At 56.1% G+C, this 56,013-nt stretch carries 57 protein-coding genes, 1 tRNA gene and 1 riboswitch (2 of these 59 cut by a window edge); of the genes, 32 read left to right on the top strand and 26 right to left on the bottom strand.

Annotation, left to right across the window (positions count from 1 at the left end; translation table 11 throughout):
• From rpsB to lpxB, 13 genes are all read left to right on the top strand, one after another.
• On the top strand, positions 1–824 hold the 3' portion of the coding sequence (gene rpsB / locus ABVT35_RS09845) for a 30S ribosomal protein S2 (protein ID WP_368466157.1). The gene continues 46 nt to the left of window position 1, outside the view; only the last 824 of its 870 coding nucleotides appear in the window; its start codon lies beyond the left edge, outside the window; it ends in the stop codon at positions 822–824.
• Between the two features lie 110 nt (positions 825–934).
• Positions 935–1,858 carry a translation elongation factor Ts gene (gene tsf, locus ABVT35_RS09850; protein WP_368466158.1) on the top strand — a complete coding sequence of 308 codons (924 nt, stop codon included), beginning with the start codon at positions 935–937 and terminating at the stop codon, positions 1,856–1,858.
• A gap of 95 nt (positions 1,859–1,953) precedes the next feature.
• The gene (gene pyrH / locus ABVT35_RS09855) at positions 1,954–2,676 is read left to right on the top strand and encodes a UMP kinase (RefSeq protein WP_368466159.1); all 723 of its coding nucleotides are present in this window, start codon (positions 1,954–1,956) and stop codon (positions 2,674–2,676) included.
• A gap of 143 nt (positions 2,677–2,819) precedes the next feature.
• Entirely contained in the window at positions 2,820–3,380 is a 561-nt protein-coding gene (frr, locus tag ABVT35_RS09860; RefSeq protein WP_368466160.1) for a ribosome recycling factor, read from the top strand.
• Positions 3,381–3,438: 58 nt separating this feature from the next.
• Positions 3,439–4,164 carry an isoprenyl transferase gene (locus ABVT35_RS09865; RefSeq protein ID WP_368466161.1) on the top strand — a complete coding sequence of 242 codons (726 nt, stop codon included), beginning with the start codon at positions 3,439–3,441 and terminating at the stop codon, positions 4,162–4,164.
• Positions 4,164–5,003, top strand: a complete 840-nt coding sequence (locus ABVT35_RS09870) for a phosphatidate cytidylyltransferase (RefSeq protein ID WP_368466162.1) — start codon at positions 4,164–4,166, stop codon at positions 5,001–5,003. Before ABVT35_RS09865 ends, ABVT35_RS09870 begins: the two co-directional genes overlap by 1 nt.
• A gap of 19 nt (positions 5,004–5,022) precedes the next feature.
• Positions 5,023–6,156 (top strand): RIP metalloprotease RseP, encoded by a 1,134-nt coding sequence (rseP, locus tag ABVT35_RS09875; RefSeq protein ID WP_368466163.1) that lies wholly within the window; start codon positions 5,023–5,025, stop codon positions 6,154–6,156.
• 246 nt (positions 6,157–6,402) lie between these two features.
• A complete protein-coding gene (gene bamA / locus ABVT35_RS09880) occupies positions 6,403–8,727 on the top strand; it encodes an outer membrane protein assembly factor BamA (protein WP_368466164.1) in 2,325 nt (774 codons plus the stop codon).
• Positions 8,728–8,825: 98 nt separating this feature from the next.
• Positions 8,826–9,893 (top strand): UDP-3-O-(3-hydroxymyristoyl)glucosamine N-acyltransferase, encoded by a 1,068-nt coding sequence (gene lpxD / locus ABVT35_RS09885; protein ID WP_368466165.1) that lies wholly within the window; start codon positions 8,826–8,828, stop codon positions 9,891–9,893.
• Positions 9,886–10,356 carry a 3-hydroxyacyl-ACP dehydratase FabZ gene (fabZ, locus tag ABVT35_RS09890; protein ID WP_368466166.1) on the top strand — a complete coding sequence of 157 codons (471 nt, stop codon included), beginning with the start codon at positions 9,886–9,888 and terminating at the stop codon, positions 10,354–10,356. The genes lpxD and fabZ overlap by 8 nt, the downstream gene beginning before the upstream one ends.
• Complete coding sequence (lpxA, locus tag ABVT35_RS09895) at positions 10,356–11,168, top strand: acyl-ACP--UDP-N-acetylglucosamine O-acyltransferase (RefSeq protein WP_368466167.1); 813 nt, start codon at positions 10,356–10,358, stop codon at positions 11,166–11,168. The genes fabZ and lpxA overlap by 1 nt, the downstream gene beginning before the upstream one ends.
• A 5-nt stretch (positions 11,169–11,173) precedes the next feature.
• Positions 11,174–12,073: an LpxI family protein gene (locus ABVT35_RS09900; RefSeq protein WP_368466168.1), complete on the top strand. Its 900-nt coding sequence runs from the start codon at positions 11,174–11,176 to the stop codon at positions 12,071–12,073.
• Positions 12,070–13,272 (top strand): lipid-A-disaccharide synthase, encoded by a 1,203-nt coding sequence (gene lpxB / locus ABVT35_RS09905; RefSeq protein ID WP_368466169.1) that lies wholly within the window; start codon positions 12,070–12,072, stop codon positions 13,270–13,272. The genes ABVT35_RS09900 and lpxB overlap by 4 nt, the downstream gene beginning before the upstream one ends.
• Before the next feature lie 43 nt (positions 13,273–13,315).
• On the opposite strand, the gene gcvP is transcribed toward lpxB, so the two are convergent.
• A complete protein-coding gene (gene gcvP / locus ABVT35_RS09910) occupies positions 13,316–16,153 on the bottom strand; it encodes an aminomethyl-transferring glycine dehydrogenase (RefSeq protein ID WP_368466170.1) in 2,838 nt (945 codons plus the stop codon).
• An 11-nt stretch (positions 16,154–16,164) separates the two neighbouring features.
• The gene (gene gcvH / locus ABVT35_RS09915) at positions 16,165–16,533 is read right to left on the bottom strand and encodes a glycine cleavage system protein GcvH (RefSeq protein WP_368466172.1); all 369 of its coding nucleotides are present in this window, start codon (positions 16,531–16,533) and stop codon (positions 16,165–16,167) included.
• 488 nt (positions 16,534–17,021) lie between these two features.
• Positions 17,022–17,118: riboswitch (glycine riboswitch) on the bottom strand.
• Between the two features lie 134 nt (positions 17,119–17,252).
• Between gcvH and ABVT35_RS09920 the strand changes: the two genes are divergently transcribed.
• Complete coding sequence (locus ABVT35_RS09920; protein WP_368466173.1) at positions 17,253–18,152, top strand: alpha/beta hydrolase; 900 nt, start codon at positions 17,253–17,255, stop codon at positions 18,150–18,152.
• Positions 18,153–18,217: 65 nt separating this feature from the next.
• Here the strand turns inward: ABVT35_RS09920 and glnA are convergent, their stop codons facing one another.
• On the bottom strand, positions 18,218–19,627 hold the full coding sequence (gene glnA / locus ABVT35_RS09925; protein WP_368466175.1) for a type I glutamate--ammonia ligase: 1,410 nt from the start codon (positions 19,625–19,627) through the stop codon (positions 18,218–18,220).
• 56 nt (positions 19,628–19,683) lie between these two features.
• Positions 19,684–20,022, bottom strand: coding sequence for a P-II family nitrogen regulator (locus ABVT35_RS09930; RefSeq protein WP_368466176.1), 339 nt, complete (start codon positions 20,020–20,022; stop codon positions 19,684–19,686).
• Between the two features lie 381 nt (positions 20,023–20,403).
• Between ABVT35_RS09930 and ABVT35_RS09935 the strand changes: the two genes are divergently transcribed.
• Positions 20,404–21,921, top strand: coding sequence for an NAD(P)H-hydrate dehydratase (locus ABVT35_RS09935; RefSeq protein ID WP_368466307.1), 1,518 nt, complete (start codon positions 20,404–20,406; stop codon positions 21,919–21,921).
• A gap of 4 nt (positions 21,922–21,925) precedes the next feature.
• Entirely contained in the window at positions 21,926–22,282 is a 357-nt protein-coding gene (locus ABVT35_RS09940) for a cupin domain-containing protein (protein ID WP_368466178.1), read from the top strand.
• A 6-nt stretch (positions 22,283–22,288) separates the two neighbouring features.
• Here ABVT35_RS09940 and ABVT35_RS09945 read toward each other — a convergent pair whose 3' ends face one another.
• Genes ABVT35_RS09945 through uvrA form a run of 3 tightly spaced genes read right to left on the bottom strand, consistent with a single transcriptional unit; the run spans position 22,289 to position 26,369 of the window.
• Positions 22,289–22,594 (bottom strand): chorismate mutase, encoded by a 306-nt coding sequence (locus ABVT35_RS09945; RefSeq protein WP_368466179.1) that lies wholly within the window; start codon positions 22,592–22,594, stop codon positions 22,289–22,291.
• Between the two features lie 26 nt (positions 22,595–22,620).
• On the bottom strand, positions 22,621–23,427 hold the full coding sequence (locus ABVT35_RS09950; protein WP_368466180.1) for a DUF72 domain-containing protein: 807 nt from the start codon (positions 23,425–23,427) through the stop codon (positions 22,621–22,623).
• 23 nt (positions 23,428–23,450) lie between these two features.
• A complete protein-coding gene (gene uvrA, locus ABVT35_RS09955) occupies positions 23,451–26,369 on the bottom strand; it encodes an excinuclease ABC subunit UvrA (protein ID WP_368466181.1) in 2,919 nt (972 codons plus the stop codon).
• Positions 26,370–26,697: 328 nt separating this feature from the next.
• On the opposite strand from uvrA, the gene ABVT35_RS09960 reads away from it, so the two are divergent.
• The gene (locus ABVT35_RS09960) at positions 26,698–27,183 is read left to right on the top strand and encodes a single-stranded DNA-binding protein (protein ID WP_368466182.1); all 486 of its coding nucleotides are present in this window, start codon (positions 26,698–26,700) and stop codon (positions 27,181–27,183) included.
• Positions 27,184–27,287: 104 nt separating this feature from the next.
• Positions 27,288–27,683 (top strand): hypothetical protein, encoded by a 396-nt coding sequence (locus ABVT35_RS09965; protein WP_368466183.1) that lies wholly within the window; start codon positions 27,288–27,290, stop codon positions 27,681–27,683.
• 49 nt (positions 27,684–27,732) lie between these two features.
• Here ABVT35_RS09965 and ABVT35_RS09970 read toward each other — a convergent pair whose 3' ends face one another.
• On the bottom strand, positions 27,733–28,362 hold the full coding sequence (locus ABVT35_RS09970; protein WP_368466184.1) for a MarC family protein: 630 nt from the start codon (positions 28,360–28,362) through the stop codon (positions 27,733–27,735).
• A 290-nt stretch (positions 28,363–28,652) separates the two neighbouring features.
• On the opposite strand from ABVT35_RS09970, the gene gyrA reads away from it, so the two are divergent.
• The gene (gyrA, locus tag ABVT35_RS09975) at positions 28,653–31,415 is read left to right on the top strand and encodes a DNA gyrase subunit A (RefSeq protein ID WP_368466185.1); all 2,763 of its coding nucleotides are present in this window, start codon (positions 28,653–28,655) and stop codon (positions 31,413–31,415) included.
• 88 nt (positions 31,416–31,503) lie between these two features.
• Here the strand turns inward: gyrA and ABVT35_RS09980 are convergent, their stop codons facing one another.
• The gene (locus tag ABVT35_RS09980) at positions 31,504–31,638 is read right to left on the bottom strand and encodes a hypothetical protein (RefSeq protein WP_368466186.1); all 135 of its coding nucleotides are present in this window, start codon (positions 31,636–31,638) and stop codon (positions 31,504–31,506) included.
• 508 nt (positions 31,639–32,146) lie between these two features.
• Here ABVT35_RS09980 and coaD point away from each other — a divergent pair.
• From coaD to tgt, 5 genes are all read left to right on the top strand, one after another.
• A complete protein-coding gene (gene coaD / locus ABVT35_RS09985; protein ID WP_368466187.1) occupies positions 32,147–32,638 on the top strand; it encodes a pantetheine-phosphate adenylyltransferase in 492 nt (163 codons plus the stop codon).
• A 55-nt stretch (positions 32,639–32,693) separates the two neighbouring features.
• Positions 32,694–33,269 carry a peptidylprolyl isomerase gene (locus ABVT35_RS09990; RefSeq protein WP_368466189.1) on the top strand — a complete coding sequence of 192 codons (576 nt, stop codon included), beginning with the start codon at positions 32,694–32,696 and terminating at the stop codon, positions 33,267–33,269.
• Between the two features lie 20 nt (positions 33,270–33,289).
• Entirely contained in the window at positions 33,290–33,763 is a 474-nt protein-coding gene (locus tag ABVT35_RS09995; protein ID WP_368466190.1) for a peptidylprolyl isomerase, read from the top strand.
• Between the two features lie 77 nt (positions 33,764–33,840).
• Positions 33,841–34,938, top strand: coding sequence for a tRNA preQ1(34) S-adenosylmethionine ribosyltransferase-isomerase QueA (queA, locus tag ABVT35_RS10000; protein ID WP_368466191.1), 1,098 nt, complete (start codon positions 33,841–33,843; stop codon positions 34,936–34,938).
• Positions 34,935–36,065 (top strand): tRNA guanosine(34) transglycosylase Tgt, encoded by a 1,131-nt coding sequence (tgt, locus tag ABVT35_RS10005; RefSeq protein ID WP_368466192.1) that lies wholly within the window; start codon positions 34,935–34,937, stop codon positions 36,063–36,065. Before queA ends, tgt begins: the two co-directional genes overlap by 4 nt.
• Before the next feature lie 9 nt (positions 36,066–36,074).
• On the opposite strand, the gene fghA is transcribed toward tgt, so the two are convergent.
• From fghA to ABVT35_RS10030, 5 genes are all read right to left on the bottom strand, one after another.
• On the bottom strand, positions 36,075–36,908 hold the full coding sequence (gene fghA, locus ABVT35_RS10010; RefSeq protein WP_368466193.1) for an S-formylglutathione hydrolase: 834 nt from the start codon (positions 36,906–36,908) through the stop codon (positions 36,075–36,077).
• 32 nt (positions 36,909–36,940) lie between these two features.
• Positions 36,941–38,023: a glutathione S-transferase family protein gene (locus ABVT35_RS10015; protein WP_368466194.1), complete on the bottom strand. Its 1,083-nt coding sequence runs from the start codon at positions 38,021–38,023 to the stop codon at positions 36,941–36,943.
• On the bottom strand, positions 38,020–38,487 hold the full coding sequence (locus ABVT35_RS10020; RefSeq protein ID WP_368466195.1) for a YaiI/YqxD family protein: 468 nt from the start codon (positions 38,485–38,487) through the stop codon (positions 38,020–38,022). Before ABVT35_RS10020 ends, ABVT35_RS10015 begins: the two co-directional genes overlap by 4 nt.
• A gap of 7 nt (positions 38,488–38,494) precedes the next feature.
• On the bottom strand, positions 38,495–39,604 hold the full coding sequence (locus ABVT35_RS10025; protein ID WP_368466196.1) for an S-(hydroxymethyl)glutathione dehydrogenase/class III alcohol dehydrogenase: 1,110 nt from the start codon (positions 39,602–39,604) through the stop codon (positions 38,495–38,497).
• A gap of 114 nt (positions 39,605–39,718) precedes the next feature.
• Positions 39,719–40,108: a helix-turn-helix domain-containing protein gene (locus tag ABVT35_RS10030; RefSeq protein WP_368466197.1), complete on the bottom strand. Its 390-nt coding sequence runs from the start codon at positions 40,106–40,108 to the stop codon at positions 39,719–39,721.
• A 167-nt stretch (positions 40,109–40,275) separates the two neighbouring features.
• Here ABVT35_RS10030 and ABVT35_RS10035 point away from each other — a divergent pair, with 167 nt between their 5' ends.
• Together ABVT35_RS10035 and ABVT35_RS10040 are read left to right on the top strand one after the other, a co-directional pair.
• Positions 40,276–41,217 (top strand): DMT family transporter, encoded by a 942-nt coding sequence (locus ABVT35_RS10035; RefSeq protein ID WP_368466198.1) that lies wholly within the window; start codon positions 40,276–40,278, stop codon positions 41,215–41,217.
• Between the two features lie 4 nt (positions 41,218–41,221).
• Positions 41,222–41,656, top strand: coding sequence for an ion channel (locus ABVT35_RS10040; RefSeq protein ID WP_368466199.1), 435 nt, complete (start codon positions 41,222–41,224; stop codon positions 41,654–41,656).
• Here ABVT35_RS10040 and lipB read toward each other — a convergent pair.
• Together lipB and ABVT35_RS10050 are read right to left on the bottom strand one after the other, a co-directional pair.
• Entirely contained in the window at positions 41,653–42,363 is a 711-nt protein-coding gene (gene lipB, locus ABVT35_RS10045; protein ID WP_368466200.1) for a lipoyl(octanoyl) transferase LipB, read from the bottom strand. The two genes, ABVT35_RS10040 and lipB, sit on opposite strands and share 4 nt — an antisense overlap.
• Positions 42,364–42,488: 125 nt before the next feature.
• Positions 42,489–42,573 (bottom strand) — tRNA-Leu (locus ABVT35_RS10050).
• 252 nt (positions 42,574–42,825) lie between these two features.
• On the opposite strand from ABVT35_RS10050, the gene ABVT35_RS10055 reads away from it, so the two are divergent.
• Complete coding sequence (locus ABVT35_RS10055; RefSeq protein ID WP_368466201.1) at positions 42,826–43,932, top strand: 4-oxalomesaconate tautomerase; 1,107 nt, start codon at positions 42,826–42,828, stop codon at positions 43,930–43,932.
• Between the two features lie 350 nt (positions 43,933–44,282).
• Positions 44,283–44,993: an outer membrane protein gene (locus ABVT35_RS10060; RefSeq protein ID WP_368466202.1), complete on the top strand. Its 711-nt coding sequence runs from the start codon at positions 44,283–44,285 to the stop codon at positions 44,991–44,993.
• Positions 44,994–45,055: 62 nt separating this feature from the next.
• Here ABVT35_RS10060 and cyoD read toward each other — a convergent pair whose 3' ends face one another.
• The 5 genes from cyoD to ABVT35_RS10085 all read right to left on the bottom strand — a co-directional run bounded on the left by cyoD (position 45,056) and on the right by ABVT35_RS10085 (position 49,552).
• Positions 45,056–45,373, bottom strand: coding sequence for a cytochrome o ubiquinol oxidase subunit IV (gene cyoD / locus ABVT35_RS10065; RefSeq protein WP_368466204.1), 318 nt, complete (start codon positions 45,371–45,373; stop codon positions 45,056–45,058).
• Positions 45,374–45,991: a cytochrome o ubiquinol oxidase subunit III gene (cyoC, locus tag ABVT35_RS10070; RefSeq protein WP_368466205.1), complete on the bottom strand. Its 618-nt coding sequence runs from the start codon at positions 45,989–45,991 to the stop codon at positions 45,374–45,376. It abuts the gene before it with no gap.
• Between the two features lies 1 nt (position 45,992).
• Complete coding sequence (gene cyoB / locus ABVT35_RS10075) at positions 45,993–48,026, bottom strand: cytochrome o ubiquinol oxidase subunit I (RefSeq protein ID WP_368466206.1); 2,034 nt, start codon at positions 48,024–48,026, stop codon at positions 45,993–45,995.
• 20 nt (positions 48,027–48,046) lie between these two features.
• Positions 48,047–48,925 carry a ubiquinol oxidase subunit II gene (gene cyoA / locus ABVT35_RS10080; protein ID WP_368466207.1) on the bottom strand — a complete coding sequence of 293 codons (879 nt, stop codon included), beginning with the start codon at positions 48,923–48,925 and terminating at the stop codon, positions 48,047–48,049.
• 351 nt (positions 48,926–49,276) lie between these two features.
• A complete protein-coding gene (locus ABVT35_RS10085) occupies positions 49,277–49,552 on the bottom strand; it encodes a DUF6455 family protein (RefSeq protein WP_368466208.1) in 276 nt (91 codons plus the stop codon).
• A gap of 226 nt (positions 49,553–49,778) precedes the next feature.
• On the opposite strand from ABVT35_RS10085, the gene gatB reads away from it, so the two are divergent.
• The 4 genes from gatB (at position 49,779) to ABVT35_RS10105 (ending at position 52,839) form a co-directional block, all read left to right on the top strand.
• Positions 49,779–51,278 carry an Asp-tRNA(Asn)/Glu-tRNA(Gln) amidotransferase subunit GatB gene (gene gatB, locus ABVT35_RS10090; protein WP_368466209.1) on the top strand — a complete coding sequence of 500 codons (1,500 nt, stop codon included), beginning with the start codon at positions 49,779–49,781 and terminating at the stop codon, positions 51,276–51,278.
• 15 nt (positions 51,279–51,293) lie between these two features.
• A complete protein-coding gene (locus ABVT35_RS10095; RefSeq protein ID WP_368466211.1) occupies positions 51,294–51,782 on the top strand; it encodes a GNAT family N-acetyltransferase in 489 nt (162 codons plus the stop codon).
• A gap of 125 nt (positions 51,783–51,907) precedes the next feature.
• The gene (locus ABVT35_RS10100; RefSeq protein WP_368466213.1) at positions 51,908–52,306 is read left to right on the top strand and encodes an NADH:ubiquinone oxidoreductase subunit NDUFA12; all 399 of its coding nucleotides are present in this window, start codon (positions 51,908–51,910) and stop codon (positions 52,304–52,306) included.
• Positions 52,307–52,350: 44 nt separating this feature from the next.
• Entirely contained in the window at positions 52,351–52,839 is a 489-nt protein-coding gene (locus ABVT35_RS10105; protein ID WP_368466214.1) for a DUF2155 domain-containing protein, read from the top strand.
• A gap of 5 nt (positions 52,840–52,844) precedes the next feature.
• Here ABVT35_RS10105 and aat read toward each other — a convergent pair whose 3' ends face one another.
• From aat to ABVT35_RS10130, 5 genes are all read right to left on the bottom strand, one after another.
• On the bottom strand, positions 52,845–53,456 hold the full coding sequence (gene aat / locus ABVT35_RS10110; protein WP_368466215.1) for a leucyl/phenylalanyl-tRNA--protein transferase: 612 nt from the start codon (positions 53,454–53,456) through the stop codon (positions 52,845–52,847).
• 11 nt (positions 53,457–53,467) lie between these two features.
• Positions 53,468–54,808, bottom strand: a complete 1,341-nt coding sequence (gene accC, locus ABVT35_RS10115; protein ID WP_368466216.1) for an acetyl-CoA carboxylase biotin carboxylase subunit — start codon at positions 54,806–54,808, stop codon at positions 53,468–53,470.
• An 8-nt stretch (positions 54,809–54,816) separates the two neighbouring features.
• Positions 54,817–55,299, bottom strand: coding sequence for an acetyl-CoA carboxylase biotin carboxyl carrier protein (accB, locus tag ABVT35_RS10120; protein ID WP_368466218.1), 483 nt, complete (start codon positions 55,297–55,299; stop codon positions 54,817–54,819).
• A 27-nt stretch (positions 55,300–55,326) separates the two neighbouring features.
• Positions 55,327–55,767, bottom strand: coding sequence for a type II 3-dehydroquinate dehydratase (aroQ, locus tag ABVT35_RS10125; protein WP_368466219.1), 441 nt, complete (start codon positions 55,765–55,767; stop codon positions 55,327–55,329).
• Between the two features lie 201 nt (positions 55,768–55,968).
• Positions 55,969–56,013, bottom strand: the 3' end of a protein-coding gene (locus tag ABVT35_RS10130) for a DsbA family protein (protein ID WP_368466220.1). The gene runs 720 nt beyond the window's last position; the window shows 45 of its 765 coding nt (coding positions 721–765); its start codon lies off the right edge, out of view; its stop codon occupies positions 55,969–55,971.

Genomic DNA, 56,013 nt, shown 5'->3' on the forward strand with positions numbered 1-56,013 from the left:
TTCACTTCGGTCACCAGACGCACCGCTGGAACCCGAAAATGAAACAATACATTTTCGGTGACCGTAATAACGTTCACATTATCGATCTCGGCCAGACGGTTCCGATGCTCTCGCAGGCATTGCAGCTTGTCAGCGACACGGTTGCCGGAGGCGGCAGGGTTCTGTTCGTCGGTACCAAGCGTCAGGCCTCGGAACTCGTTGCCGATGCTGCAAAGCGTTCAGCACAGTATTATGTCAACGCACGCTGGCTTGGCGGCATGCTGACAAACTGGAAGACGATTTCGCATTCCATTCAGCGTCTGCGCAAGCTCGATGAGCTTCTTGCCGCGGAAGCGCAGGGCTTTACAAAGAAAGAGCGCCTGAACCTGGAGCGCGAACGCGACAAACTTGAGCGCGCCCTCGGCGGCATTCGCGATATGGGTGGAACACCCGACCTGATGTTTATCATCGATACCAACAAGGAATCGATTGCCATTCAGGAAGCTAAGCGCCTGGGCATTCCCGTTGTTGCCATTGTTGATTCCAACTGCGATCCCGATCCGATCGACTTCCCGGTTCCCGGCAACGATGATGCGGCACGCGCAATTTCGCTCTACTGCGATCTCGTAGCCAAAGCTGCTCTGGACGGAATTGCACGTCAGCAGGGCGCCGCAGGTGTCGACATCGGAGCATCCGAAGAAGCACCGGTCGAACCGGCGCTGGAAGAAGCGGCTGCCGAGGAAACCGGCGAACCCGCCGCTGAAAAAGCAGAAGCACCCGCTGAAGAAGCTGCAGCACCTGCCGAAGAAGCAGCGACACCTGCCGAAGAAACACCGGCTTCCTAGGGCGGATTACACATGGTGTGTCATGCGCATGCTATGTGTAGCTGATTTTGGAACCACCATTAACGAGGCACACCCGGTAGGGGTGTGCCGTACTTTTGCAAGAGGCGATTATGAGCATTTCTGCATCTCAGGTTAAAGAGCTGCGCGAAAAGTCCGGCGCAGGCATGATGGACTGCAAAAAGGCGCTGACAGAAAACAACGGCGACATGGAAGCAGCCATCGACTGGCTGCGTGCCAAAGGCATTGCCAAGGCTGACAAGAAGTCCGGCCGCACCGCCGCCGAAGGACTGGTTGGTGTTGCAGCCGATGGCAACAAAGCTGTTGTTGTCGAGATTAACTCCGAAACCGACTTTGTCGCGCGCAACGATGCTTTCCAGGATCTGGTGCGCGGAGTAGCCGCCGTAGCGCTGGAAACGGACGGCACGCTGGAAGCCGTGTCCGCCGCTACCTATCCGGCCACCGGCAAGTCGGTATCCGACAGCGTGACCGATGCGGTCGCGACAATTGGCGAAAACATGAACCTGCGGCGCAGTGCCATGCTTTCGGTCGATGAGGGCGTTGTTGCCAGCTACATCCACAACGCAGTGGCTGGTGGCCTCGGCAAACTCGGTGTGCTGGTTGCACTGAAATCGTCCGGCAACACTGAAGCGCTTGCGGCTATCGGCAAGCAGGTTGCCATGCATGTTGCGGCAACCAACCCGCTGGCCGTAACGTCAGCTGACGTGGATGCGGATGTTGCCGATCGCGAACGGGCGATTTTCAGTGAGCAGGCACGCGAATCGGGCAAGCCGGAAAACATCATCGAAAAGATGGTGGAAGGCCGTATGCGCAAGTTCTTCGAGGAAGTTGCGCTTATGTCGCAGAGCTTTGTCGTTAATCCGGATCTGACCGTTGAAGCGGCGATCAAGGAAGCTGAGGCTGCTGTTGGCGCACCCATTTCCGTCGTCGGATTCGTCCGCTTCCAGCTTGGCGAGGGCGTCGAGAAGGAAGAAAGCGACTTTGCTGCAGAAGTTGCTGCAGCCGCAGCCGGCTGACTAGTCACCACAATTAAGTGAAAATGCTGGGGCATCGCGTGACAACGCGGTGCCCTTCGTGTATCCGGCTTTCAATGCAGCTCACGGAAAGTCAAATGTCCCAAAAACCCATCTACAAACGTGTTCTCCTGAAAGCCTCCGGTGAAGCCCTGATGGGGGAACAGGGATTCGGCATTGATGTGGCCGTTGCCGATCGAATCGCTTCCGACATTGCTGAAGCGCGCGCCATGGGTGTGGAGGTCGGTGTCGTGGTTGGCGGTGGAAACATCTTCCGCGGCGTAGCCGTTGCTTCAAAAGGCGGTGACCGGGTCACCGGTGACCACATGGGTATGCTGGCCACCGTCATTAACGCACTGGCGCTTGCAACGTCGCTTCGCAAGCTTGGCATCGACACAGAAGTCCTGTCCGCCATTGCAATGCCGGAAATCTGCCAGAGCTTTTCTCAGCGCGCCGCACTTCATCACCTCGAAAAGGGTCGAGTGGTGATCTTTGCCGGGGGAACAGGCAATCCGTTCTTCACGACCGATTCTGCTGCGGCACTCAGGGCGGCCGAAATGGGCGCTGAGGCGATATTCAAGGGAACCCAGGTCGATGGCATTTATTCGGATGATCCGAAGAAAAATCCGGATGCCCGCCGATATGACACACTGACTCATGACGAAGTGCTCGATAAGGGGCTTGCAGTGATGGACGTTGCAGCAGTAGCCTTGGCCAGGGAAAATGCTATTCCGATTATTGTATTTTCCATTCACGAAAAGGGAGGATTCGCGGCGATCCTGAACGGCGGTGGACGTGCCACTGTTGTTAACGACAGCTGATAGCGGCAATTGCCCGCCCTAGGGATGCGCGGAATTCCAGGTTTGCGTCGATCTGTACTTGTTGTGTCAGGGCTGTTAGGCGTGGTGTAAGGTAAGTTCGGGTTGCTGTTGCTGACCCGTAATGGATTGGAGAGTTTCAGACGATGAGCGAAGGTGCAGATTTTGCCGATCTCAGGCGCCGTATGGATGGTGCGATATCGGCTTTCAAAAGTGATATTGCCGCACTGCGAACCGGCAGAGCATCGGCGAATGTCCTCGATCCCGTATCAGTGGACGCCTATGGGACAAAAATGCCGCTCAATCAGGTCGCCAATATCTCCGTTCCCGAAGCGCGTATGATTATGGTGTCGGTTTGGGACAAATCCATGGTCGGCGCCGTTGAGAAAGCGATCCGCGAATCAAACCTCGGCCTGAATCCGGTCACTGACGGTAGCAATTTGCGCATACCGCTGCCGGAACTCAACGAGGAGCGACGAAAGGAGCTCGTGAAGGTTGCACACAACTATGCTGAAAATGGCCGTGTGGCTATCCGGCATGTGCGTCGCGACGGAATGGACGCTCTTAAAAAGGCAGAAAAGGACGGCAACCTCAGTGAGGACGAGCACCACACCCAGGCAGACCAGGTTCAAAAGCTGACCGACGAGATGATTGCGGAATTGGACCGGCTTCTCAATGACAAAGAAGCAGAAATCATGCAGGTATAACGTGCCGAACGAATCCTTGGCGAAAATCCGTCTTGAAGCTTAGGGCAGGGCTCGATCTTTGAACACGCCTCAACATGTCGCCATTATTATGGATGGCAATGGACGATGGGCCGAAAGACGTGGCCAAACGCGGACTTCCGGCCATCGAAAGGGTGTTGAAGCTGTGCGCGGGGCCGTCAGGTCTGCGGGTGAGCTTGGCGTGAAGTACCTGACATTATTCGCATTTTCGTCGGAAAACTGGCGACGCCCTGAGGACGAAGTCAACGATCTAATGGGCTTGCTTAAGGTGTTTATCCGCAGAGATCTAGCCGAATTGCACCGCGAGAATGTGCGGGTTCGCATCATCGGTGACCGCCAGACCCTGAAACACGACATCTTGGCGCTGCTCACAGAGGCTGAAGACCTTACCCGTAACAACCGTGCGCTCGAACTCATAATCGCGTTCAACTATGGCGGCAGGGACGATATTGCGCGTGCGGCGCGCCTGTTGGCCTCAAAGGCGGCCCGCGGCGAGATCGACCCGGCAAGCATATGTGAAGAAACGATCAGCGCCGCACTGGATACAGCTGACATACCCGATCCGGATATGATTATTCGGACGAGCGGCGAACAGCGTATTTCCAATTTTCTGATCTGGCAGGCGGCCTATGCGGAGTTTGTTTTCCTGCCCTGTTTGTGGCCGGATTTCGACCGCGCTTCATTTGAAGATGCTCTGCGCGAATTTGGCAGCCGCGACCGGCGCTTTGGCAATGTGGCCGAGCGTGATCTGGCGCTGGGTTCCTGATGCAAAGTGAAGTATTTGTAAGAACGGCATCAGGCGTAACATTGGGTTTGGTCGTTCTCGCACTGACCTGGTACGGCGGCCTCGCTTTCAAACTCCTTTCCATCACCATCATGGCGCTTGTGTTTTTCGAGTGGTTTCGGATTGTACAGACGAAATCGCTTAGTATGGCGATTTGGGGGATCGGCTGCTGCACTATTGCTGTTGCCGGATTGTGTATTCTCGCCGGTTGGGGCAGCGTCGGCATAGCAGTGACCGCCGCAGGCGCTGTGCTGGCACTTCTCTTGCGGGCTCTTGAGGGCAGGGACTACTGGCCTGCGGTGGGCATCATTTATTCTGGTTTTTTTGGCGTCGCCTTTGCCGAGTTGCGCGATTCGGGTGCATATGGTTTTGCTGCACTGATATTCCTTTTTGCCGTGATCTGGTCGACCGATGTCTTTGCCTTTTTTGGAGGGCGGCGCTTTGGGGGGGCGAAGCTTGCACCTTCGATTTCACCCAAGAAGACCTGGTCAGGTTTTTTCAGTGGTCTGGTCGGTGGCATAGTGATTGGGACCATAGCGGCGGCAATGCTGACGAATTCGAGCCTTGTCTGGGTGGCTCTGCTGGCTGCGATCTTATCTGTTGCCGGTCAAATGGGTGATCTGTTCGAATCCGGCTTCAAACGGCGCTTCGGGGTCAAGGATTCCGGTGCTCTGATTCCGGGTCATGGCGGTGTAATGGACCGGGTAGACAGCGTCATTTTCGCCGCTTTCTCGGCCTATGTTATAGGTATAGCGCTTCCGGGACACCAAATCTCGCCTGAAGGTGGCAACGGAATAGCGTTGCAGCTGCTTGGGCCCTGAAGATTTAGGGACTTATAGAATGGAATTTTTCGTTTCGATTTACAGCTTTTTGATCGGCTATATCGTCCCATTTTTGATTGTGCTGACGCTGGTCGTATTCGTACACGAAATGGGGCACTACCTGGTTGGACGCTGGTGCGGCATCCGCATCATGACATTTTCAGTCGGTTTCGGGCCGGAACTTGCTGGTTTCAATGACAAACATGGGACCAGGTGGCGGCTGTCGGCAGTGCCCCTGGGCGGTTATGTCAAGTTTTTCGGAGACGAGAACGCTGCCAGCGCGACGGATTTCGACGGTGTCAATGCGATGAGCGAAGCGGACCGTTCCCGTTCCTTCGCCGGCGCTAACGTCTGGAAGCGGGTTGCCACAGTTGCGGCTGGGCCTGTCGCCAATTTCATTCTAGCGATTGCGATATTTGCAGTCATGTTCAGCCTGTTCGGCAAACCTGTGGCGGATCCCGTCATAGCACAGGTTCAGCCAGGCAGTGCAGCAGAAGAGGCCGGACTGCAGCCAGGTGATATCGTGAGGGCATTGGATGGCACTCCGGTGATCACATTTGAAGACATACGTCGCTATGTGTCACCGAGGCCGGAGGTGCCGATTACGCTCACGCTCGATCGCGAAGGCCAAATCATCGAGATACCGATTGTGCCGCGCCGATCTGAGATTGAGGATCAGTTCGGAAACAAGATGGAAGTTGGCCTGATCGGGGTAGTGACCGATGCTTCCACTGCCAATTTTCGCCGACTCGAACTCGGCCCTGTCCAGGCCGTAGGCGAGGGAGTGAGCGCAAGCTGGTATATCGTTGCGCGAACCGTCGGGTATATCGGCAATATCATTATCGGGCGCGAAAAGCCGGATCAGCTTGGTGGCCCCATCCGCGTTGCGCAGGTCTCCGGCCAGGTGGCGACACTTGGTATTGGGGCGCTTTTGCAGCTGGCAGCGGTCCTGTCGGTCTCTATTGGATTCTTGAATCTTCTGCCTATTCCGATGCTCGATGGCGGGCATCTTGTCTTCTATGCGATCGAGATTGTGCGAGGCAAACCTGTGGGTGAAAGGGCTCAGGAAATCGCCTTCAAAATCGGTCTGAGTCTGGTTTTGATGCTGATGCTATTTGCCACGTGGAACGATGTAACAATGTTATTCGGCTAGCTAATTGCATGCATTTGTAATTATTGGTTGAATTTGAGTGGCGCTCGCGAAGTTATTCACGCTGTTAACAATTTGTTAGGCATGTTTTGAGGCCTTGCGTTGCGAAATCGCCACTTGTTGACAGTTAGTAAACAGAAATTAGCTCAGTGGCTTGCTTGTGGCGCAAAACACTGTAAAACGGCGGGGAGGCAGGAATCGCCTTTCTGATCGCTTTGGGGACGTTGGGATAAAGGGTAAAACAAGCCAATGAAGGCCGGTTCAAATTTACTAGGCGCATTATCTGCGCTTGCGCTCTCGTTTTGTATAGTAGTGAGCGGAGCGGGGGTGGCTTTTGTAGCTTCATCGGTGACAGCTCAAGCCGCCGTTGTCAGCACCATCGTGGTTAGGGGAAACCAACGGGTCGATGCTGAGACCGTGCGCGGCAACATTACGATTAAGCCCGGGATAAACTTCAATAAATCCGATATCGACGAGTCGATCAAACGCCTCTACGCGACACAACTTTTTTCCGATGTACAGATAAATCAGCGTGGCAATTCGCTGGTTGTGGACGTTGATGAGAACCTGATCATCAACCAGATCGTCTTCAACGGAAACAAGAAGATCAAGGACAAGCAGCTCGAAGCCCTGGTCCAGTCAAAGCCGCTTGGGCCGTATGACGAGATCACAGTTGAGTACGACGTCGACGCGATTCGCGATGCCTATGACCGAATCGGCCGGAGTGATGCCACCGTTACGACTCAGGTCGTCAACCTGTCCGGTGGCCGCGTTAATATCGCTTTTGAAATCAGCGAAGGTGATCGCACCAAGATCGCCCAGATCAATTTTGTCGGAAACAAAGCCTATTCTGATGGCCGTCTGGCGGATGTTATCGCTACGAAGCGTTCCGGGATCCTGTCATTCCTGTCACGCAAGGACGTGTACGATCCGGACAAGCTGAGAGCGGACGAAGAGCTGCTTCGCCGGTTTTATTATAACCGCGGATATGCAGACTTCCGCATCATCTCGTCGACGGCAGATCTTGATCCGGCAAGCAACGACTATGTCATTACCATCACGATTGATGAAGGCGAGCGCTACACATTTGGCGACATCGAAGTTGAAAGCACTGTAGCTGGTATTGATGCCGAAGCCGCCAGACGACATCTCCAAAGCCGAACCGGTGCTGTTTACAGTGCTGAGAAGGTTGAAGAGTCGATCATTTCTATTTCCGAGGCTGCTGCTGCTGACGGTTACCCATTTGCTCAGATTACGCCGCGCGGCAATCGTGATTTTGCCAACCGCACCATATCGGTCACCTACCTGATTGATCAGGGGCAGCGCGCCTATATCGAGCGTATTGAGATTCGCGGAAACACCCGAACCTCGGACTACGTGATCCGGCGTGAATTTGACATCAGTGAAGGCGATGCCTTCAACCAGGTGCTTGTGCGTCGCGCCAAAAGGCGGCTTGAGGCGCTTGGCTACTTTAAATCCGTGAACATAACCACGTCCCCTGGATCTGAGCCGGACCGTGTTGTGGTGATTGTGGACGTGCGCGACCAGTCAACGGGTGAATTCTCGATAGGCGCCGGATATTCCACTGGTTCTACTGGTGCGACCGCCGAAATTGGCATCACCGAGAGAAACTTCCTCGGTCGTGGCCAGTATATCAAGATTGCCGTCGGTGGTGGGCAGAACACCCGCAGCTATACCTTCTCGTTCACCGAGCCCTATTTCCTGGGATACCGGTTGGCCGCCGGATTTGACGTCGCACGGACCGAAGATACTTCGCAGGACAATTACGATATCGAAACGACGTCGGTCACATTCAGGGTTGCAGCCCCGATTACGGACCGTGTGAGAACTGTTCTGGCCTATACCTACTCTCAGGAGAAGTATACACCTGAAGCTGGCGCGACATTCTCGACGCCTATCCAGGATGCGATCAACAACAGTCCTTGGATCAAATCTTCGATCTCAAACTCGCTCATCTATGACACCATTGATGACAAGACCCTGCCTCGTGAAGGTATCTTTGCCCGGATGACTGGTGAATTTGCCGGTGTTGGCGGAGACGCGAAGTTCGTCAAGATAACGGGTAAAGGTACATATTTTCATCCGCTGTCGGATTATGGCGACATCATAGGATCGGTGACCGCGGGCGGTGGATATGTCGCGTCGACATCTGGGCAGCTGCGTGTGTTTGACCAGCTGTTCATCGGTGGCGAAACAATCCGTGGTTTCGATTCGCAGGGCATTGGCCCGCGCGATACCAATGGCGACGCGCTCGGTGGCACGACATTCTTCAACGCTTCGGCAGAAGTTGGCTTCCCGTTGCCAATCCTGCCGCGTGACTTCGGCTTGCGTGGTGCCGTATTCGCCGATGCGGCAACCCTTTACGGAAGCGATCTGAATCTGGCCGGAACCACAGTCAACGGCCTGGACATGCAGTGGCGTGCGTCTGTGGGCGGTAGTGTCATCTGGGCATCGCCATTTGGGCCACTGCGGGTCGATTTCGGTTTCCCTGTCGTCAAGGAGCCCTTCGACAAGACGCAAACGTTCCGCTTCGGTACATCCGGACGGTTCTGATAGTAAACAATTCGGTCGGTGCCAGGCGCGCGATGCGCTGATCGCACTACCTAGTGGCAGGGCCTGTCTCGGTATGACGGGCCCTGAGTTCTTGTAAGATGGAAGATTGTCGCTTTTTTCCCCGGCACGGCGGTATCAAACTCTCCGAGTTGGCAGAGGCTATTGGTGCGGAGCTCATTGACGCATCGGCATCCGACAGCACTGTAACAGGTGTTGCGCCGCTATCGCGCGCCACAGCCGCTGACCTTACATATATTGCGTCCAAAAAACATGCCGACTGGCTTGCCGAGCTTAAGGCTATGGCAGTCATATGTCCGCCGAACCTGGCGCAGCTGGTGCCCGCCAAATGCGCCACCCTGGTGGCTTCCAAACCACAAATTGCTTTTGCCCGGGCAGCGCAGCTTCTATATCCCGACGCTCAGAAGCCCCAGGGCTACTGTGTCACCGAAAGGCTTTCTGCGCAGGCCAGCATTCATCCGGATGCCCACCTCGAAGATGATGATGTGGTCGTTGAAGCTGGGGCAGTCATCGGAGCGGGGGCGCAGATCGGGTCTGGAACGGCGATTGGTCCGGGCTCTGTAATTGGTCCGGGTTGCCGTATTGGCAGGAACTGTGTCTTGTCAGCAGGTGTTACGGTTCAACACGCTTTGATTGGCAACAACGTGGTGCTCCATCCAGGGGTTCGGATTGGCCAGGACGGATTTGGATATGCGCCCACCGAGACGGGGCTCTTGAAAATCGTTCAGATTGGCCGCGTAATCGTGCAGGACAATGTGGAAATTGGAGCCAACACGACGATCGACCGTGGTGCGCTTGATGATACTGTCATCGGTGAAGGAACCAAAATCGACAATCTGGTCCAGGTTGGTCACAACGTCCGAATTGGCCGATTCTGCGTCATTGTAAGCCAGGTTGGCATTTCCGGCAGCGTGACGATCGGCGATGGTGTCATGCTTGGCGGCAATGTCGGCGTTAATGGCCATCTGACAATCGGAAATGGTGCGCAGATAGCAGGCATGAGCGCAGTCGCCGGCGACGTTCCACCCGGTGCAAGATGGGGTGGAATACCCGCACGCCCCATGAGGGCGTTTTTGAAAGATGTGGCAGAATTGAACGCAAGAGCTTTCGGCAGAAAAGGGAAGAAAAAGGGTACGGCAAATGAGTGACGATAACAGCAATGTGCTTGAAAGCGCTGATCTATACGAGATCATGGAATTGTTGCCGCATCGCTATCCGTTTTTGCTGGTCGACAGGATCATCGACATAGACGCGGACAATTCGGCGACCGGCATCAAAAACGTGACGGCAAACGAACCGCAATTCACCGGACACTTTCCTTCAAATCCGGTAATGCCTGGTGTGCTGCTGATAGAAGGCATGGCGCAGACTGCTGGTGCGATTTGCGCCCGCACGCAAGAAGCCAAGTCAAATCTGGTGTACTTCATGACGATCGACAATGCACGGTTCAGAAAGCCGGTTCTTCCGGGCGATCGTGTTGAATATCATGTCAATAAAATAAAGCAGCGTGGAACTATCTGGAAGTTCCATTGCGATGCAATAGTGGATGGAACAAAGGTGGCTGAAGCTGACGTCGGCGCGATGCTTGTGGCTGAAGAAGGTAATGCATAATGATCGCGGCTTCCGCCAGAATTCATCCTACATCCGTCATCGAGGACGGAGCGAATATCGGTGAAAATGTTGAGATCGGCCCGTTTTGCTTCGTCGGTTCAGCCGCCACGCTGGACAAGGGGGTTCGCCTTTTCAGCCACGTCGTCGTCACCGGCAAAACTACGGTAGGAGCAGGAACGTCGGTTTTCCACGGAGCGGCCCTTGGTGCCGAGCCGCAGAATGTGAAATACCGTGGAGAGGAAACCGAGCTTCATATTGGTACAGATTGTGTGATCCGCGAAGGCGTGACGATGCACACCGGCATGCCCGATGCGGGCGGTCGGACGACAGTTGGCGACAATTCGCTGTTCCTTGCATATTCTCATGTCGCGCATGATTGCCATGTTGGCAGCCACGTGATCCTTTCCAACAATGTCATGCTTGGCGGCCACGTTACGGTTGGCGACAGGGTCATAATGGGCGGCGGTGCCGCAGTCCATCAGTTCTGCCGTATCGGACACCATGCTTTCATAGGAGGCCTCGCCGCCTGCAGCCTTGATGTCATTCCGTTCGGAATGCTGAACGGAAACCCCGGGATATTGGGCGGACTGAACATTATCGGCATGTCTAGGTCCGGGATGGACAAGGCTGAGATTCACACTGTCCGCCGTGCCTTCAAACAGATATTCCACGGTGAAGGAACAGTGCGGGGAAATCTTGCGGTCATCAGGGACGAATATGAGAATATTCCGGTGTTGGCAGATCTTTTTGAATTCATCGATGGGGAAAGCCATCGGGGGCTCGCTTCTGCCGCAAAGGAAAAAAGGGTGTAGTCCCGATGAAGCCGGGCGGCCAACAGCCTGAAGGAAATGCGCGATTGGCCATTATTGCCGGACGGGGCAGGTTGCCGCTGGACATTGCACGCGCAGCCAGAGGCAATGGCGATAATCCCTTCATCATTGCTCTCGAGGGCGAGGCCTCCGATATACCTGCTGAATTCGATCAGGCCCGCGCCGGGCTCGGTGATGCTGCGCGAATATTTTCTCTCCTGAACAAAAACAATATCGACCGGGTCGTCATGTCGGGCGGTGTCAACCGGCGTCCGGAAATCGGAGAATTGCGGCCGCCTTTGCGGCTGTTGCGGTTTATTCCGCGCATAATCAGAGCCCTTTCGCAGGCGGGCGACGACAAGTTACTGCGCTCAGTAATTTCGATTATTGAGGCGTCGGGCTGCCGTGTTGTGGGCGCGCAGGAAGTGGTTCCGGGCCTGCTGGCGCAATTGGGCTCTCTTACAAACAATAAACCTGGTGCCAAGGACTGGGACAATATCGCAGCAGGCTGCGCCGGTGCGAACGCGCTGGGTGCACTCGATGTCGGGCAGGGCGCCGTGGCAGTGGGCGGACGCATTGTTGCGCTGGAGGGCGCGGAAGGGACGGACGCAATGTTGACGCGGGTGGCCGAATTGCGCGAAAAAGGCCGAATTTCAGCCAATCGAATGGGGGTTCTTGTCAAACTGTGCAAGCCGCAGCAGGACGAACGGGCGGACCTGCCGACCGTTGGCCCTGATACTGTCCGAAACGCCCACGCGGCCGGCCTGTCTGGAATTGCGGTTGATGCCGGCCGCGCATTCATTCTTGAACGTGATCTGGTCGTTGAAGAGGCCGACCGGCTTGGTTTGTTTGTGGTGGGTGTCGACCGGGACAATCCGGTAGCCGGAAATCCGGACTCGCCGAAATGACGGAATTTACGCCAAAACTCAAATTGGCAATTATCGCGGGGGAACCGTCCGGCGATCTTCTCGGTGCGGATCTGATCGAAGCGCTGACTAAAAGGCGGAGCCCCGGCGCGATTGAATTGACCGGTGTCGGCGGGGAGGCCATGGCTGCGCAGGGGCTGCGGTCGCTTTTCGATTATCACGATCTGTCGATCGTCGGCGTCAGCGCGATCGTTGCCCGACTTCCCAAATTGCTGACGCATATTCACCGGACCACCAAGGCAATCATCCAAGCCGACCCGGACCTGCTCGTTATCATCGACAGCCCGGCCTTCAGTCACCGCGTCGCAAATAAAGTACGCAAGGCCCGTCCTAACCTTCCAGTTGTCAATTATGTGTGTCCCACCGTCTGGGCATGGAAACCGGAACGGGCGTCAAAAATGACGGCCTATGTCGACCACATTCTTTCAATTTTTCCCTTCGAGGCGGATATCGTGTCGCAACTCGGCGGTCCGCCATTGACCTATGTCGGACATCGGCTGGCATCGGACGCCTCCATGCGGGCGGCCATATCCAGGCAACTGGAACGCCGCAAGGTGAAGCGCGTCAAAAACGAACCGGTTGCAGATAAACCGCTTTGTCTGGTTCTTCCGGGATCGCGAAATGGCGAGATCAAACGATTGCTGCCGGATTTTGCCCAAACCGTTCACCTGCTTGCTGAGAGGATGCCGCAGACGCGATTTCAGATTCCGACGCTGCCGCGCCTCGAAGCTTCAATTCGCGCTTCTGTTTCCGATTGGGCTGTGCCTGTAGAAGTAACGACCAGCTCCGAGGATAAATGGAAAGCGTTTTCAGAGGCCGATGTCGCGCTGGCGGCATCCGGGACGGTGCTGCTGGAACTCGCACTTGCCGGGATACCGTGCATTTCGGCCTATAAGCTCGACCCGTTGGCCAAGCTGATTATGTCACGCGTATCCGCGTGGACCGTGGCGTTGCCAAATTTCATTGCCGATTATCCGATCATCAACGAGTACATTAATGAAAGCGTCAGGCCTGCACTGATTGCGCGTCGCCTTGGGCGCCTGTTGCATCAATCATCCGAGCGCGAAGAAATGCTGATCGGTTTTGACGCTGTGCGCGATGCTATGCAAATCGATCGGCAACCGGCAGAAATCGCGGCTGATGTTGTGAACGGGATTCTTGAAAATTCCCATCGGAACTGACCCCGGGCGCTCCGGGGCCAGACGAGTTGACAAGTTCCCGATATCAGCTGGCCAGCTGATCGATCGGTGGGCAGCTGCAGACCAGATTTCGGTCTCCATAGACATTGTCGATCCGCGCAACCGGTGGCCAATATTTGGATGTCAGCTGTGACGTACCGGAAGGGGCAACCGCTGTCATGGCGTCATAACCGCGTTTCCATTTTCCGGCGATCGCCACTTCCGCTGTGTGCGGCGCGTTAATCAGTGGATTGTCGTCCCGGCTCCATTCACCATTTTCAATGCGCATAATCTCCTCGTGAATGGAAATCATGGCGCTGCAGAATCTATCGAGTTCAGCCATCGGTTCCGACTCAGTCGGCTCCACCATTAGCGTACCAGCCACCGGCCAGGACATTGTGGGCGCGTGAAATCCGTAGTCGATCAGGCGTTTGGCAATGTCCTCCACGCTCACCCCCGCGCTGTCCTTGTACGGGCGTGTGTCGACGATGCATTCATGGGCCACTCGACCGTTCCCGCCGCGATAGAGAATATGATAGTTTTTCTCCAACCGGGCTGCGAGATAGTTCGCCGACAGAATTGCGATTTGAGATGCGCTTTTGAGACCGTCGGCGCCCATCATGCGGATATACATCCACGAGATGGGCAGGATGGATGCGCTGCCAAATGCCGCAGCCGCAACGGCCCCGCTCTGATCCTGCAGCGGATCGCCGGGCAGGAACGGGATGAGGTGCTCTGATACGCCGATCGGTCCAATGCCAGGCCCGCCGCCGCCATGTGGGATGCAGAAGGTCTTGTGCAGATTCATGTGGCATACGTCAGCGCCGATATCGAATGGCCGGGCAAGCCCGACCATTGCATTGAGGTTTGCTCCGTCGAAATAGACCTGCCCGCCATTCTGGTGCACGATATCGCAGATGTCTTTGATCTGCTGCTCGAACACACCATGGGTCGATGGATAGGTGATCATCAGCGCTGCCAGATTCTCGCTGTTTTGTTCAGCCTTGGCCTTCAGATCGTCAAGATCGACATCGCCGGCCTCTGTACATTTGACAACGACAATACGAAGTCCCGACATGGATGCACTGGCCGGGTTGGTCCCATGTGCCGAAGACGGGATGAGACAAACGTCCCGGTGCCCATCACCGCGTGAAGCGTGGTACCGGCGTATTGCGGTCAAACCGGAAAACTCGCCCTGGCTGCCCGCGTTCGGTTGCAGACTGACGGCTGCAAATCCGGTTATCTCACACAACCATTTTTCAAGGTCGGCGATCATTCGTCGGTAGCCGGCCGTGTGTGAGGCCGGCGCGAAAGGGTGGATATTGGCAATCTTGCCCCAGCTGACCGGGAAAAGTTCGGCAGCGGCGTTGAGTTTCATTGTGCATGAACCGAGCGGGATCATTGCACGGTCGAGCGCAAGATCCTTGTCGGCAAGCGCGCGCAGGTAGCGCATCATATCCGTTTCGGATTTGATGGAGCCGAATACCTCTTGGGTAAGGAACGGCTTGTCACGCAGCTGTGCCGGCAGATGGATTTTGCCTTTGGTTTTCTTGCAGGTGATATCGAACACACCGCACAGTGCCTCAAAGTCCCTCTCGGATACCGTCTCATCGAAAGCGACACATACGGTGTTTTCGTCAACGGTTCGGATGAGGTAGCCCGCATCCCGTGCGCGCTGCTCAATCTGCCGCGCCTTGCCTTCGACACGAATGGCAAGTGTATCGAAGAACTGCTCCGAGACCAGTTCGAAACCGGCTGACTTCAGGCAGTTGGCGAAGCGGCCTGCGAACATTGCCGTTCTGCGGGCGATTGCCCGCAACCCGTCGGGCCCGTGCCAGATCGCGTAGGCGGCTGACATATTGGCAAGCAGCGCCTGGGCGGTGCAAATGTTTGAGGTCGCCTTGTCGCGCCTGATGTGCTGTTCACGGGTCTGTAGAGCCAGTCGATAGGCCGGGTTGCCATTCGCATCAACGGACTGGCCGACAAGCCGGCCCGGCATGATCCGCGTCAGGTTTTCAGCAACGCCGATATAGGCGGCATGTGGGCCGCCGAAACCCATCGGCACGCCAAAGCGCTGTGCCGATCCGACGACGATATCCGCACCCCATTCTCCCGGAGGCTGGAGGAGGGTGAGGGCCAGCGGATCGGTGACGACGATCACCAGAGCACCGGCGTCCTTTGCCTGTTTGACCATTTTCCCCGGATCTTCGAAACGGCCAAGCGTATCTGGCCAGGAAAACACCACTGCGGCGGCGTCGTCATCCGGCGCACCGTCCACCACCTTGATATCAAGCGGCGCCATTCTCGTTTCAAGAACAGTGCGGGACTGCGGGTGAATTTGATTGATTACCGAGATGGTGTGCCGTTTCATCCGATGATGGCGGTAGGCCATGCCGGCAGCTTCGGCAACCGCCGTTCCCTCATCGAGGAGCGATGCATTGGCGACGGGAAGGCCGGTCAACTCGCTGACCAGTGTCTGGAAATTGAAGAGCATTTCCAGACGCCCCTGACTGATTTCGGGCTGATAGGGTGTATAGGCCGTGTACCAGGCGGGATTTTCAAACAAGTTGCGCTGAATGACCGCCGGAACCCGGCAGCCATAATATCCCTGGCCGATGAAGGATCTTGCCTCGACGTTCAGATCGATCTTTGCACGCAACTCTGCCAGAGCGTCATACTCATCCATGGCTTCCGGAAGATCGAGTGTCCCGTCAAACCGTATTGCTTTGGGCAAAGTCTGGCTGATCAGTGTATCAAGTGACGGCACACCGACGGTAGCGAGCATTGAGCGCACATCCGCTGCCGCAGGGCCGTTGTGACGTGCGGCAAACGGCCGTATCAGCTCGTCGCTGTCTACGGTCGTCTTATGTGTATGGACTGTCATGACTTTCTCCGCTAGCCGACCATCGCCTTATATGCCGCTTCATCCATAAGGCCTTCGAGCTGAGTGGTGTCATCCAGTCGTAATTTGACCAGCCATCCATCAGCTTGAGCGGAGTCATTGATCAGTCCGGGTTCGCCTTCGAGTGCATCATTTGCGGCCGTAACCTCGCCATCAACCGGTGCATAGACGTCCGAAGCTGCTTTGACCGATTCGACAACTATTGCCGCATCGCCTTTGGACAATTTACTGCCGACTTCCGGCAATTCGACAAAGACGATGTCACCGAGTTGTTCTTGTGCATGATCGGTAATGCCGACGACCGCATCGTTGCCGTCCACGCTTATCCATTCGTGGTCTTCCGTGAAATAGACTGTAGCCATGATTAGCCTCCTCGATAGTGGTTGCGGGTGACAAGGTGAAATATTTGATCCGTGCGTGAGAGGTGTCCCCCGCGCGCGTCTGAATAAAAGCGGAAATCGGACGTGCCCGTGGTTTTGGCAAACCGGCCAGTGGCAGGTGGATGTGCACAAGCGGCAAGCCTCGCAACTCGGTATCGGCATGTTGTTTTTTTGGGATCGCAGCGGCGTGTTCGCGCCGTTGAGGAGATTTCCTCATTGGGCCAAGGAGGTCAGTGTGGGGCTTATCGCAGAAGGCAAGGGAGAAGAACCGCCGATTAGCGGCAACGTGCAATGCTTTTGGCGATAACTGTTTTGCCATCTGGCCCCCCGAACACAGTTGCGCAGGCCCGCGTGGATACACGGACTGAGCGCCCCTCTGTCTGGAGCCTGAGAGACTTGCGCAACCGGAACTCTGTCGGCGACGCTTACACCTTCGGCGCGGAACGGCCGTTCCGACTTTCCAGAGTGCCTATCGATCTACGGTCCTTTTGCCTGAGAGATTTTGGGCGTTTTCCCCTTCGGCGGCGATCGGTTTGACGTCCGATCACACTCTCCCGCAGATGACATCTGATATCCTTTCGGATACCAACAGGCGACGTCAGGTTAGTAGAAGAATCGCAATCTGTCATCTTATGTTCCAAAAATTTACCACTGCGGGTTAAACTGCTACCGAATCGACCGAAAAAGACCGGAAAGCTGGTATGTTTTCATCCCGATTGCTTCGATACGTTGTTGCCTTTTTTGCCGCATCTGGCTTTGCAACGGCTGCCCTTAGCGGCGAATCAATTCAACTGCGTCCGTACAAAGACCGACTGTTTGCTTACCCTCCCGTGATCGAAAGCAGGGACAATGGTGCGTTTTTGAAAATCGACTATCGCAAGGAGCGCGATATCGACAGGCGGGACAAGATTCCTGAGCGGCGGGTCAAGGGTAACTACGTTTCGATGAAGCCGAAACGCCAGCAGCGGGCCGTGACAATCACAGCGTCGGATATTCGCGTCGAAGCCTATGAGGTCGGGTCCGCCAAGAAGGCGAAGTTTGCCGTCATATTCATCCACGGTCGCGGTGGTGATCGACGTCTTGGCGCAAAGGACTGGACATTCGGTGGCAATTTCAACCGGCTAAAGAATCTTTCCGTGAGAAATGGCGGCGTCTATTATGCTCCCACCATACCGAGTTTTGACAAAAACGGCCTCGACCATCTCAAAACCCTGGTGACCTATATACGTCACTCGGCGCCGGGTGCGCCGGTCATCCTGGCTTGCGGATCCATGGGAAGCATCCTTTGCTGGCAGGGCAGCAATGATCCGGGGATATCTTCGCGTCTTGCCGGAATCATCATTCTTGGTGGAACCATCGACGAAAGTTTCATGCGCAGCGCCGCCTATCATGCTGGCGTTCCGGTGCTGCTTGCCCATGGAAGTGGTGACAGAGTCTATGACTGGCGCAATCAGCATGCTCTTTACCAGCGCGTGCGATACGGATCCGGTGATATTTACCCGATCCGGTTCGTGCTGTTTCAGAGCGGCAGCCACGGTACGCCGATCCGCATGGTCGACTGGCGTGACACACTCAACTGGATGCTTGCCCGGCGCAGCTAATCAAACAGTTCAGAAATAAAAAAAGCCGGGTATCAACCCGGCTTTTTCATTGTGCAGGTTCCGCATTAGACGGAGTAGTACATGTCGAACTCGACCGGATGCGGCGTGTGTTCGAAACGAATGACTTCTTCCATCTTCAGCTCGATATAGGCGTCGATCTGGTCTTCCATGAAGACGCCGCCGGCAGTCAGGAATTCACGGTCGGCATCTAGGTTCTCTACGGCTTCACGCAGTGAAGCCGATACGGTTGGGATTTCCTTCAGTTCCTGCGGCGGCAGGTCGTAAAGGTCCTTGTCCATGGCATCACCCGGGTGGATCTTGTTCTTGATGCCGTCAAGGCCGGCCATCAGCATCGCCGCGAAGGCAAGATAGGGGTTAGCCGCCGGGTCGGGGAAGCGGACTTCAACACGCTTCGATTTAGGCGAAGAGCCGTACGGAATGCGGCAGGACGCCGAACGGTTGCGTGCCGAATAGGCAAGCAGAACCGGTGCCTCATAGCCCGGGACCAGTCGCTTGTAGGAGTTGGTCGACGGGTTGGTAAGAGCGTTCAGCGCCTTGGCGTGCTTGATGACGCCGCCGATATAGTAGAGGCAGCTTTCCGAAAGACCTGCATATTCGTCACCGGCGAAGGTCGGCTTGCCGCCTTTCCAGATCGACTGGTGGACGTGCATACCCGTTCCGTTGTCACCAAAAACCGGCTTCGGCATGAATGTTGCGGTCTTGCCGTAGGCATTGGCCACCTGGTGAACCACATACTTGTAGATCTGCATCTTGTCGGCATTGCGGGTCATGGTGTCGAACATGATGCCTAGCTCGTGCTGGGCGGCACCAACCTCATGGTGGTGCTTTTCGACGGTGAGACCCATTTCCGTCATCACGGTGAGCATCTCGGAGCGCATGTCCTGCGCGCTATCGATCGGCGGAACCGGGAAGTAACCGCCTTTCGTGCGCGGACGGTGGCCGAGGTTGCCGACCTCATATTCGGAACCGCTATTGCTCGGTAGTTCAGTGCTGTCCAGCTCGAAGCCGGTATTGTAGGGATCGGTGGAAAAACGCACGTCGTCAAAGACGAAGAACTCGGCTTCCGGGCCAACATAGACAGTGTCGCCGATGCCGGAGGCCTGCAGGTAGGCTTCGGCCTTCTTGGCAGTGCCGCGCGGGTCGCGGTTATAAGGCTCGCCCGAAACCGGGTCCAGGATGTCGCACATGATTGCGAGCGTGGACTGGGCGAAGAACGGATCGTTGTGAACCGTTGCCGTATCCGGCATGAGCAGCATGTCGGATTCGTTGATCGCTTTCCAACCGGCAATCGAGGAGCCGTCGAACATGATGCCGTCGGCAAACATGTCTTCGTCGACAACGGTTGTGTCCATCGTGACATGCTGCAGCTTGCCGCGCGGATCAGTAAAACGCAGGTCAACGAACTTCACGTCGTTGTCTTTTATCTGCTTGAGAATATCAGAGGCACTGGTCATTTATTTATCCTAGTTTTCTGGGTGGTTATGCACGTGCACCGACGGATCGGTGCCGATCAGATTGCGTCCACGCCGGTTTCGCCGGTGCGGATGCGGATGACTTCTTCGACACTGGACACAAAAATCTTGCCGTCGCCGATACGTCCGGTCTGGGCTGCATTGCGAATGGCTTCGATGGCAGCTTCGACGGTATCGTCAGCCAGCACGATCTCGACTTTGACCTTGGGCAGAAAGTCAACGACATATTCCGCGCCGCGGTATAGTTCAGTATGCCCTTTCTGGCGTCCAAATCCTTTTGCTTCGGTTACGGTTATTCCCTGCAGGCCCACTTCCTGAAGAGCTTCCTTCACTTCGTCGAGCTTGAAAGGTTTTATAATTGCTTCGATCTTTTTCATCAGAGAATGTCTCGCTGCTAGATCCACGTAAGTGAATTTGTTCCGGAAAAGCGGAACATGTGTCCACCTGCACACGCAAATGCATATGCCGTGCCAATTGGGCCATTTTGCTGAAAAAAATGAATCTGACTTTGCGATGTAGACAGCACATGGCCGATTATTTCGCGTAAACCCGTGACACAAGGGCTTGCGCGTCAATGCGCCGCATGCTGCCAGCAGCAAGGTGCCTAAATTTTGACCGTTAGTGTTTGACTAAAAAAAGTGCAAATGCACAAAATATAAGCACGTATTTGTAGGTCCGGGTATTCCCGTATCGGCGATCGTTGTTATGGTCTGCCGGCACGATGAATCGCAACAGAGTTGACTGGATGGACGGCAGTGGTGGATGCGACCGCAAGACAATTGATATTAACGCCAACGGAAATGGTAGAGGTGGACAGTGCGGCAATCAGTTCCGGCATCGCCGGATATGGATTGATGATAACTGCCGGCTCCGCTGTTTCGGCCTGCGTTCTTGAGAATTATCCCCAAGCCAAAGGCGCGCTGGTTCTGTGCGGCCCGGGCAACAATGGTGGCGATGGATATGTCGCCGCGCGGTTTCTCCAGGAATCGGGCATGCCCGTCAGACTTTATTCGCTCATCGACCCGGCCGGGCTCAAGGGTGATGCTGCAAGGGCACGGGACGACTGGCACGGACCAATCCTGGATCTCACGACACTCGAATGCGCTGATGACCACGTTGTCATCGACGCACTGTTTGGGGCCGGTCTTGATCGGAACATCGAAGGCGTTGGAGCAGCCGCTATCGAAGCGGTGGTAAGTTCCGGACTGCCTGTCGTCACCGCCGATCTGCCGTCCGGCATATCGGGGCGCACGGGACAGACAGCAGGCGTTGCACTCCGGGCCGAGCACACGGTGACTTTTGCGGCATTAAAACCAGGGCACCTTTTGATGCCGGGAGCCGACCACTGTGGCGACGTGCATCTGATCGACATTGGAATTCCGTCGCGGGTAATCGACAATCATTGCGAGCGCCTGTGGCTCAACGGGCCATCGCTGTGGGCACCTGAACTTCCGGCACCGTCTCCGTCCGGCCACAAGTACAAGCGGGGTCATCTGGGCATATTCAGCGGTCCCTTCAGCCAGACGGGTGCCGCACGGCTGGCGGCGCAATCGGCGCTGCATGCGGGAGCCGGGCTCGTGACGGTGCTTTCGCCTTCTTCGGCTGTGGCCGCCAACGCCGGTCATCTGACAGCCATCATGCTGCGCAAGATCGATGACCTTACGGCGTTGGATGAACTGCTCGCCGACAAACGCTACACCGGATTTGTTCTTGGGCCCGGTTACGGTGTCGGTGACAAGGTCAGGCGGTTTGCCGAACGGATTGCGGTTTCCGGCCGTGCCCTGGTGCTGGATGCAGACGGCATATCGGCCTTTGGAGAGCAGCCTCAGGAACTCTTCGCACATTTTGCCGGCAGTAAGCCACGATTGGTGTTGACGCCGCATGACGGCGAATTTTCACGCCTTTTTCCGGATCTTCACGATGACACACAGCTTTCAAAGGTCGACCGTGCGCGGATGGCCGCTGAAAGATCGAATGCTGTTGTCCTCTACAAGGGCGCTGATACGGTGATTGCGTCACCGGACGGGCGGGCGGTCATCAATAATAACGCGCCGCCGTGGCTTGCAACGGCCGGTTCCGGAGACTGCCTTGCCGGCATTATCGGCGCGTTGCTGGTGCAGGGAATGCCACCTTTTGAAGCCGCCGCCGCTGCCGCATACATGCACGGCACCGCCGGACGACGTGCGGGGGAGGGGCTGACCGCAGACGATCTGCCCGAAAATATTCCAACTCCCGGCGAGCTGACGGGTTTGCACAGCGTGCATACGGGTAATTAGGATCATGTCTTCTGGATCAAAAGCGGTCGAAATCGGCAATCTGTTCAGTGCGTTGCCGGCAGAACAGACGAATGAGGAGATATTCGATCAACTCCTGCGCGTGCCTGGCGCCCGTATCGAACGCATCATCTCAACCGGGCAGTCCACGCCGGAAGGTGAATGGTACGATCAGGAAGACGACGAATGGGTCGTGTTGCTTGCCGGTGCTGCGCGACTACAGGTCGAAGGTGAAGCTGAGGAGAGGGAGCTTGATGTGGGAGACTGGATGCTGCTTCCGGCCCATTGTCGGCACCGGGTCACCTGGACGCAAATCGATCCGCCAACCGTCTGGTTGGCTATTCACATCGCGGTCGCATCGTAAAATCGTCTAGCCGGCCGGATCCAGCACGGTTTCCTCCCGGGCGATCGACCAGTTGATCAGTTGCCGCCAGAGGTGCTCCGCAAAATCCGCATCGAGGCCGTATTCCAGCGCATTGCTGCGGGCGTTCATCGCAACTTCTTCAACACGCCATTCGATGTTTGCCGGCAGGTCGGTCTGTTTCTTGATGGCAGCGGCTCTGTCGATAAAGCGCGAGCGCTCGGCAAACAGCGCCATGAGTTCCCGGTCGAGCCGGTCTATTTGCCCGCGCACGTCACCCATATCCGCGCATTGTTCGGGCGTTATTTTATGCATCAGTTCCACCTGAAAACCTGTAATCGCTAGTCAGCACACCGCTCTTGCAGGGCCTGAGCCGCTTGAGGCGCGCGGATTTTGCCTTCGTGAATGAAATACACATAGACCTCGCGCGGCTGAACCTCAACCCGCCTTTCCGGGTCGCCGTAGGACAGCCCTTCAGGTGCACCGCCTTCGGCCCACAGCCTGGCGCGTTTGGCCCATAGGTCGAGTTCCTCAGGCGGGTAGGCGGTCGGGATATCGTCATTTCCCTTTTGCAGGCGCGCATAGACGAAAGGCGCTGTGACATCGGCAATTTCAGGGTATTTCAGATGCTCTGCATAAACGATTGCAGCATTGTGGTTGGCTGCGAGAGCAACGAATTCCGGACAGGAAAAGCTCGGGTGCCTCACTTCAAGCGCGTGGCGAATGGCAATTCCGTCGCGTGACTGCGGAAGCATATCCAGGAACGCGCCGAAATCATCCGGGTCAAATTTCTTGGTTGGCGCGAATTGCCACAGGATGGGCCCGAGATGATCGCCAAGTTCCGTAATGCCGGAACCCAGGAACCGTTCCATCGATTCGGCACCATCGGTTAAAACGCGTCGATTGGTGACGAACCGGTTTCCCTTGACCGAGAAGACAAAACCGTCCGGGACATCGGCGGCCCATTTGGCGAATGTCGCCGGCTTTTGCGTGCCGTAATAGGTGCCGTTGATCTCGATCGTTGCCAACTGCCTGCTGGCATAGTTCAACTCGTCCTTCTGCCGCAGGCCATCCGGAAAGAAGGTTCCGCGCCAGGGCGCGAAAGTCCATCCACCAATGCCCGTTCTGATTACGCCGGAATTGGTCATTCAGACCTCCCTTTGTGTCCGGATTATTCAGCAGCCTCTACATTTTTCGAAGGCCTGCGTTCTAGGAGCTCCTTCAGGAAATGACCGGTGTAGGAGCGCTCTTCTTTAACCACTTGCTCGGGCGTGCCGGCGGCAACGATCTCGCCGCCGCCATCTCCGCCCTCCGGACCAAGGTCGATTATGTAGTCCGCGGTCTTGATGACTTCGAGATTGTGCTCGATCACCACGACGGAATTGCCCTGATTGACGATTTCGTGCAGCACATCGAGCAATTTCGCAACATCGTGAAAATGAAGACCGGTTGTCGGCTCGTCCAGAATGTAGAGCGTGCGTCCGGTTGAACGTTTGGAAAGCTCCTTGGCCAGTTTCACACGTTGAGCCTCACCGCCTGAAAGTGTTGTTGCCTGCTGGCCGACCTTGATGTAGCCGAGGCCAACCCGCCGCAAGGTTGTCAGTTTGTCGCGAACGGCCGGGACGGCGGAGAAGAATTCGCAGCCTTCCTCCACGGTCATTTCAAGCACATCTGCAATGGATTTGCCCTTGAAGGTGACTTCCAGTGTTTCGCGGTTGTAACGCTGGCCATGGCATACGTCGCAGGTCACGTAGACATCCGGCAGGAAGTGCATTTCGATTTTGATGACCCCGTCGCCCTGGCAGGCTTCACAGCGCCCGCCCTTGACGTTGAACGAGAACCGTCCGGGCTGATAGCCACGTGCCTTTGCTTCCGGAAGGCCCGAGAACCAGTCGCGGATAGGTGTGAATGCGCCGGTATAGGTCGCCGGGTTAGAGCGCGGCGTGCGGCCGATCGGCGACTGATCGATATCGATGACCTTGTCGATATTCTGCAGTCCGTCGATGCGCTCATGTGCCGCCGGATTATCCCGCGCGCCCATGACACGCCGTGCCGCCGCCTTATAGAGCGTTTCTATGAGGAAGGTGGACTTGCCGCCGCCGGAAACGCCGGTGACGGCGGTAAAAACGCCGAGCGGGATGCTTGCGGTAATATTCTTCAGATTGTTGGCGGTGGCGCCGACGATTGTTATCTGGCGCTTCTTGTCGACCTTGCGCCGTTCGTTCGGTGTTGCCACTTCCTGCACGCCAGAGAGGTATTGCCCCGTCAGCGACTGGCTGGACGCCATGATGTCCTGCGGCGTTCCCGCAGCGACAATTTCGCCGCCGTGGATTCCGGCAGCCGGTCCGATGTCGACAACATGATCGGCCGACAGGATGGCGTCCTCGTCGTGCTCCACCACGATCACCGTATTGCCGATATCGCGAAGATGCTTGAGTGTATCGAGCAGCCGTGCATTGTCCCGCTGGTGCAGGCCGATGGAGGGTTCGTCCAGAACATAAAGAACGCCCGTCAGGCCGGAACCGATCTGGGATGCCAGACGGATGCGCTGGCTTTCGCCGCCGGAAAGGGTTCCCGAGTTACGTGACAGCGTCAGGTAATCCAGCCCGACATCATTCAGGAATTTAAGCCGGTCCCTGATCTCCTTGAAAATTCTACCGGCAATTTCGTTCTGCTTGTCCGTCAGCCGCTCTGGAAGATCGGTAAACCAGGCGCCTGCCTCCCGGATGGACATCTCGGTCACGTTGCCGACATGCAGCCCGTCAATTTTAACTGCCATCGCCTCGGGTTTCAGCCGGTAGCCACCGCAGGTCGGACAATTGGCGGCGGCCATGTAACGTTCTATTTCCTCGCGCGCCCAGGATGAATCGGTTTCCTTCCAGCGGCGTTCGAGATTGGGGATAATGCCTTCGAAATTCTTCGAAGTTTTGTAGGAGCGCAGACCGTCATCATAGTGAAAATCGATCTTGTCATCCGTTCCGCGAAGGATTGCCTCCTTCGCCGCGTCCGGCAATTCGTTCCAACGGTCTCCAAGCTTGAAGTCGAAGTGGCGGCCGAGCGCTTCCAGCGTCTGCCCATAATAAGGTGAACTGGATTTGGCCCACGGCGCAATCGCCCCGTCTCTTAAGGTGCGGCCGGGTTCCGGGATAATGAGCGCCGGATCGATCTTCTTCTGGGTGCCGAGCCCGTCGCATGTGGGACAGGCGCCGAACGGATTGTTGAAGGAAAACAGCCGCGGCTCGATTTCCGGGATGGTGAAACCGGAAACAGGACAGGCGAATTTCTGTGAAAAGACCAGCCGCTCATGGGTTTCGTTCTTCGATTTGTTGGCGCTGCCGTCCGATGTCGCGTCATCGGGAAGCGGTTTGTCCGCAAGTTCCGCGACCGCAAGTCCGTCGGCCAGTGTCAGACAGGTCTCAAGACTGTCGGCCAGTCGCGTCGACAGGTCTTCCCGTACAACAACCCGGTCAACAACGACATCGATATCGTGCTTGTATTTCTTGTCGAGCGCCGGGACATCGGCAATTTCATAGTAGCTTCCGTCAACCTTGACCCGCTGGAAGCCCTTCTTCATCAGCTCGGCCAGCTCCTTGCGGTATTCGCCCTTGCGGCCGCGAACCAGCGGCGCAAGTATGTAAAGCCGTGTTCCTTCTTCGAGCGCCATGACCCGGTCGACCATCTGGCTGACCGTCTGGCTCTCGATAGGCAGTCCGGTGGCCGGTGAATAGGGGATGCCGACCCGCGCGAAAAGCAGCCTTAGATAGTCGTATATCTCGGTAACCGTGCCGACGGTCGAGCGTGGATTGCGTGACGTTGTCTTTTGCTCGATGGAAATGGCCGGTGAAAGTCCGTCGATCTGGTCGACATCCGGCTTCTGCATCATCTCCAGGAATTGCCGTGCATAGGCCGAAAGGCTTTCGACATAACGGCGCTGGCCTTCCGCATAGATCGTGTCGAAGGCAAGCGATGATTTTCCCGAGCCTGAAAGGCCGGTCATGACAATCAGTGTGTTGCGCGGCAGGTCAAGGTCAACGCCTTTGAGATTGTGCTCGCGTGCTCCGCGGATTGAAATGGTCTTCAGTTCGCTCATGGTCTCCGTCCGGAATCAAGCCGATATGTTGATCGCGCCAGGTGCGCTGTTCTGATTTCAATCCGTGGAATGAATGCGGGTGTAAATGTAGGACTTGCTCGCCCGATGTCGAGATATACACACCACATTGCCACCCGTTCATGACCCAAGCTGAATCATTTGACAAGGCACAATAGTAGAACTAGAACATAATGTGAACAAAAAAGCTCCTGTGGATAGTTGATTGTGAGCGGACACAGACCTGCCAGATGGTCTATGGTCGCCCGAAAATAAGGGGCATGCGCTTTGCGGCAATAAAATCCGTGCCCGCATATGTGAGGACCAGGTTATGGCAGGCAGTGTCAATAAAGTAATATTGGTGGGAAATTTGGGCGCGGATCCGGAAATCCGTCGCACACAGGATGGCCGACCGATTGCCAATCTCCGTTTGGCGACGTCGGAAAACTGGCGTGACCGCAATACCGGAGAACGCCGCGAAAAAACCGAGTGGCACCGCGTGGTCATCTTCAACGAAGGTCTCTGCAAGATCGCCGAGCAATATCTGCGCAAGGGCTCAAAAGTCTATATTGAAGGGCAGTTGCAGACCCGCAAATGGCAGGACCAGAGCGGTCAGGACCGCTATTCCACGGAAGTCGTTCTGCAGGGGTTCAATTCCGCGCTCACCATGCTCGATGGCCGTGGTGAGGGTGCTCCCGGCGGTGGCGGTGGAGGCGGCGGTGGTTTCAGCGACAGCCCGCGTGATCTCGGCGGTCCTCAGGAGCCGTCACAGGAAGGTGGTTTCTCACGGGACATGGACGACGAAATACCGTTCTGATCCCTCTTCCTTCCGCCAGCCGGTTTCGAATGCCTCGCATTCATGTGATTTCACCGGATGCCGCTAGCGTGCATTTATAGGCATCTGATGTCTGGGAGGAGTTCATGGCGGATTCAAAATTCGGAACAATGAGCCGCGGACTGGTTTATGCAGCCGCGGCTCTGTCGTCTCTATGGTTGGTATTGCCATCCGGGGCAGGTGAAGTCGAAGTTGTCGCCGTTGATGCGGTCCAGCAATCGAATGGGCAATGGCGTTTTTCCGTTACGTTGCGCCATGATGACGAGGGCTGGGACCACTATGCCAACCGCTGGGACGTGGTTGGACCCGACGGTACGGTTTATGGCGAACGGGTCCTTGCCCACCCCCATGAAAACGAGCAGCCCTTTACCCGCAGTCTCTCGGGCGTAACCATTCCTGGTGAGGTGACCAGTGTCGTGATACGCGGAAATGACAGTGTGCACGGTCTTGGGGGCAAGGAACTGACCGTAGATCTGGAATAGCTGGAGCCCGGTCCTTCTCCCGGTTTTAAAGGATCATCGCGCGTAAACGTCAGCCCGTAGCCAGTGCCTTGACCCCATCGGCGACGAATTGCACCGAAAGCGCTGCCAGAAGCACCCCCAGAAGCCGTGTCAGGATGGCGCGCCCGGTTTCGCCAAGCAGCCGGTCGAGACGGTTGGCAACGATTAAGGCCGCGAACAGCGCGATCATCACCACGAGCAAAACGCCAATCAGCCCAACCCGTTCCAGCGGTTTCGGATGTGTTGAGGACAGAAGAACGATCGCTGAGATGGAGCCTGGGCCGGCAATGAGCGGTATGGCTAGCGGGAAAGCGGCAATGTTGCGTATCTGGTCCTTTGTTACGGCCCGTTTGGCGCTTTCTTCCCGGCGCTCCTGCCGTTTCTCGAAGATCATCTCGAAGGCAATCCAAAACAGGAGCAGTCCTCCGGCCACCCGGAAGGCAGGAATCGTAATTCCAAACATCTTCAATATGCCGGAGCCGGCGATCGCAAATATCGTCAATATTATGAACGCGGTGATGCATCCCCTGAGCGCGACCTGGAACCGCTCCGCCTGACTCATGCCAACCGTCAGGGCGAGAAAAAGCGGTGCATTGCCCGGCGGGTCGAGCATGACCATGAGCGTTACAAATGCATTCATCAGCGGATCAATCGATGCCATGGCGGCCTCTGTTAGAGCGAGAATCAACAGTTGACGAACGACGGAATACGGCAAATTCGCCGGCTCAAAATCACCGTAATACGGGCGATTGGCCGCGATTGTGCCACACTCTTCGCGCTTTTGTGCGAGGCGGCGGAAAGATATATATTTAAACGCTTGTTTTCACTAAGAAAAAACGCATCAAATGTGACGTTTCTTAATTGGCTTTTGCCGCACTGATCGTCTATAAATGGCGCAACTGATTCTATACAAATTGACGGGCATTTTATTTGTCAGAACACGATAATTCGATGACGCCTCCGTCCGATCCTCCGGGCATTGAACCAATCTCCATCATGGAGGAAATGCAGCGGTCCTATCTCGACTACGCCATGAGCGTGATCGTTAGCCGCGCATTGCCCGATGTCCGTGACGGATTGAAGCCGGTTCACAGGCGAATTCTCTATGCCATGCATGAGGGCGGTTTCCACTGGAACCGCAAATATGTGAAGTCGTCCCGCATCATCGGTGACGTCATGGGTAAGTATCACCCCCATGGCGACCAGGCGATCTACGACGCCATGGTGCGCATGGCGCAGGATTTTTCCATGCGCGTGCCGCTCATTGACGGGCAGGGCAATTTCGGATCAATCGACGGCGACCCGCCGGCGGCCATGCGGTATACGGAATCGCGCCTTGCAAAGGTCGCGCACGAATTGCTCGAGGACATCGACAAGGATACCGTCGATTTTCAGGAAAACTACGACGCGTCAGCCAGGGAGCCGCGGGTCATTCCTGCCCGTTTTCCCAATCTGCTCGTCAATGGCGCGGGCGGCATCGCCGTCGGCATGGCCACGAACATTCCGCCCCACAATCTCGGTGAGGTGATCGACGGCTGCATCGCGCTGATCGACAATCCGTCGATTGAGCTTGCCGAACTGCAGCAGATCATTCCGGGACCGGATTTTCCCACCGGCGGCCTCATTTTGGGGCGCTCCGGCATCCGCTCGGCCTATGAAACCGGCCGTGGCTCCGTCGTCATGCGCGGCAGGGTCGACGTCGAGGAGATACGCGGCGACCGCGAAGCCCTGATCATCACCGAGGTTCCTTATCAGGTAAACAAGGCATCGATGATCGAGAAGATGGCCGAACTGGTGCGCGACAAGCGCATTGAAGGCATTTCGGACATCCGCGACGAGTCAGACCGCGATGGATACCGTGTCGTCATCGAATTGAAACGCGACGCCGTGGCTGATGTGGTGCTCAACCAGCTTTACCGTTTCACGCCGCTGCAGAACTCCTTCGGCTGCAACATGGTTGCGCTCAATGGCGGCAAGCCGGAGCAGATGACCCTGCTGGACATGCTGAGGGCGTTTGTCGCCTTCCGTGAAGATGTCATCAGCCGCCGTACCAAATTCCTGCTGAACAAGGCGCGTGACCGAGCGCATGTACTGGTCGGTCTGGCAATTGCGGTCGCAAATATCGACGAGGTGATCAATCTTATACGCAAGGCGCCCGATCCCGGGACAGCCCGTACGCAGTTGATGGAGCGCCGCTGGCCGGCAAAGGACGTTGCGCCGCTCATCGTGCTGATTGATGATCCGCGCCACAGGATCAATGAGGATGGAACCTATAATCTGTCCGAAGAACAGGCACGTGCTATCCTCGAACTGCGCCTTGCACGCCTGACAGCACTTGGCCGTGACGAGATCGCCGACGAGCTCAACGAGATCGGCGCCGAGATCAAGGAATATCTCGAAATTCTGGCCTCCCGTATTCGCATTCTGGAGATCGTCAAGACTGAGCTGACCGATGTTCGTGAGGAATTTGCCACACCGCGCCGCACCGAGATCACCGAAGGTGGCGCGGATATGGACGATGAGGACCTCATTGCGCGTGAAGATATGGTCGTCACGGTTTCGCATTCTGGTTACATCAAGCGCGTGCCGCTTGCGACTTACCGGGCTCAGCGGCGCGGCGGCAAGGGACGATCCGGCATGTCGACCCGTGACGAGGATTTTGTCACGCGTCTGTTTGTTGCAAATACCCACACGCCCGTCCTGTTCTTCTCCTCGCGTGGCATCGTATACAAGGAAAAGGTCTGGCGCCTTCCAATAGGCTCCCCGCAGGCACGCGGCAAAGCGCTCATCAACATGCTGCCGCTCAAACAGGGAGAACGCATCACCTCGATCATGCCGTTGCCGGAAGACGAGGAAAGCTGGAGCCAGCTTGATGTCATGTTCTCGACCACCCGCGGCACTGTCAGAAGGAACAAGTTGTCGGATTTCGTGCAGGTCAACCGCAATGGCAAGATCGCCATGAAGCTGGACGACGAGAAGGACGAAATCCTCAATGTCGAAACCTGCAGCGAGCATGACGACGTGCTTTTGACGACCGCGCTGGGGCAGTGCATTCGCTTCCCGGTGACCGATGTGCGAGTCTTTGCCGGCCGCAACTCGATCGGCGTGCGCGGCATATCGCTTGCAGATGGCGACAATGTCATCTCCATGGCGATCCTCACGCATGTTGAAGCAACACCGGCCGAGCGCGGCGCCTACATAAAATGGAGCCGCGCCGACGATGTGGAACTGGTTGGAGAAGACGCGTCGGCCGGTTCGGGAGAAGAACCGTTTACCGAAGAACGGGCGCTTGAGTTGCAGTCTCGCGAACAATTCGTGCTGACCGTCAGCGAAAAGGGTTATGGCAAGCGTTCGTCATCGTATGACTTCCGCATTTCAGGCAGGGGCGGCAAGGGCATCCGGGCGACCGATACCAGCAAGGTGGATGAAATTGGCCCGCTGGTAGCCACATTCCCGGTCGAGAATGAAGATCAGATCATGCTGGTTTCCGATGGCGGGCAGCTCATCCGTGTACCGGTAGACGGTATTCGCTTTGCAAGCCGGGCAACCAAGGGTGTGACGATTTTCTCGACGTCCAAGAAGGAAAAGGTTGTTTCGGTAGAGCGCATCAGTGAACCGGAAGACGACGAGGAAAACGGAAACGGCGAAGAAATCGTCGTGGAAGGCGGCGCTGTTTCGGAGGGTTCTGCCGAAGGAAATGGAAGCGAAGAATAAAAAAATCCGGATGGTAAGAGCCCATCCGGATTAGTGGGGGACTTGATTGGAGGTCATTGAGTCCCTGGGTATATTCAAAGCAGTACGGTTATCTTTTCGTCCGGCTGCGCGCCCTTTCAGTCGCTTCGACCTGTTCGCGATGCATAGCCATCATAGCCGCGCCCATGGTCGCCAGAAACATCGAGGCGATCAGAACCGCAAGAACCGTCAGCGCTGTAATCATTTTTGTCTCCTTGATGTCATATGCCGAATGATCATCTAGTGCACATATGCGCCCTTGACACTTGATATGGTGCCTCTGGCGGCAACCTTCAATGCTATCAATTGCGATGTGATCTTTTGGCCCGCCTTGCACACGGCCTTGTGATCACCGGCTAACGACTTGATTCCCCTCCGAGCCGCTCAGTTGCGGATGCGATTTCTGACTGGCTGACGCTCGCCCGACGATGATGCCAGAGCAATCGCAGCGGCAATGCTGATCGTAACGAAAAGCGTAGCAACGAATAATAAAAAGAGCATTGTCATTTCCTCTCGAATTGTCTCGATTAATTTAGGAAATGGTCTCTGAAGCACGCCTGAAACCGCCGTTCAGGCTGCATTCATGTGATTTGCACGGCCTCACGCCGCCCTTAGGGGAGTTGCTGGTTTGTTTTGCTTGCACCATCGGCTGGGGCATGACAAAAGCTGTTCGGTATAGGTCCGCTGAACGGGCCGAGAATTGCGAGATGCCCATGCCGATTGCATTTTATCCCGGATCCTTTGATCCGATAACCAATGGTCACTTGGACGTATTGATCCAGGCGTTGAACGTCTCGGATACGGTTGTTGTCGGCATCGGAATTGAGGCATCGAAAAAACCGCTATTCACGTTCGATGAGCGCGCTGATCTCATCAAGGAGTCGCTCGCAGACATCGTTCCCGGCCAGGAAGACCGGGTTTCCGTGGTTGCTTTTAGCAACCTGGCTATCGATGCGGCACGCAAAGCCGGTGCCACGATACTGATGCGGGGGCTGCGTGACGGCTCCGATCTTGACTATGAGATGCAGATGGCTGGTATGAACCGCGAGATGGCGCCGGAAATTCAGACTGTGTTTTTGCCGGCAAGCCCGCTTAACCGGCCCATTACTGCCACATTGGTACGGCAGATCGCGGCTATGGGTGGTGATGTGAGCGCATTTGTACCGGCGCCGGTGCTTGCTGCCCTGAAGGAAAGACAATCCTGAGCGAACCGCATTGACCGGGTTCACAATAGCCGTTTCGAGGACTTACGGAGTTATCATGAAATTTCTCAGACCATTGGCCGTCGCGGCCATGATTGCCGTCGGCCTGCTTTCTTTTGCACACGCCGAAATCGATCCGGAAAACAAGATGACCATCACGTTGAAAGACGGTGACGTGGTGATAGAGCTGCTGCCCGACGTCGCTCCCGAGCATGTCGCGCGCATCAAGGAGCTTGCCAACGCCGGAGAATACGACAATGTCGCTTTCCATCGCGTGATTGAAGGCTTCATGGCCCAGACGGGCGATGTCGAATATGGTGACCTCGAAGGAGGTTACAATGCACGCCTGGTCGGAACCGGCGGTTCGAGCGAGCCGGATCTGAAGCAGGAGTTTTCAGATATCGCGTTTGAAAAGGGTGTCGTCGGAATGGCGCGTTCCAGCAATCCCAATTCCGCGAATTCGCAGTTCTTCATTATGTTTGACCGCAGCGCCAACCTCGACGGCGGATATACCGTATTCGGCCGTGTGGTTGACGGCATGGAACATGTAGACAATATCAAGCGCGGAAACAGGGCTGCCAATGGCGCTGTCCAGAACCCGGATCGGATGATTAAGGTTCGGGTCGGCGGATAGACAATAAACAGGAGATCACAATGGCCGACTACAAGGACCCGGAAAACACCATCGTCATGGAAACCAGCAAAGGCAAGATCGTTATCGAACTGCTGCCTGACCTGGCGCCGAACCATGTCGCGCGCATCAAGGAACTTTCCCGTGAAAATTTCTACGACGGTATCGTTTTTCATCGGGTTATCGATGGGTTTATGGCCCAGACCGGCGATCCGACCGGAACCGGCATGGGCGGCTCGGACAAACCCGACCTTCAGGCCGAATTCTCCAATTTGAATCATGTGCGCGGAACCTGCTCGATGGCCCGCTCGCAAAATCCGAACTCGGCCAATTCGCAGTTCTTCATCTGCTTTGACGAAGCGCCATGGCTTAACCGCCAGTACAGCGCCTGGGGTCAGGTGATAGAGGGCATGGATGTCGTCGACCAGATCAAGCGCGGCGAACCCGTACAGGATCCAGACAGCATCACGACGATGCGTGTTGCTGCTGACATCTGACAAAATCGCTATTAAACAATGCAGCGCCCGTTTCATCAGAAGCGGGCGCTGATTTTTTGAAGAGCCCGAGCGACCGAATGCGTGTTGACCTGTTTGATTTCGAACTGCCCGAGAGCGCCATTGCATTGCGCCCCGCGGTACCGCGCCATAGTGCAAAGCTATTGGTTGTCGATCCGTTGAAAGGGGTGTCGGACAGCAGTGTCATCGAACTTGAAAAATTCCTGCGACCCGGCGATGCGCTGGTATTGAATGATACCAAGGTCATCCCGGCGCAACTTGAAGGCACAAGGCGGCGCGAAACAGCGGAAGGAGAGGCGGTCTCGCACATTTCCGCAACGCTTCATATGCGAACCGGGCCAGACCGCTGGAAGGCCTTTGTACGGCCGGCCAAACGCATGAAAGTCGGCGACCGGTTCAGTTTCGGCTCGCAAAACGATGTCTGTTTCGGCGCAAGCTTGGACGGTGCGATCGTAAGCAAGGGCGACGCCGGCGAGGTGGAACTGAAATTCGACTTTTCAGGCGCCGCGCTCGATCACGCGATCCTGTCGAACGGTCATGTGCCCTTGCCGCCATACATCGCCTCCAAACGCGACGATGACGATCGCGACCGTAAGGACTACCAGACCGTCTATGCGCGCGAGGAAGGGGCTGTCGCAGCTCCCACAGCCGGCCTGCACTTTACCGACGAACTTTTCGAGCGCCTGGAAAATGCGGGTATTGAACGTCATTTTGTGACACTGCACGTCGGTGCCGGCACGTTCCTGCCTGTCAAGGCGGACGACACGGACGATCACGTCATGCACGCCGAAATCGGTGAAGTGCCCGCAGAAACAGCTGCCGCACTAAATGCTGTCAAGGCGAGGGGGGGACGTATTGTTTCGATTGGAACGACATCGCTGCGGCTTCTTGAAAGCGCCAGCGACGATGATGGAACACTGCAGCCCTGGAGCGGTGCCACCGATATCTTCATTACACCGGGCTATCGCTTTCGCTTTGTCGATATGCTGATGACCAATTTTCATCTGCCGCGATCCACGCTTTTCATGCTGGTTTGCGCATTTTCCGGCTACGACGTGATGCAGAACGCCTATCGCCATGCGATAGAAAGCGGCTACCGGTTCTATTCCTACGGCGATTCAAGCCTGTTGATGAGAGCGGACGAGAAAAACACATGACAACGAATTTTCAGTTTTCCGTCCTTGCCGAAGACGGCAGCGCGCGCCGCGGCTCAATCACCATGCCACGCGGTGAAGTCCGCACGCCTGCCTTCATGCCGGTCGGAACCGGCGGCACAGTTAAAGCGATGTATATGGACCAGGTGCGGGCGCTTGGAGCAGATATTATTCTGGGCAACACCTATCACCTCATGCTTCGGCCGGGTGCCGAACGCATGGCGCGCCTTGGCGGTTTGCATGAATTTGCACGTTGGCCACATCCGATCCTGACGGACTCGGGCGGGTTTCAGGTCATGTCGCTGGCGGGCCTGCGCAAGATTACCGAACAGGGTGTGACCTTCCAGTCGCATGTCGATGGCAGCCGTCACGAGATGTCGCCGGAGCGTTCCATTGAAATCCAGGGGCTTCTCGGCTCCGACATCCAGATGCAGCTCGATGAATGCGTGAGGCTTCCGGCGGATGAAAGCGCCATCGAGAGTTCGATGGAGATGTCGCTACGCTGGGCGGAGCGCTGCAAGGAGGCCTTCGGCGACCAGCCCGGCAAGGCAATGTTCGGCATCGTTCAGGGCGGTGACATTCAGCATTTGCGTGAGCGTTCGGCACTGGCGTTGAAGGACATGGATCTGAAAGGGTACGCCATTGGCGGGTTAGCCGTAGGCGAGCCGCAGGACGTCATGTTGGACATGCTCGACATAACCTGTCCGCTGCTTCCGCAGCACCGGCCGCGCTATCTGATGGGGGTCGGAACGCCCGACGATATTCTCAAGTCCGTGGCGCGCGGTATCGACATGTTCGACTGCGTCATGCCGACGCGAGCCGGCCGGCATGGTCTAGCTTATACGCGCCGCGGCAAAGTAAACCTGCGCAATGCCCGTCACGCCGAGGATACGCGTCCCCTCGACGAACGATCGGATTGTCCCGCCGCGCGCGACTACTCGCGCGCCTATCTGCATCATCTCGTGCGATCGAATGAAGCGCTTGGCGGCATGCTGCTAACCTGGAACAATCTGGCCTATTACCAGTATCTCATGCAGGGCATCCGCGATGCCATTGAAGCCGGGCGTTACACCGAATTCATGACGCAGACCCAGGCCGAATGGGAACGCGGTGACCTCGATCCCGTATGAACCCATTTCCTATTTCAGCCGTTCCGCATGCCATCGCAGATGGTCATCCATGAAGCTTGAGATGAAGTAGTAGGAATGGTCATACCCTTCCTGAATGCGCAAAGTCAGATCAATGCCGGCATCCTTGCAGGCATTTTCGAGCAACCATGGGCGCAGTCCGTCTTCCAGGAACCCGTCGGCGCCACCCTGGTCGACGAGGAATTCTGGGAACTTTGCGCCGTCTTCGATGAGCGCGCAGGCGTCATGGGCGCGCCAGACCCTTTCCTCATCGCCGAGATAGGCGCCAAGAGCGTTTTTTGACCAGTCTGCCGTCATCGGATGAACAATCGGCGCAAAGGCTGAGCAACTTTTGAAGCGGCCCGGGTCTTTCAGCGCCACCGTCAGTGCTCCATGACCGCCCATGGAGTGCCCGAAGATTGCCTGCCGGCCCATATCGACGGGGAATTCGTCTGAAATGAGAGCCGGGAGTTCCTCGGTGACATATGTGTACATGCGGTAGTTGGCGACCCACGGTTCCTGCGTCGCGTCGACATAAAATCCCGCGCCCTTGCCGATCTGCCAGTTGTCGGCCACATCGGCGACATGATCGCCCCGCGGGCTCGTGTCGGGGCAAACGATAATCAGGCCAAGTTCGGCTGCCAGCCGGCGGTATTCACCCTTCTCCATGACGTTGGCGTGCGTGCAGGTCAGACCGGAGAGATACCAGACAACCGGGCAGGGACGTTTAGCCGCCTGAGGCGGCACAAACACGGCAAAGGTCATGTCGCAGGAACAGCTTTCCGACGCATGTGTGTATACGCCCTGGATGCCTCCAAATGCCTTTACTTCAGATACAGTTTTCATGAAGCTCCATATCCTTTTGATATATATGAGTATTATCTGTCCAGATAGAGTTGAAAGTTGGTCCGCTTGACCCGCGATGTGATCTGCAGTTCCCGGAGTGGTCCGGCTTCGATCTTATCGAGAAAATCCGAAACTGCCGAATGATCCTGGGGTGTGACAGAATGCAATTGATCTGTTACGTGCTGCAGCATCCACTGGGCATAGGGAAATATCGCTCTTTGTCCTGTGGCCTCGCCCAGATTGAATTGATGAAAACCGATGGCACGCGGCAGCTTGTTATCGGCCGCGTTTGCTGCGAATTGCTCAACCTGCGCAACCGTATCGACGAGAACCGGCAGTTGCTCGCGCATGGCACGCTTCAAAATCGGCAGTAAAGTATCCGGAACCGTATCAATGTCACTGTCCAGGGCTTTCCCGCGATCTTTGCCATCGCGCAAGCATTCTACCCAGCGGCACACATTCGGTGCCCTTTGCTTCATTATCTCGCCGGATTTCGGGTCGCGGTACATATGTGCATAGAGCGGTCCATAAAGTCCGAAATCGCCAAGTGTTGGCGCTGAACCCAACACATAGTCATGCGCGGCGAAATGATGGTCCAGTTCATCGAGAAGGGCCAGATAACTGTTTTCGATTGCTTGCCCGGTGGTTTTGTCGATTCCGAGTGCGGGCAGAGCGCCGGCAAACGGCCCGGCAACACGCTCGCCGACGTTGCGCTGCTCGTCGGGCGTGGCATCGGGTGCAGCCAGTGCTCCAAATTCTGCGATCGCAAAATCCCGGTTGTAGTTCCAGCGATAGTGCATCGCGGGCAATACCAGCCATTCGTCTCCGTATAGCTCAAGAAGCAGCGAGGCGAGAACCGGGGTTGGCTTTTTCGGCAGCACCGGCGGTTCGGGATACAACTCTTCAATATACCGGATTATCTCGGTCGTATCCTGCAGGAAAGTACCGTCCTGCAGCTCGACAACGGGGATAACCGGCCAGCCGATATTGGGCAGAATCTTGCCTACATAGATTTCGCGACTGGCTTGAATTTCCTCAAAATCAACGCCCTTCCAGTTGAGATAGGCGCGCAGCTTGCCGGAGAAATAGGAGACTTCGGCACCATACATTATCATGATTGCTGCTTTCTGATCTTTTGCCGCACAAGCCTGTCGAGAGCCTGAAGGAACCTTGACCGGTCCTGTGGTGAGAAGGCGGCATTCCTGCCGCTGATTTCTCCGGATTCGCGCAGATGCTGGTTCAGATTACGCATCGCCGTCGCCATGCCGATGCTGGCGCTGTCGAACAGCCGTCCGGTCGGTCCCAGCGCCTGCGTTCCCTTTTCGACGCAACGGCCCGCCAGCAGAATGTCGGCGGTTACGATTATGTCCCGCTCCCCGACATGTTCGACGATCCAATCGTCTGCAGCATCAAACCCGGACGAAACCACAACATTGCGGATCATAGGGTCGCGTGATGGGCGCAAACCGCCATTGGCGACGAACGTCACGGGCAGACCATGCCGTTCGGCCACTTTCAAAATCTCGTTTTTTACCGGACATGCGTCCGCATCAACGTAGATAGTCGGCTGTTCGTCCATTCCCCGGTCAGTAGATGACCACAGAACGGATGGATTCCCCGGCGTGCATGAGGTCAAAGCCCTTATTTATCTCGTCGAGGCTCAGCGTATGCGTGATCATGGGATCGATATCGATCTTGCCCTGCATGTACCAGTCGACGATCTTGGGAACATCTGTCCGGCCACGTGCTCCGCCGAATGCGGTTCCGCGCCAGGAGCGGCCGGTAACGAGCTGAAATGGTCGGGTGGAGATTTCCTGTCCGGCACCCGCAACGCCGATAATGATCGATTCGCCCCAGCCCTTGTGGCAGCATTCGAGTGCATCGCGCATCACCTTCACATTGCCGATGCATTCGAAGGAATAGTCGGCGCCGCCCTTTGTCAGATCGACGAGGTAGGGAACAAGGTCGCCTTCCACTTCGGACGGATTGACGAAGTGCGTCATCCCGAACTTCTCGCCCCATTCCTTTTTGGAATTGTTCATGTCGACACCGACGATCATTTCCGCGCCAATGAGGCGCAGGCCCTGGATGACGTTGAGGCCGATGCCGCCGAGGCCGAATACAACGGCCCGGCAACCGGGTTCCGCTTTGGCTGTGTTTATCACGGCGCCAATGCCGGTGGTCACGCCGCAGCCGATGTAGCAGACCTTGTCGAACGGTGCGTCAGGATTGATTTTCGCCAGCGCGATTTCCGGTGCCACAGTGTAATTCGCAAAGGTGGACGTGCCCATGTAGTGGAACACTTTTTCACCGTTTACCGAGAACCGGCTTGTTCCGTCCGGCATGAGGCCTTGCCCCTGGGTGGTGCGAATTGCCTGGCACAGATTGGTCTTGGGATTGAGACAATACTCGCACTCTCGGCATTCCGGCGTATAGAGCGGGATGACATGGTCGCCCGGTTTCAGCGTGGTGACACCGGCGCCCACCTCACGCACGATACCCGCGCCCTCGTGGCCCAAAATTGCAGGGAAAATGCCTTCCGGATCCGCACCTGACAGCGTGAATTCGTCGGTGTGGCAAATCCCGGTTGCCTTGATCTCGACCAGTACTTCGCCGGCCTGAGGGCCCTCGAGTTGTACGGTAGTCACTTCAAGTGGTTTACCGGCTTCGACAGCCAGCGCAGCGCGCACGTCCATATATTCCTCCCTGGGGTCTCGTCAGTTTATTCTAACCCGCACGATACACTGTCAGAGCGTGCGTGCGCCCTCAATATACCTGTTTCAAAAAAACGGCATAAGTTTTTCAAAAAATTATTCGATAATCTCCCTCGATACGCGCGCGGCCTCAACCTCCAGGGCCTCGATCATCAGCCCCATGGAATCATGTGTCTTCTTCAGTTTGGAAAGTTGGGTGATCAGCACCCGCATTTCCGAACTGACGACCGGCGCGCTCGGTGATTCGCCGATGCCGTTCAAAAGCCAGGTGGGAGAAACCCCGAGAACCCCTGCAAGCATCGTTACCCGGTTTGCGCGCGGTTCCGAGCGGTCCGTCTCCCAGGCGTGCACGGTATCGGTCTTGACGCCGAGCCTGCGGGCAAGTTGCGAGGTGGTCAGGTCGAGGGCATCGCGTGCCCTGGAAATCCGGCCGCCCAGCGTATCATAGTCCGGATTTTCGTTTGTTATGTAAGTGGCGGTCGACATATGGTGCTCCTGTTTGAATTGACTCGCCGGCGACACGCTTGGGTCACCCGGCCAGAATCGTTTTGAGGGGAAACTGAGTTGCGCGCACTCGTCGCACACTGTCAGTTGCAATGCAAAGGCGCCTTGCAGGTTCGCACAGGACGCCTGCGTGCGTTTCCGGCGTGCACATGAACGTGGCTGCACACGGGGAAACAGACAGGACGTTTGAAGCCGCGGCCATGATGGCTTTTGCCATGCTGCTCCTGCCGCTGATGGATGCCGCGGGCAAATATCTCGCTTTGTACGAAGGGGTCACGCCAGGCACATCTTCCTTGCTGCGGTTTGCGTTGCAGACGCTTTTTACGCTGCCGGTCATCCTCATTGTCTCAGGTCCCGCTGCACTACGTCCCAACTACTGGGGCGCCAATCTGCTGAGAGGATTATTACTAGGGTGGGCAAGCGCACTGTTTCTTATTTCCGTCAAATATGTGCCGATTGCCGATGCGATAGCCGTATTTTTTGTCGAACCATTCATCCTGACGGTGCTTTCAGCGATCTTTCTGCATGAAAAGGTGCATTGGCCGCGTTGGCTTGCGATCGTGGTCGGGTTTCTGGGCGCGATGCTTGTTATCCAGCCGAATTTTGCAAAGTTCGGCTTCGTGTCGCTGTTGCCCTTGGGCACCGCAACATTGTTTGCGGTTTATCTTCTCCTCAATCGCGTTTTTTCCGCCCGCGACAACGTCTTGGTGATGCAATATGCGGCGGGTATTGGCGGCACCCTTGCGATCGCCGTGGTCATGCCGGCAGGAACATTCCTGCAGTTTGAAGACATTGCCTGGTCAACCCCTCAAACCGGCCTGTCGATTGCCCTGCTGGTTGCTGTGGGGCTGATTTCCGCCTATGGCCATTTGATCATTGTAGCGGCGATGCGCTTTGCGCCGGCATCGCTGCTTGCACCGTTTCAGTATTTCGAGATCGTTTCAGCGGCGGCGGTCGGCTATCTGGTTTTCGGCAACTTTCCGACGCCGTCGAAATGGCTCGGGATAGCGATCATTATCGGCTCGGGCCTGTTCATCCTGTGGCGTGAACAACGCAGGGCAATTCGAAGAAAACGCGAATTTTCAAGGTGAAACCATGCTGCTGAACAACATCCTGCTGGGCTCATTCGTGGTGTCTCTGACGGTCGTGGTCCACACATTCGGTCTGATCGGCGTCGCCAATCTCATGAACCGTGTCGCCGGGCGTCATCCGATTCACGAGTTTCGAAGCAAGGTGATTTCCATGGTTGTGCTTGTCCACGGCCTTCTCGGCGTTCACTCCGTTGAGATCTGGATCTGGGCGGCTGTCTATGAGCTTACCAGCGCGGTGGATCATATCGGTGATGCGCTCTATTTTTCCGCGATTACCTTTTCAACGCTCGGCTATGGTGATGCGCTGATTGATGAAAAATGGCGCCTGTTGGCCGGCATGGAAGGTCTAAGCGGCTTCGTGCTGATTGGCTGGTCGACCGCCTATCTCGTCGCTGCTTCGACCAGGATCGGGCCGTTCCAGGCCGGAAAGCACTTCTAGCGCGCTGTTGGGCCAAATATGTCCTCGAAGGAGGCGCGCAGAGCAAGATCCGCATCTTCCATGGTCACAGGCAGACCGAGATCGACAAGGCTGGTGACACCATGGGCGGTGACACCGCAGGGCACGATCCCCGAGAAGTGTTCAAGGTCCGGCTCCACATTGATGGCGATGCCATGGAAGCTGACCCAGCGGCGCAACCGGATGCCAATGGCGGCGATCTTGTCTTCCGCCGGTGTTCCGTCGGGCAGGGCAGGCCGCTCCGGCCGAACCACCCAGACACCCACACGGTCTTCCCGCCGCTCGCCCTTGATATTCATGCTTGCGAGTGTATCGATCACCCAGGCTTCCAGGGACGAAACGAATGCCCGCACGTCGCAACGACGCCGTTTCAGATCCAGCATGACATAGGCAACACGCTGGCCGGGACCGTGATAGGTGTATTCACCGCCGCGTCCGGTCGAAAAAACCGGGAACCTGTCGGGCGTCAAAAGATCCGATGGCTGCGCGCTTGTACCGGCCGTATAGAGCGGCGGATGTTCGACCAGCCAGACCAGTTCATCCGCATCGCCGTCGCGAATTGCCGCGGCCCGTTCCTCCATGAAAACGACCGCCGCTTCATAGTCGGTCAGACCGCCGGCAACCTTCCAGCGTACCGGAGGTGAACCCTCGGTCGCGAAAAATCCTGATTCGATTTCGCTGCGCTGCATCGGATGTTTATTCCAAGCTTCAATCCATGCCTATGTGGCGCACGGCGCGCATCAGCGCAAGGGGCCGATGCACCAAACCTTCGGCAGCGGCTGGAGCCGAAGTGGCATAGATCTTGGAAGTTAAATGGTGCGGTCGAGAAGACTCGAACTTCCACGGGTTGCCCCACAGCGACCTCAACGCTGCGCGTCTACCAATTCCGCCACGACCGCACGTGGTAGAAGCCGTTACCGGCGCGCCGCATGTACCAAATCGCCATGGGGGACACAAGGGGCTATGACGTTTTTTTGCCCGTCTTGTTTCGGGTAGCGGCAAAGGCTCGGAATCGTTCGCGAAACGCCTTGCCATTGCCGGCACGTGCTGTCCTAATGTCCGAGTGCAATCGGACTGGCCCTCAACTTTACAGTTTGCAGCACGGCCGCTCGCAAATTGCCGGAAGAAGCCAAACCGCAAAGGCGGCAAACATGCGTCAGACAGCAATACCTTTTCATTTTCTGCGCGGAGGCAGCTCGCGCGGCGCCTATTTCCATCGCGATGACCTGCCGGCGCAACGTCATGTTCTTGCCAAGGTGCTGACAGCGGCCTTCGGCTCGGGGCATATGCTTAACATCGACGGAATAGGCGGCGGAGCAAGCGTTACGACCAAGGCCGCGATTCTGTCACCGTCGGCAGAGCCGGATATCGATGTCGACTATTTCTTCGCCCAGGTGTCGGTTGAGGAGCGGCTTGTCGACTTCAAGCCGACATGCGGCAATATCCTGGCCGGCGTTGGTCCTGCGGCAATAGAAATGGGAATTGTGCCGGTGGCTGATGGCGAGACGCGCGTACGCATTCGTGCTGTCAACACCGGCGCACGTGTGGATGCGGTGGTGCAGACACCCTGTGGAGCGGTTCGCTACGATGGTGATACGTCGATTGACGGCGTTCCCGGAACCGCTGCTCCAGTGCGGCTTCACTTCATGAACATAGTGGGCGACATCACCGGCGCCTTGCTGCCGACCGGACAGGCGCGGGAAGAAATCGACGGCATTGAAGTGACCTGCATTGATGTCGCCATGCCGTTATGCGTTGCCCGCGCTGAGGATTTTGGCCTGACCGGCAGGGAGACGGCTGAGGAACTCGATGCAAACCACGCCTTTTATGAACGGATGGAGCCGATCCGTCTGGAGGCGGAAAGACGCATGGGAATCGGTGACTCGCCGACATCTGTCACGCCGAAATTTGCAGTCGTTTCCGCCGCCGCCGGTGAGGGAGACTTTACCGCACGCTATTTCACGCCTTTCCACTGCCACCCGAGCCTCGCCGTTACCGGTGCACAATGCCTGGCTGCGTGTGCTTTGACGCCCGGGTCCGTTGCCGATGGCCTGGTTGCGGCAGAAAGCTCGCCGGCTGATGTGGTTATCGAGCATCCGATGGGCGCGATTTCCGTACATATGGAATTCAAGCGTAGGGGCTCTAGTCTCGATATTCACTCTGCCGGTTTGGTGCGCACCGCGCGATTGATTGCGCGCGGAGAGTTGTTTGTGCCTGGATCCGTGTGGTCATCAAGTTATCAAGCGATAAAAAAATAAATTGCGAGTATAAGAAATCGGCTCAGTTGATTCCGGCAATAATATTATCGGCGTTCATAAAAATGCACGATCCAGCAACCTTACGATAACGGCTAATATATAGGCAGGCTCGGACGTCGCGTTAACTTGCGTTGTTTGCGTATTTTCAGTCGGCAAATTAAATTTATGAAAGATTTTTATATAGATATGAAAAGACATACAAAAATAATATAGAGTTGCCGTCTAACTAATTGTTTCAAATTGGCAACTTGTAACAAATATTGAGAGAGTATTGTGTTGCAATACATTGATAATGGGCGCGCGGCGGGTAAGAATTCACATATAAGTTGTGCCTATTCGGGGGTTTCCTTATGCGCAATAAGATTTTTGCCGGTGTTATGGTGGGTGTCCTTCATGCAACGACAGCATATTCAGCAGACGCAATCGTTGAGCCGCCGCAACAACCGTTAGCGGCTCCTGTGGAGCTTTATGACTGGACCGGGTTTTATGCCGGCGCCTATGCCGGTGGTGGCTGGGGCGACGTGGATTTTTCCTTTCCAACGGTCCCATCGGCTTCAACCACGGATGTTGATGGTGCGCTCGTAGGCGGACAAATCGGTTATAACTACCAGACGGGAAATTGGGTGATAGGTGCCGAAGCGGATATGGCCTGGTCCGGCATTGACGGCTCTTCACTGTGTCCCAATCCGGCATTTAATTGTAACGCCGATATCGATTGGCTGGCCACTGTGCGCGGCCGTGTTGGTTTTGCATCGAATAATTTTCTGATCTATGCCACCGGTGGCTTGAGCGTTGCGGATGTCGACTATGTTGCAACATCTGTAGCTACCGGAGTGCCGTTCGGACCGACGATCAGTGATACCGCGACAGGTTACAATGTCGGTGGCGGTGCTGAGTGGGGCTTCTATCAGAATTGGTCGGCCAAAATTGAGTATCTGTATCACGACTTCGGAGATACAAATCTGACCGCTGCTTCATTTGGCAGCGCTGGTACGGCTGATCTTGACATGCACACGGTTAAGTTCGGTCTGAATTACCGTTTCAATTTCCTCAATCCATGAATGTTTGAGCAACCTAACCAAATAACCCGGCTCTGGCAGCCGGGTTTTTTTATTGCGGGCATCTATCCCATCATGCGGTAGTGCAGATCGAACATGATCCAGAGCGTTCCGCCAACGAGGATGAAGATCAAAACGATGGCAAATGCGAGCGCCAGCAGGTTCTCACGCGGCGTGGTCTTCAGGTTGAGATGCAGGAAATAATACATGTGCACCAGCATCTGGACGACGGCTGCGACCGCTATGACGACGAGCGTTGTCAGAACCGGAAGAGCGCCGGTCCAGACCAGAGCAAATGGTATGACGGTGAGGATGAGTGCCAGGACGAAGCCGGTCAGATAAGCCCTGTGGGTGTGCGTATCGGTGTGATGCGACTTTTCCATTTAGAGGACCCCCGGCAGATACACGACAGAAAATATTCCGATCCAGACGATATCGAGGAAGTGCCAGAACAATCCGAGCCGATAGAGGCGCGATAAAACGGGATTGCTCAGCCCCTTGACGGCGACTTGGACGATCATCACCGTGATGCCGACAATCCCAAGGCTGACATGCAGCCCATGCGTCCCGACAAGCGTGAAGAATGCGGATAGGAAGCCGCTGGTATCCGGCCCGGCGCCGGACGCAATCATGCCATAGAATTCGACAAGCTCCATGGCGACAAATCCGGCGCCAAATGCAATCGTTACGATCAGCCAGAGGATGACCTGGCCCTTCTGGCGCGACAGCGAGGCGAGGGTCGCGAATCCGAATGTTATACTGGAGAAGAGTAACAGCAGCGTTTCGCCTGCAGTGTGCGTCAGATCGAAAAGCGATTTTGCATCCGGTCCCGATGCAATGTTACGGCTCATGACGACATAGGTTGCAAAGAGCAGTGCAAAGATGATTGCATCGGTCATCAGATAGAGCCAGAAACCAAATTCGCGGTCCTCGAACTCCTCGCCGCCTCCCAACTGCAAAACCGCTTCGTCCTCAACCGTAGGCGTTTCGGCAACTGACATATCAGATACTCCCTGCGGCGGGTTGTTCGCCCGACACGTTTGAGCCGGCTGCGGTCTCATCGGTCGGAATAGTCAATGTCGAGAACTGCCGCTGATTTTCGATTGCCTCGACTTCGGCTGCCGCCATTGTGAATTCATCGTCGTCATTGCTGGCACGAACGATCAGTACAATCACAGATACGACCAGGCAGACGGCCGCCAGCCACCAGATATGCCAGATCATCGCAAAACCCAGCAGGAAGCCCATGGCGCCGAGGATTACACCGGCGCTTGTGTTTTTCGGCATTGCGATGTCTTCGTATTTCGCCGGTTTTTGGCCGACGACACCGCGTCGCTTCATGTCGGCGAAAGCGTCGAGATCCTCCACCTGCGGAATGACGGCAAAGTTGTAGGATGCCGGGGGCGAGGATGTTGCCCACTCCAAGGTACGGCCGTTCCAGGGATCGCCGGTCGCATCGACGGCCTGGGCGCGGTCACGCACGCTGACCACCAACTGCATGACGATGCAGAAGATGCCTATGAGCACAAACACGGCGCCGATTGCGGCGACCACCAGATAAGGCTGCCACTCCGGTACATTATAGTGCTCCATGCGGCGCACCATGCCCATGAACCCGAGCACGTAGAGTGGCATGAAGGCCAGATAGAAACCGATCAGCCAGAACCAGAAAGCCCTGATGCCCCATGTTTCATTGAGCTTGAAGCCAAAAGCCTTGGGGAACCAGTAATTCATGCCGGCAAAGTAGCCGAACAGTGCACCCGGTATCAGCACGTTGTGAAAATGTGCCACCAGGAACGTCGAATTGTGCATCAGGTAATCCGCCGGCGGCAGCGCCAGCAGCACGCCGCTTATGCCGCCGATGACGAAGGTCACGATAAAACCGATGGTCCAGTACATGGACGGGTGGAAGACGATGCGGCCGCGGAACATGGTGAACAGCCAATCGAACACTTTCACACCCGTTGGAACCGCAATGACCATGGTGGCGATGCCGAAAAACGCGTTCACATTGGCGCTCGAGCCCATGGTGAAGAAGTGATGCAGCCAGACCGAGAACGATAAGATGCCGATGCAGCCGGTTGCATAGACGAGCGATTCGTATCCGAACAGCCGTTTTCCAGAAAAGGTTGCCACCACCTCGGAATAGATGCCGAAGGCCGGCAGGATCAGGATATAGACTTCCGGGTGGCCCCATATCCAAAGCAGGTTGGCGAAATTCATCATGTTTCCGCCATCGCCATTGGTAAAGAAGTGCATGCCCAAATAGCGGTCAAGGCCGAGTTGAATGGCAACAACAGTCAGTGCCGGGAAGGCGAAGGCAATGAGCACGCTGACCACCAAAGTCGTCCAGGTGAACATGGGCATGCGCATCAGCTTCATGCCCGGAGCGCGTTTCTTCAGGATCGTTACGACGAAATTGATACCGGTCAGTGTGCTGCCGACGCCGCTGACCAGCAGTGCCCACAGCCAGTAGTCGACCCCGACGCCGGGGCTGTATTCGATGCCGGAGAAGGGCGGATAACCTGTCCAGCCCGCTTCCGAAAATTTGCCGACCACCAGAGAAATCAGCACTAGGCCCGCGCCTGCCGCCGTCAGCCATAGGCTGATGGAATTCATGAACGGAAACGCCACGTCGCGTGCGCCGATCTGCTGCGGCGTGACGATGTTGAATAGGCCGGCCACAAACGGCATCGCCATGAAGAAGATCATGATGGTGCCGTGCGAGGTGAATATCTGTTCGAAATGTTCCGGCGGCAGATAACCCTCCGAGTTGAGAGCAACCGCCTGTTGGGCTCGCATCATGATCGCATCGATGAAGCCGCGAATGAGCATAACCAGCGCCATGACGATGTACATGATGCCGATCTTCTTGTGATCGACACTGGTCAGCCACTCTGTCCACAAATAGCGCCAGGCGCCCAGATAGGTCACCAGTATCACGACAGCGAGACCACCGAACACGGTTACCGCAGCGCCGCTCATGGCGACCCAGCTGTAGAACGGCAGAGCATCTATGGTCAGTTTACCGAGCATCTTGGCCCCCAAGCTGGTTCTTATTGATCCGTCACATTTGAGGAATGTTCCGGCCGTTGGGCATATTTGGCGAGGATTCGCTGGAACAGGCCCGGATCGTAGCCGGAATAGTATTCAACGTCATGCGCGACGCTTGGCTTGACCAGTACATCGTAAGCCGCCTGGTCGAGAGATTTGCCGGACTGGCGTACCTTTTGTGTCCAGGCGTCGAAATCCTCGTTGGACATCGCATAGGCTTGAAAGTGCTGATCGGCAAAACCGTCGCCGCTGTACATCGTGTTGCGCCCGGTGAACTCACCCGGTTCATCGGCAATCAGGTGGAGACGGCTGGTCATGCCGGCCATGGCGTAGATCTGACCGCCAAGCGCAGGAATCATGAAGGAATTCATGACCGTATCGGAAGTGATCTTGAGCGACAGCGGCCTTTCGCTTGGAAAGGCCAGCTCATTGACCGTGGCAATGCCGTATTCGGGATAAATGAAAAGCCATTTCCAATCCTGCGCAACGGCCTGGACCTCGATAGCGTTTTCGGTACCTGCAATGTTTCTGTACGGATCAAGCTTGTGCGTGGTGGTCCACAGCAGATAGCCGAGTGCGGCAACAATTAATGCAGGAACCAGCCAGATCAGCGCATCGATTTTGCCTGAGTAGGACCAGTCCGGGGTGTATTTTCCCTTGCCGCCCGAGGCCCGGTAGCGCCACACGAAAAGACCGGCGAATATGAAGACCGGGATTGCGACAATGAGCATCAGATAAAACGCAGTGAACAGGAGATCGCGTTCGACCAGGGCAATTGGGCCTTTCGGATGCAGTATCGGCGCTTTGTCCAGACCGCAGCCGGCCAACAACAATGCGGTCAGGAACACCTGCAGAATTCGCGAAAGTTGTACTCCGGTCATGATTTTCACTTATCCATCCCTGATGTGGGCCCTGATATGGGGTGAGGAAGCACCTGGGATGCACATAGTACAATCAGGTACTTATAAGTGTATCTGCCAGTCATCTTACGATGACCGAGCTTGTTGACAAGCCGGCGATGCATTTTTCCTCAGGGAACGGCGCTGCGAACCCGCTGCGGCAGGGATTACAACCGGTGGGGGGCTTTACGTCGGTGCACTTTTATGGAAGATTTATATACGAACAAACAAAAAAGACCCCGAATCGCAAAAGCGACCGGGGCTAGTTGAGGGATACTCTCCCATAGGGAGCTGTTTAGAAAAGGGCCCGCTGACTGGAAACGTCGGTTGGGCCTATTTCAATTCCTGCGGCATTGCTGCCTTGAGCCTGGCAAACAGAGCGCGGTTCCGGCAATATTCCGGTGCGTCTGCTGGCTCCGCATTCGTATCTAGCCAAGTCTCGCATTCCTCTGCGCCGGTGCAACCCACACAGCGCATCGCGGCTCTACGGTAGACCGGCCCGATGTTGTCTATCTGTGTCAGCTCATCGCGAACGCCGAGCTTGACCATCATTTTTTCAAACAGGTCGGCATGGTGGTCGATGCGTGAAATTATGTTCTGAATTCCCATCTCGTACCTCCAGCCCATTGCCTTCGAATCCAATAATACGTGGCTGAGGAAGCGGCTCATTTGATTTATGTCAAACATTTTGGCGAATCTTACCCGCCGCAATCGCTGTGCAAACGAGGTGCATTCGACGGAAAAGCTTGAACCCGCCAGTGCATTGGTTTAACCCGGGTCCAGGCTTTTTTGCCGATCCGTTTTCCAGAAAATCCAAGCTGCAAGATGCATTCACATGACCATTATTGATACGCGCACACCAGAGCCCAAACGGCTGATTCCCGGAGCAACCGGCGATTGGGAAGTAATTATCGGACTGGAGGTTCATGCGCAGGTATTGTCGCAGTCCAAACTGTTTTCCGGTGCATCGACGACTTTCGGCAATGCGCCCAATGACAATGTCTCCCTTGTCGATGCGGCTATGCCCGGAATGCTGCCGGTGATTAATGAGGAATGCGTACGCCAGGCCGTGCGCACCGGACTTGGATTGAAAGCCGAAATCAACAACCGTTCGATCTTTGACCGCAAGAACTATTTTTATCCCGACCTTCCGCAGGGTTACCAGATTTCGCAGTACAAAGACCCGATTGTCGGCGAGGGCACGATCATCATCTCGGTCGGTCCGGACAAAAAAGGCAATTTTGAAGATATCGAGATCGGCATTGAGCGTCTGCATCTGGAGCAGGATGCCGGCAAGTCAATGCATGACCAGCACCCGTCCATGAGCTATGTGGATCTCAACAGGTCCGGCGTCGCGCTGATGGAAATCGTGTCCAAACCGGATCTGCGCTCCTCCGACGAGGCAAAGGCCTATGTCACCAAATTGCGCACCATATTGCGGTATCTCGGCACATGCGATGGCAATATGGACGAGGGGTCGATGCGTGCGGATGTGAATGTTTCCGTTCGCCGGGTCGGCGAAGACTTCGGAACGCGCTGCGAAATCAAGAACGTCAACTCCATCCGCTTTGTCGGCCAGGCCATCGAATACGAAGCACGGCGCCAGATCGCCATCCTCGAAGATGGCGGATCGATCGACCAGGAGACGCGTTTGTTCGATCCCGGCAAGGGAGAAACCCGGTCCATGCGTTCGAAGGAAGATGCGCATGACTACCGCTATTTCCCCGATCCCGATCTGTTGCCACTCGAATTTGACGACGCCTATGTCGAAAACCTGATTGCCGGCCTGCCCGAACTGCCCGACGACAAAAGGGCAAGGCTGATGGCTGATATGGGACTTTCCGCCTATGACGCCTCGATCCTGGTATCGGAAAAGTCGATCGCCGACTATTTTGAGGCCGTTGCCGAGGGACGTGACGGTAAGATGGCCGCCAACTGGGTGATCAACGATTTGCTCGGTGCGTTGAACAAGGCCGGCAAGACGATTGAAGACACGCCCGTTTCACCACAGCAGCTTGGCGCCGTCATTGATCTGATCAAGGAAGGCACGATTTCAGGCAAGATCGCGAAGGATCTGTTTGAAATCGTCTGGAACGAAGGCGGGGACCCCAATCAGATCGTTGAAGACCGCGGCATGAAGCAGGTGACCGACACCGGTGCCATTGAAGCCGCCGTCGATGAGGTGATCGCCGCCAATGCCGACAAGGCTGAACAGGTCAAAGAAAAACCCTCCATGGCCGGCTGGTTTGTCGGACAAGTCATGAAGGCGACCCAGGGCAAAGCCAATCCGCAGGCAGTAAACGCACTTGTGCGCAAGAAGCTCGGCATCGAATAGGAACAGGCCAGCGCGATGTGGGTCAGAACCGCCTCCGAACGCGATCTGCAGGAGATCAACAGGCTGCTGGTGACAACCTGGCACGACACCTATGACGGCATCTACGGTGTAGACAAGGTGAACGAAATAACAGGCACGTGGCACGCGGTTCCGGTTTTGAAGCAGCGCCTGACGCAGCCGAACAGCGAGTTTGTCGTTGTCGATACCGGCGAAAAGATCTGCGCCATGGCTTTTGCATCCACCCAGGACGGCAAACTGATTGACCTGCATCAACTTTACGTGCTGCCCGAGGTGCAAGGGCAGGGCGCCGGTGGTCAGTTGCTTGACGAAATCAAGGTCTGTTTTCCTGAAGCCAAGCGAATTCGGTTGGAAGTGGAAGAAACAAACCAAAAAGCCGTTGCGTTTTACGAACGAAAAGGATTTGTCGAAACCGGTCGCACCGCCAATTGCGGAGAACCGGGATCGGGTCTGCCCGCGCTGATTTTCGAATTGGCACTCGACTGACGCTGATAGTTGGGGCCTGCCATGGAAAAGGCATATTCGCGATGCCACAGTGGACTGGACAAGGCGGCGCGGGCACGGCATAAGGCCACAAACGTCAACTGACCGTATTCGGTACGAGGATATCCATGAAGAATTTTCTGCTCCTGACATTTACCTGGTGGAACGGAACAACTCTTGGAACGCGGTTTCACACCTGGCGTAAGGGAACAAAGGTTGGTGAAGACGAGTTTGGCAATGTCTATTACCAGGGCGGTACGGACAGCGAAGGCCGTACGCGCCGCTGGGTGATTTACAACGGTCTCTCTGAAGCCTCCGCAATCCCTCCCGGCTGGCACGGCTGGATGCACCATCGCACCGATGTCTCTCCAGCCGATGAGAGCTACCAGGCAAGGGAATGGCAAAAGCCGCATCAGCCAAACATGACGGGCACTGCGGCAGCTTACCGCCCGAAGGGCTCGATCCTCAATCCAGCTGACAGGCCTCGCGTCACGGGCGACTACGACGCCTGGACGCCCGGTACATAATCCATCACGGTACGATGAAAAGCGGCGGAAAACACAAATTCGGCATGCACAACCTGTGTGTGGCATTGGCAGGCACCCTTTGCATTCTGGCGGGGGCCACGTCTGCGCGGGCTCAATCCAACTCGGATGTTCAGACCGAAGCGCTTGAGCCGGTGCAAACACTGAAGCCGGTTGAAAAGCAAAATCTCGCGCCGGCCGGTGACCCGCGAATTTCAAACAAGGTCGCTGTCTTTTCCGGCATCGACAAGATCACCGGACGCATCATCACATTCGATGTCTATATTGATGAAACGGTTCAGTTCGGTGCGCTGCAGGTGACGCCGCGCGTATGCTATAGCCGCGACGAATCCCAAAAGCCGAAAACGACGACATTCGTTGAAGTTGACGAGATCACGCTGGATCGCAAGATCCGCCGTATTTTCACCGGCTGGATGTTTGCAGATTCGCCCGGTCTGAACGCTGTCGACCATGCCGTTTATGACGTCTGGCTGAAAGAATGCCGGATGGAATCGGATGTCCCGCCGCCGACCTGACCGCATCAGGCAAATACGGTTTCCACCATCATCGCCTCGTTCAATAGCGAATCATAGGTTTCCTTGGGAATGTCGACTGCGCCGAACCGTTTGAGGTGATCGGTGGTAAATTGCGTGTCGAGCAGTACATAGCCGCGCTGGCGAAGCCGTCTTACAAGATGGACGAGACAGACCTTTGATGCGTCGCGTTCGCGAGAGAACATGCTCTCTCCAAAAAAGGCGCCCCGCAGCGAAACGCCGTAAAGGCCGCCCACCAATTCGTCATCCCGCCAGGCTTCAACACTGTGGGCGTGCCCCAGTTCGTGAAGCTGAATGTAAAGCCGTCTGATGGTGCGGTTGATCCAGGTCTTGTTCCTGCCGGGCCCGGGTTCCGCGCAACCATCGATAACGGCGCTGAAGGCGCTATCGAAGCGTATGTCGAACCTGTTTTGCCGGCAGGTCTTTGCAAGGCTTTTCGGAATATGAAACAGCTCGAGCGGAATGACGCCCCTGACTTCGGGCTCGACCCAGAATACTTCCGGGTCGTCCGCCGACTCAGCCATTGGGAACAATCCGCAGCTATAGGCCTTGAGGAGCAGCTGCGGCGTTATATTCAGCCGATCTTCACTCCTGTGCATAACTCTATACTTTATTGCACGTCGAGATATTTCTCCAGCCAATGGATATCGTAATCGCCATTGGCGATGTCCTGGTTTTCCAGAAGGTCCATGAACAGGGGTATCGTCGTGTTGATACCGTCGATAACGAATTCACCAAGCGCGCGCCGCAACCGCATCATGCACTCGACGCGCGTACGGCCGTGCACGATCAGCTTGCCGATGAGGCTGTCGTAATAGGGCGGAATGGAGTAACCCTGATAGACGCCCGAATCGACACGCACCCCCAGTCCGCCGGGCGGGTGATAGTGGGTTATGAGACCTGGCGACGGCGTGAAGGATTTCGGGTCTTCGGCGTTTATTCGGCACTCGATCGCGTGGCCGTTGAAGCGGATATCTTCCTGGGCCACTGACAGACCGCCACCCGAGGCGACGCGAATCTGTTCGTTGACAAGATCAATGCCCGTGATGGCTTCGGTTACGGGATGCTCCACCTGAAGCCGGGTGTTCATCTCGATGAAATAAAACTCGCCGTTCTCATACAGGAACTCGATCGTTCCAGCGCCGCGATATTTGAGCTTTTTCATCGCGTTGGCACAGATCATGCCGATTTCTTCGCGCTGATGCGCATTAAGGGCAGGGGAGTTTGCTTCTTCCCAGACCTTCTGATGGCGCCGCTGAAGCGAACAGTCGCGTTCGCCAAGATGTATGGCGTTGCCGTTGCCGTCGCCCATGACCTGAATTTCGATATGGCGGGGCTTGCCGAGATATTTTTCGATATAGACCGCTTCGTTGCCGAATGCAGCGCCGGCCTCCGTGCGAGCTGTTGCCAGGGCAAGCGAAAGCTCAGCCTCGTTGTTGGCAACCTTCATGCCACGGCCGCCGCCGCCAGCGGTTGCTTTGATAATGACAGGATAGCCGATTTCTCCGGCAATTCTGGCCGCTTCGTTTTCGTCTGCAACTTCGCCTTGCGATCCCGGAACGACGGGAATGCCCAGTTCCTCAGCGGTTTTTTTCGCTGTGATCTTGTCACCCATAATCTGGATATGTTGGGCGGTCGGTCCAATGAAGGTTATGTCGTGCGCTTCAAGAATCTCGGCGAATTTGGCGTTTTCGGACAGGAAGCCATAGCCCGGGTGCACGGCATCGGCTCCGGTTATTTCGCAGGCAGCAACAATCTGATGAATGTTGAGATAGCTGTCGCGCGATGCGGGTGGACCGATGCAGACGCTTTCGTCGGCCAAACGTACATGCATCGCATCCGCGTCCGCGGACGAATGAACGGCAACCGTGCTTATTCCCAGCTCCTTGCAGGCGCGAAGGACACGCAGGGCAATTTCGCCGCGATTGGCTATGAGAATTTTGGACAGCATCAAATGGCCTATTCAATCACGAGAAGCGGTTCACCGAATTCGACCGGTTGCGCGTCATCAATGAGGATTGCAGTGACCTTGCCGGAACGCGGCGCCGGAATCTGGTTCATGGTCTTCATGGCTTCGATGATCAGCACAGGCTGCCCCTCATCGACGCTTTGGCCGACCTGGACAAATGGTGCCGCGTCGGGTGAGGGCGCAAGATAGGCTGTCCCGACCATGGGTGACGTTACGGCATTGGTGAGGTTGACCCCGCCGTCCGCAGGAGCCTCGGCACTTGGAGCCGCTGCTGCGGCGGGCGCCGAGAGTGCCGGTGCGGCAGGTGCCGGGGCATAGACCGGTGCGGTCTGTGCGGCTGATGCACCGCCACGCGAGACCCGAATACGCAGGTCGTCCTGCTCGACTTCGATTTCGGTTAGGTCTGTCTCATTCAGTATGTTTGCGAGATCGCGCACCAGATCCTGATCGATTCCGGATTTTCTTGCTGCCATCGGGACGGGTCCTTTACGAACTTGTTCTTAGTTTTCACAAATATCTGCCAGCGCGCGAAGCGCCAGATCATAACTGTTAGGGCCAAAGCCCAGGATCACGCCGGCGACAACTGGCGAAACCATGGAGACATGCCTGAATGCCTCGCGCGCGTGTATGTTTGAAAGATGCAGTTCCACAACGGGAATATCGATTGAGCGGATGGCGTCGTGAAGGGCTATCGAGGTGTGGCTGTAGGCGCCTGGATTGATGGCCACACCGACGGCTTTGTCGCCGGCTTCCTGCAGCCAGTCAACAAGAACACCCTCATGATTTGTCTGTCGAAAGTCGATTTCGAAGCCAAGTTCGTTACCAAGTGTGCGACAGTCGGTCTCGATGTCGCTCAAGGTTTTCCCACCATAAATACCCGGCTCTCTCTTACCGAGAGAATTCAGGTTTGGTCCATTAAGGACGAACACTTTGCGGGCCATGGTATTTCACCTGGAGAATATAAAGTCACAGACATATAGACGGCCCCGCCCGGAAGGAAAAGCCCCGGTCTATGACGCCGGCTTAAAAAACTGTTGGATGATTAATTGAAATGTGAAAAACCTGCCTCAGCAGGGCAGTCGGTCAGCATGAACCGGCGGTCAGGATGACACGCCGGTCCAAAACGCGTTGAATTGCGACAATCAGCAGGTGGCGCTCTCACAATTGCGCAGGTTAGCAACTTTACT

This window comes from Hoeflea sp. TYP-13 (assembly GCF_040932035.1).
Taxonomy (GTDB): domain Bacteria; phylum Pseudomonadota; class Alphaproteobacteria; order Rhizobiales; family Rhizobiaceae; genus Hoeflea_A.

Excerpts from the sequence above, each read along its gene's own strand:
- tsf (WP_368466158.1), top strand. The coding sequence starts at position 935 with ATGAGCATTTCTGCATCTCAGGTTAAAGAGCTGCGCGAAAAGTCCGGC.
- pyrH (WP_368466159.1), top strand. The coding sequence starts at position 1,954 with ATGTCCCAAAAACCCATCTACAAACGTGTTCTCCTGAAAGCCTCCGGT.
- frr (WP_368466160.1), top strand. The coding sequence starts at position 2,820 with ATGAGCGAAGGTGCAGATTTTGCCGATCTCAGGCGCCGTATGGATGGT.
- ABVT35_RS09870 (WP_368466162.1), top strand. The coding sequence starts at position 4,164 with ATGCAAAGTGAAGTATTTGTAAGAACGGCATCAGGCGTAACATTGGGT.
- rseP (WP_368466163.1), top strand. The coding sequence starts at position 5,023 with ATGGAATTTTTCGTTTCGATTTACAGCTTTTTGATCGGCTATATCGTC.
- bamA (WP_368466164.1), top strand. The coding sequence starts at position 6,403 with ATGAAGGCCGGTTCAAATTTACTAGGCGCATTATCTGCGCTTGCGCTC.
- lpxD (WP_368466165.1), top strand. The coding sequence starts at position 8,826 with ATGGAAGATTGTCGCTTTTTTCCCCGGCACGGCGGTATCAAACTCTCC.
- fabZ (WP_368466166.1), top strand. The coding sequence starts at position 9,886 with ATGAGTGACGATAACAGCAATGTGCTTGAAAGCGCTGATCTATACGAG.
- lpxA (WP_368466167.1), top strand. The coding sequence starts at position 10,356 with ATGATCGCGGCTTCCGCCAGAATTCATCCTACATCCGTCATCGAGGAC.
- ABVT35_RS09900 (WP_368466168.1), top strand. The coding sequence starts at position 11,174 with ATGAAGCCGGGCGGCCAACAGCCTGAAGGAAATGCGCGATTGGCCATT.
- lpxB (WP_368466169.1), top strand. The coding sequence starts at position 12,070 with ATGACGGAATTTACGCCAAAACTCAAATTGGCAATTATCGCGGGGGAA.
- gcvP (WP_368466170.1), bottom strand. The coding sequence starts at position 16,153 with ATGACAGTCCATACACATAAGACGACCGTAGACAGCGACGAGCTGATA.
- gcvH (WP_368466172.1), bottom strand. The coding sequence starts at position 16,533 with ATGGCTACAGTCTATTTCACGGAAGACCACGAATGGATAAGCGTGGAC.
- ABVT35_RS09920 (WP_368466173.1), top strand. The coding sequence starts at position 17,253 with ATGTTTTCATCCCGATTGCTTCGATACGTTGTTGCCTTTTTTGCCGCA.
- glnA (WP_368466175.1), bottom strand. The coding sequence starts at position 19,627 with ATGACCAGTGCCTCTGATATTCTCAAGCAGATAAAAGACAACGACGTG.
- ABVT35_RS09930 (WP_368466176.1), bottom strand. The coding sequence starts at position 20,022 with ATGAAAAAGATCGAAGCAATTATAAAACCTTTCAAGCTCGACGAAGTG.
- ABVT35_RS09940 (WP_368466178.1), top strand. The coding sequence starts at position 21,926 with ATGTCTTCTGGATCAAAAGCGGTCGAAATCGGCAATCTGTTCAGTGCG.
- ABVT35_RS09945 (WP_368466179.1), bottom strand. The coding sequence starts at position 22,594 with ATGCATAAAATAACGCCCGAACAATGCGCGGATATGGGTGACGTGCGC.
- ABVT35_RS09950 (WP_368466180.1), bottom strand. The coding sequence starts at position 23,427 with ATGACCAATTCCGGCGTAATCAGAACGGGCATTGGTGGATGGACTTTC.
- uvrA (WP_368466181.1), bottom strand. The coding sequence starts at position 26,369 with ATGAGCGAACTGAAGACCATTTCAATCCGCGGAGCACGCGAGCACAAT.
- ABVT35_RS09960 (WP_368466182.1), top strand. The coding sequence starts at position 26,698 with ATGGCAGGCAGTGTCAATAAAGTAATATTGGTGGGAAATTTGGGCGCG.
- ABVT35_RS09965 (WP_368466183.1), top strand. The coding sequence starts at position 27,288 with ATGGCGGATTCAAAATTCGGAACAATGAGCCGCGGACTGGTTTATGCA.
- ABVT35_RS09970 (WP_368466184.1), bottom strand. The coding sequence starts at position 28,362 with ATGGCATCGATTGATCCGCTGATGAATGCATTTGTAACGCTCATGGTC.
- gyrA (WP_368466185.1), top strand. The coding sequence starts at position 28,653 with ATGACGCCTCCGTCCGATCCTCCGGGCATTGAACCAATCTCCATCATG.
- ABVT35_RS09980 (WP_368466186.1), bottom strand. The coding sequence starts at position 31,638 with ATGATTACAGCGCTGACGGTTCTTGCGGTTCTGATCGCCTCGATGTTT.
- coaD (WP_368466187.1), top strand. The coding sequence starts at position 32,147 with ATGCCGATTGCATTTTATCCCGGATCCTTTGATCCGATAACCAATGGT.
- ABVT35_RS09990 (WP_368466189.1), top strand. The coding sequence starts at position 32,694 with ATGAAATTTCTCAGACCATTGGCCGTCGCGGCCATGATTGCCGTCGGC.
- ABVT35_RS09995 (WP_368466190.1), top strand. The coding sequence starts at position 33,290 with ATGGCCGACTACAAGGACCCGGAAAACACCATCGTCATGGAAACCAGC.
- queA (WP_368466191.1), top strand. The coding sequence starts at position 33,841 with ATGCGTGTTGACCTGTTTGATTTCGAACTGCCCGAGAGCGCCATTGCA.
- tgt (WP_368466192.1), top strand. The coding sequence starts at position 34,935 with ATGACAACGAATTTTCAGTTTTCCGTCCTTGCCGAAGACGGCAGCGCG.
- fghA (WP_368466193.1), bottom strand. The coding sequence starts at position 36,908 with ATGAAAACTGTATCTGAAGTAAAGGCATTTGGAGGCATCCAGGGCGTA.
- ABVT35_RS10015 (WP_368466194.1), bottom strand. The coding sequence starts at position 38,023 with ATGATAATGTATGGTGCCGAAGTCTCCTATTTCTCCGGCAAGCTGCGC.
- ABVT35_RS10020 (WP_368466195.1), bottom strand. The coding sequence starts at position 38,487 with ATGGACGAACAGCCGACTATCTACGTTGATGCGGACGCATGTCCGGTA.
- ABVT35_RS10025 (WP_368466196.1), bottom strand. The coding sequence starts at position 39,604 with ATGGACGTGCGCGCTGCGCTGGCTGTCGAAGCCGGTAAACCACTTGAA.
- ABVT35_RS10030 (WP_368466197.1), bottom strand. The coding sequence starts at position 40,108 with ATGTCGACCGCCACTTACATAACAAACGAAAATCCGGACTATGATACG.
- ABVT35_RS10035 (WP_368466198.1), top strand. The coding sequence starts at position 40,276 with ATGAACGTGGCTGCACACGGGGAAACAGACAGGACGTTTGAAGCCGCG.
- ABVT35_RS10040 (WP_368466199.1), top strand. The coding sequence starts at position 41,222 with ATGCTGCTGAACAACATCCTGCTGGGCTCATTCGTGGTGTCTCTGACG.
- lipB (WP_368466200.1), bottom strand. The coding sequence starts at position 42,363 with ATGCAGCGCAGCGAAATCGAATCAGGATTTTTCGCGACCGAGGGTTCA.
- ABVT35_RS10055 (WP_368466201.1), top strand. The coding sequence starts at position 42,826 with ATGCGTCAGACAGCAATACCTTTTCATTTTCTGCGCGGAGGCAGCTCG.
- ABVT35_RS10060 (WP_368466202.1), top strand. The coding sequence starts at position 44,283 with ATGCGCAATAAGATTTTTGCCGGTGTTATGGTGGGTGTCCTTCATGCA.
- cyoD (WP_368466204.1), bottom strand. The coding sequence starts at position 45,373 with ATGGAAAAGTCGCATCACACCGATACGCACACCCACAGGGCTTATCTG.
- cyoC (WP_368466205.1), bottom strand. The coding sequence starts at position 45,991 with ATGTCAGTTGCCGAAACGCCTACGGTTGAGGACGAAGCGGTTTTGCAG.
- cyoB (WP_368466206.1), bottom strand. The coding sequence starts at position 48,026 with ATGCTCGGTAAACTGACCATAGATGCTCTGCCGTTCTACAGCTGGGTC.
- cyoA (WP_368466207.1), bottom strand. The coding sequence starts at position 48,925 with ATGACCGGAGTACAACTTTCGCGAATTCTGCAGGTGTTCCTGACCGCA.
- ABVT35_RS10085 (WP_368466208.1), bottom strand. The coding sequence starts at position 49,552 with ATGGGAATTCAGAACATAATTTCACGCATCGACCACCATGCCGACCTG.
- gatB (WP_368466209.1), top strand. The coding sequence starts at position 49,779 with ATGACCATTATTGATACGCGCACACCAGAGCCCAAACGGCTGATTCCC.
- ABVT35_RS10095 (WP_368466211.1), top strand. The coding sequence starts at position 51,294 with ATGTGGGTCAGAACCGCCTCCGAACGCGATCTGCAGGAGATCAACAGG.
- ABVT35_RS10100 (WP_368466213.1), top strand. The coding sequence starts at position 51,908 with ATGAAGAATTTTCTGCTCCTGACATTTACCTGGTGGAACGGAACAACT.
- ABVT35_RS10105 (WP_368466214.1), top strand. The coding sequence starts at position 52,351 with ATGCACAACCTGTGTGTGGCATTGGCAGGCACCCTTTGCATTCTGGCG.
- aat (WP_368466215.1), bottom strand. The coding sequence starts at position 53,456 with ATGCACAGGAGTGAAGATCGGCTGAATATAACGCCGCAGCTGCTCCTC.
- accC (WP_368466216.1), bottom strand. The coding sequence starts at position 54,808 with ATGCTGTCCAAAATTCTCATAGCCAATCGCGGCGAAATTGCCCTGCGT.
- accB (WP_368466218.1), bottom strand. The coding sequence starts at position 55,299 with ATGGCAGCAAGAAAATCCGGAATCGATCAGGATCTGGTGCGCGATCTC.
- aroQ (WP_368466219.1), bottom strand. The coding sequence starts at position 55,767 with ATGGCCCGCAAAGTGTTCGTCCTTAATGGACCAAACCTGAATTCTCTC.